Source organism: Ekhidna sp. (assembly GCF_965221965.1).
Taxonomy (GTDB): Bacteria; Bacteroidota; Bacteroidia; order Cytophagales; family Cyclobacteriaceae; genus Ekhidna.
This window is the reverse complement of the sequence record NZ_OZ244926.1, coordinates 2768077-2815000: the sequence shown is the minus strand read 5'-3', so window position 1 is coordinate 2815000 and position 46924 is coordinate 2768077. Positions and strand designations below refer to the sequence as shown.

Annotated in this window: 47 protein-coding genes and 2 rRNA genes (1 of these 49 cut by a window edge); 30 read left to right on the top strand and 19 right to left on the bottom strand. The window is 40.6% G+C overall.

Translation table 11 applies throughout. The features are described 5' to 3' along the window. The 9 genes from ACOQON_RS13290 to ACOQON_RS13250 form a co-directional block, all read left to right on the top strand. Nucleotides 1-1769: ribosomal RNA gene (locus tag ACOQON_RS13290) — 23S ribosomal RNA — on the top strand; it begins 1099 nt to the left of the window's first position. A gap of 89 nt (nucleotides 1770-1858) precedes the next feature. Beyond that, nucleotides 1859-1970, top strand: a 5S ribosomal RNA gene (gene rrf, locus ACOQON_RS13285). Between the two features lie 96 nt (nucleotides 1971-2066). Then, nucleotides 2067-3926, top strand: a complete 1860-nt coding sequence (locus tag ACOQON_RS13280) for a BatA domain-containing protein (protein WP_420575906.1) — start codon at nucleotides 2067-2069, stop codon at nucleotides 3924-3926. 5 nt (nucleotides 3927-3931) lie between these two features. Next, a complete protein-coding gene (locus ACOQON_RS13275; protein ID WP_420575905.1) occupies nucleotides 3932-5170 on the top strand; it encodes a dihydroorotase in 1239 nt (412 codons plus the stop codon). A 4-nt stretch (nucleotides 5171-5174) separates the two neighbouring features. Further along, the gene (locus ACOQON_RS13270) at nucleotides 5175-5684 is read left to right on the top strand and encodes a DUF4199 domain-containing protein (RefSeq protein WP_420575904.1); all 510 of its coding nucleotides are present in this window, start codon (nucleotides 5175-5177) and stop codon (nucleotides 5682-5684) included. Between the two features lie 3 nt (nucleotides 5685-5687). Continuing rightward, a complete protein-coding gene (locus ACOQON_RS13265) occupies nucleotides 5688-6212 on the top strand; it encodes a DUF4199 domain-containing protein (protein WP_420575903.1) in 525 nt (174 codons plus the stop codon). Further along, nucleotides 6202-7164 carry a glycosyltransferase family 2 protein gene (locus tag ACOQON_RS13260; protein WP_420575902.1) on the top strand — a complete coding sequence of 321 codons (963 nt, stop codon included), beginning with the start codon at nucleotides 6202-6204 and terminating at the stop codon, nucleotides 7162-7164. The genes ACOQON_RS13265 and ACOQON_RS13260 overlap by 11 nt, the downstream gene beginning before the upstream one ends. Further along, on the top strand, nucleotides 7164-8129 hold the full coding sequence (locus tag ACOQON_RS13255) for a glycosyltransferase (RefSeq protein ID WP_420575901.1): 966 nt from the start codon (nucleotides 7164-7166) through the stop codon (nucleotides 8127-8129). The genes ACOQON_RS13260 and ACOQON_RS13255 overlap by 1 nt, the downstream gene beginning before the upstream one ends. Before the next feature lie 14 nt (nucleotides 8130-8143). Continuing rightward, entirely contained in the window at nucleotides 8144-8551 is a 408-nt protein-coding gene (locus ACOQON_RS13250) for a DUF2721 domain-containing protein (protein WP_420575900.1), read from the top strand. Between the two features lie 90 nt (nucleotides 8552-8641). Here the strand turns inward: ACOQON_RS13250 and ACOQON_RS13245 are convergent, their stop codons facing one another. The 4 genes from ACOQON_RS13245 to ACOQON_RS13230 all read right to left on the bottom strand — a co-directional run bounded on the left by ACOQON_RS13245 (nucleotide 8642) and on the right by ACOQON_RS13230 (nucleotide 12801). Beyond that, nucleotides 8642-9907: a cation:proton antiporter gene (locus tag ACOQON_RS13245; protein WP_420575899.1), complete on the bottom strand. Its 1266-nt coding sequence runs from the start codon at nucleotides 9905-9907 to the stop codon at nucleotides 8642-8644. A 120-nt stretch (nucleotides 9908-10027) separates the two neighbouring features. Beyond that, nucleotides 10028-10657 carry a response regulator gene (locus ACOQON_RS13240; RefSeq protein ID WP_420575898.1) on the bottom strand — a complete coding sequence of 210 codons (630 nt, stop codon included), beginning with the start codon at nucleotides 10655-10657 and terminating at the stop codon, nucleotides 10028-10030. Beyond that, nucleotides 10654-12336 carry an ATP-binding protein gene (locus tag ACOQON_RS13235; protein WP_420575897.1) on the bottom strand — a complete coding sequence of 561 codons (1683 nt, stop codon included), beginning with the start codon at nucleotides 12334-12336 and terminating at the stop codon, nucleotides 10654-10656. Before ACOQON_RS13235 ends, ACOQON_RS13240 begins: the two co-directional genes overlap by 4 nt. A 132-nt stretch (nucleotides 12337-12468) precedes the next feature. Then, the gene (locus tag ACOQON_RS13230; RefSeq protein WP_420575896.1) at nucleotides 12469-12801 is read right to left on the bottom strand and encodes a MotA/TolQ/ExbB proton channel family protein; all 333 of its coding nucleotides are present in this window, start codon (nucleotides 12799-12801) and stop codon (nucleotides 12469-12471) included. 111 nt (nucleotides 12802-12912) lie between these two features. On the opposite strand from ACOQON_RS13230, the gene ACOQON_RS13225 reads away from it, so the two are divergent. After that, on the top strand, nucleotides 12913-13698 hold the full coding sequence (locus ACOQON_RS13225; RefSeq protein ID WP_420575895.1) for a LytR/AlgR family response regulator transcription factor: 786 nt from the start codon (nucleotides 12913-12915) through the stop codon (nucleotides 13696-13698). Here the strand turns inward: ACOQON_RS13225 and ACOQON_RS13220 are convergent. Continuing rightward, nucleotides 13688-14548 carry a hypothetical protein gene (locus ACOQON_RS13220; RefSeq protein WP_420575894.1) on the bottom strand — a complete coding sequence of 287 codons (861 nt, stop codon included), beginning with the start codon at nucleotides 14546-14548 and terminating at the stop codon, nucleotides 13688-13690. The two genes, ACOQON_RS13225 and ACOQON_RS13220, sit on opposite strands and share 11 nt — an antisense overlap. Nucleotides 14549-14647: 99 nt before the next feature. Between ACOQON_RS13220 and ACOQON_RS13215 the strand changes: the two genes are divergently transcribed. From ACOQON_RS13215 to ACOQON_RS13205, 3 genes are read left to right on the top strand one after another with little or no spacing between them, the layout of a single operon-like run. Further along, complete coding sequence (locus ACOQON_RS13215) at nucleotides 14648-15670, top strand: sensor histidine kinase (protein ID WP_420575893.1); 1023 nt, start codon at nucleotides 14648-14650, stop codon at nucleotides 15668-15670. Beyond that, a complete protein-coding gene (locus tag ACOQON_RS13210) occupies nucleotides 15671-16024 on the top strand; it encodes a response regulator (RefSeq protein WP_420575892.1) in 354 nt (117 codons plus the stop codon). 11 nt (nucleotides 16025-16035) lie between these two features. Then, complete coding sequence (locus tag ACOQON_RS13205) at nucleotides 16036-16638, top strand: hypothetical protein (RefSeq protein ID WP_420575891.1); 603 nt, start codon at nucleotides 16036-16038, stop codon at nucleotides 16636-16638. On the opposite strand, the gene ACOQON_RS13200 is transcribed toward ACOQON_RS13205, so the two are convergent. The 3 genes from ACOQON_RS13200 to ACOQON_RS13190 form a co-directional block, all read right to left on the bottom strand. Then, nucleotides 16635-17039 carry an OsmC family protein gene (locus ACOQON_RS13200; protein ID WP_420575890.1) on the bottom strand — a complete coding sequence of 135 codons (405 nt, stop codon included), beginning with the start codon at nucleotides 17037-17039 and terminating at the stop codon, nucleotides 16635-16637. The genes ACOQON_RS13205 and ACOQON_RS13200 overlap by 4 nt on opposite strands. A gap of 66 nt (nucleotides 17040-17105) precedes the next feature. Further along, a complete protein-coding gene (locus ACOQON_RS13195) occupies nucleotides 17106-17825 on the bottom strand; it encodes a hypothetical protein (protein ID WP_420575889.1) in 720 nt (239 codons plus the stop codon). A 20-nt stretch (nucleotides 17826-17845) separates the two neighbouring features. Next, a complete protein-coding gene (locus ACOQON_RS13190) occupies nucleotides 17846-18364 on the bottom strand; it encodes a YdeI/OmpD-associated family protein (RefSeq protein ID WP_420575888.1) in 519 nt (172 codons plus the stop codon). Between the two features lie 85 nt (nucleotides 18365-18449). Between ACOQON_RS13190 and ACOQON_RS13185 the strand changes: the two genes are divergently transcribed. Together ACOQON_RS13185 and ACOQON_RS13180 are read left to right on the top strand one after the other, a co-directional pair. After that, nucleotides 18450-18803, top strand: coding sequence for a BlaI/MecI/CopY family transcriptional regulator (locus ACOQON_RS13185; protein ID WP_420575887.1), 354 nt, complete (start codon nucleotides 18450-18452; stop codon nucleotides 18801-18803). Beyond that, a complete protein-coding gene (locus ACOQON_RS13180; protein ID WP_420575886.1) occupies nucleotides 18800-20593 on the top strand; it encodes a M56 family metallopeptidase in 1794 nt (597 codons plus the stop codon). Before ACOQON_RS13185 ends, ACOQON_RS13180 begins: the two co-directional genes overlap by 4 nt. A gap of 1 nt (nucleotide 20594) precedes the next feature. Here the strand turns inward: ACOQON_RS13180 and ACOQON_RS13175 are convergent, their stop codons facing one another. Both ACOQON_RS13175 and trhA read right to left on the bottom strand, forming a co-directional pair. Further along, the gene (locus ACOQON_RS13175) at nucleotides 20595-23756 is read right to left on the bottom strand and encodes a two-component regulator propeller domain-containing protein (protein ID WP_420575885.1); all 3162 of its coding nucleotides are present in this window, start codon (nucleotides 23754-23756) and stop codon (nucleotides 20595-20597) included. Nucleotides 23757-23835: 79 nt separating this feature from the next. Then, on the bottom strand, nucleotides 23836-24462 hold the full coding sequence (gene trhA, locus ACOQON_RS13170; protein WP_420575884.1) for a PAQR family membrane homeostasis protein TrhA: 627 nt from the start codon (nucleotides 24460-24462) through the stop codon (nucleotides 23836-23838). A 149-nt stretch (nucleotides 24463-24611) separates the two neighbouring features. Here trhA and ACOQON_RS13165 point away from each other — a divergent pair, with 149 nt between their 5' ends. After that, nucleotides 24612-25175, top strand: a complete 564-nt coding sequence (locus ACOQON_RS13165) for a type 1 glutamine amidotransferase domain-containing protein (RefSeq protein ID WP_420575883.1) — start codon at nucleotides 24612-24614, stop codon at nucleotides 25173-25175. 124 nt (nucleotides 25176-25299) lie between these two features. Next, on the top strand, nucleotides 25300-26079 hold the full coding sequence (locus ACOQON_RS13160) for a M23 family metallopeptidase (RefSeq protein WP_420575882.1): 780 nt from the start codon (nucleotides 25300-25302) through the stop codon (nucleotides 26077-26079). On the opposite strand, the gene ACOQON_RS13155 is transcribed toward ACOQON_RS13160, so the two are convergent. Beyond that, nucleotides 26080-26721, bottom strand: a complete 642-nt coding sequence (locus ACOQON_RS13155; RefSeq protein WP_420575881.1) for an SDR family oxidoreductase — start codon at nucleotides 26719-26721, stop codon at nucleotides 26080-26082. A 544-nt stretch (nucleotides 26722-27265) separates the two neighbouring features. On the opposite strand from ACOQON_RS13155, the gene ACOQON_RS13150 reads away from it, so the two are divergent. Next, nucleotides 27266-27712 (top strand): DoxX family protein, encoded by a 447-nt coding sequence (locus tag ACOQON_RS13150; RefSeq protein ID WP_420575880.1) that lies wholly within the window; start codon nucleotides 27266-27268, stop codon nucleotides 27710-27712. On the opposite strand, the gene ACOQON_RS13145 is transcribed toward ACOQON_RS13150, so the two are convergent. Then, nucleotides 27702-28862 carry an S-adenosylmethionine:tRNA ribosyltransferase-isomerase gene (locus ACOQON_RS13145; protein ID WP_420575879.1) on the bottom strand — a complete coding sequence of 387 codons (1161 nt, stop codon included), beginning with the start codon at nucleotides 28860-28862 and terminating at the stop codon, nucleotides 27702-27704. The two genes, ACOQON_RS13150 and ACOQON_RS13145, sit on opposite strands and share 11 nt — an antisense overlap. A 5-nt stretch (nucleotides 28863-28867) precedes the next feature. Here ACOQON_RS13145 and menC point away from each other — a divergent pair, with 5 nt between their 5' ends. Beyond that, the gene (gene menC, locus ACOQON_RS13140; protein WP_420575878.1) at nucleotides 28868-29929 is read left to right on the top strand and encodes an o-succinylbenzoate synthase; all 1062 of its coding nucleotides are present in this window, start codon (nucleotides 28868-28870) and stop codon (nucleotides 29927-29929) included. Between the two features lie 82 nt (nucleotides 29930-30011). On the opposite strand, the gene ACOQON_RS13135 is transcribed toward menC, so the two are convergent. Both ACOQON_RS13135 and ACOQON_RS13130 read right to left on the bottom strand, forming a co-directional pair. Next, complete coding sequence (locus ACOQON_RS13135; RefSeq protein ID WP_420575877.1) at nucleotides 30012-30476, bottom strand: nuclear transport factor 2 family protein; 465 nt, start codon at nucleotides 30474-30476, stop codon at nucleotides 30012-30014. 57 nt (nucleotides 30477-30533) lie between these two features. Beyond that, nucleotides 30534-30836: a hypothetical protein gene (locus ACOQON_RS13130; protein ID WP_420575876.1), complete on the bottom strand. Its 303-nt coding sequence runs from the start codon at nucleotides 30834-30836 to the stop codon at nucleotides 30534-30536. Nucleotides 30837-30891: 55 nt separating this feature from the next. Here ACOQON_RS13130 and ACOQON_RS13125 point away from each other — a divergent pair, with 55 nt between their 5' ends. Together ACOQON_RS13125 and ACOQON_RS13120 are read left to right on the top strand one after the other, a co-directional pair. Beyond that, the gene (locus ACOQON_RS13125; protein WP_420575875.1) at nucleotides 30892-32376 is read left to right on the top strand and encodes a 7TM diverse intracellular signaling domain-containing protein; all 1485 of its coding nucleotides are present in this window, start codon (nucleotides 30892-30894) and stop codon (nucleotides 32374-32376) included. Nucleotides 32377-32569: 193 nt separating this feature from the next. Further along, nucleotides 32570-33043 carry a response regulator gene (locus tag ACOQON_RS13120; RefSeq protein ID WP_420575874.1) on the top strand — a complete coding sequence of 158 codons (474 nt, stop codon included), beginning with the start codon at nucleotides 32570-32572 and terminating at the stop codon, nucleotides 33041-33043. Nucleotides 33044-33045: 2 nt separating this feature from the next. Here the strand turns inward: ACOQON_RS13120 and ACOQON_RS13115 are convergent, their stop codons facing one another. Together ACOQON_RS13115 and ACOQON_RS13110 are read right to left on the bottom strand one after the other, a co-directional pair. Continuing rightward, complete coding sequence (locus ACOQON_RS13115) at nucleotides 33046-34194, bottom strand: histidine kinase dimerization/phosphoacceptor domain -containing protein (protein ID WP_420575873.1); 1149 nt, start codon at nucleotides 34192-34194, stop codon at nucleotides 33046-33048. After that, on the bottom strand, nucleotides 34191-35351 hold the full coding sequence (locus ACOQON_RS13110; RefSeq protein WP_420575872.1) for a hypothetical protein: 1161 nt from the start codon (nucleotides 35349-35351) through the stop codon (nucleotides 34191-34193). The genes ACOQON_RS13115 and ACOQON_RS13110 overlap by 4 nt, the downstream gene beginning before the upstream one ends. Before the next feature lie 130 nt (nucleotides 35352-35481). On the opposite strand from ACOQON_RS13110, the gene ACOQON_RS13105 reads away from it, so the two are divergent. Both ACOQON_RS13105 and ACOQON_RS13100 read left to right on the top strand, forming a co-directional pair. Continuing rightward, nucleotides 35482-37950: a PIG-L family deacetylase gene (locus ACOQON_RS13105; RefSeq protein ID WP_420575871.1), complete on the top strand. Its 2469-nt coding sequence runs from the start codon at nucleotides 35482-35484 to the stop codon at nucleotides 37948-37950. A 130-nt stretch (nucleotides 37951-38080) separates the two neighbouring features. Next, nucleotides 38081-39790, top strand: coding sequence for a sodium:solute symporter (locus ACOQON_RS13100; protein ID WP_420575870.1), 1710 nt, complete (start codon nucleotides 38081-38083; stop codon nucleotides 39788-39790). Between the two features lie 99 nt (nucleotides 39791-39889). Here the strand turns inward: ACOQON_RS13100 and ACOQON_RS13095 are convergent, their stop codons facing one another. After that, nucleotides 39890-40753, bottom strand: a complete 864-nt coding sequence (locus ACOQON_RS13095) for a DUF2911 domain-containing protein (protein WP_420575869.1) — start codon at nucleotides 40751-40753, stop codon at nucleotides 39890-39892. Nucleotides 40754-40775: 22 nt separating this feature from the next. On the opposite strand from ACOQON_RS13095, the gene ACOQON_RS13090 reads away from it, so the two are divergent. Together ACOQON_RS13090 and ACOQON_RS13085 are read left to right on the top strand one after the other, a co-directional pair. Beyond that, nucleotides 40776-41426, top strand: a complete 651-nt coding sequence (locus tag ACOQON_RS13090; RefSeq protein WP_420575868.1) for a DNA-3-methyladenine glycosylase — start codon at nucleotides 40776-40778, stop codon at nucleotides 41424-41426. A gap of 117 nt (nucleotides 41427-41543) precedes the next feature. Next, complete coding sequence (locus ACOQON_RS13085; protein WP_420575867.1) at nucleotides 41544-43037, top strand: OmpA family protein; 1494 nt, start codon at nucleotides 41544-41546, stop codon at nucleotides 43035-43037. Here ACOQON_RS13085 and ACOQON_RS13080 read toward each other — a convergent pair. Then, nucleotides 43034-43486, bottom strand: coding sequence for a GNAT family N-acetyltransferase (locus ACOQON_RS13080; RefSeq protein WP_420575866.1), 453 nt, complete (start codon nucleotides 43484-43486; stop codon nucleotides 43034-43036). The genes ACOQON_RS13085 and ACOQON_RS13080 overlap by 4 nt on opposite strands. Further along, a complete protein-coding gene (locus tag ACOQON_RS13075) occupies nucleotides 43483-44412 on the bottom strand; it encodes a succinylglutamate desuccinylase/aspartoacylase family protein (protein WP_420575865.1) in 930 nt (309 codons plus the stop codon). The genes ACOQON_RS13080 and ACOQON_RS13075 overlap by 4 nt, the downstream gene beginning before the upstream one ends. Nucleotides 44413-44483: 71 nt before the next feature. On the opposite strand from ACOQON_RS13075, the gene ACOQON_RS13070 reads away from it, so the two are divergent. The 5 genes from ACOQON_RS13070 to ACOQON_RS13050 all read left to right on the top strand — a co-directional run bounded on the left by ACOQON_RS13070 (nucleotide 44484) and on the right by ACOQON_RS13050 (nucleotide 46913). After that, nucleotides 44484-45779 carry an MFS transporter gene (locus ACOQON_RS13070; RefSeq protein ID WP_420575864.1) on the top strand — a complete coding sequence of 432 codons (1296 nt, stop codon included), beginning with the start codon at nucleotides 44484-44486 and terminating at the stop codon, nucleotides 45777-45779. Beyond that, nucleotides 45757-46185, top strand: coding sequence for a type I restriction enzyme HsdR N-terminal domain-containing protein (locus ACOQON_RS13065; RefSeq protein WP_420575863.1), 429 nt, complete (start codon nucleotides 45757-45759; stop codon nucleotides 46183-46185). Before ACOQON_RS13070 ends, ACOQON_RS13065 begins: the two co-directional genes overlap by 23 nt. Nucleotides 46186-46205: 20 nt before the next feature. Then, the gene (locus tag ACOQON_RS13060) at nucleotides 46206-46409 is read left to right on the top strand and encodes a hypothetical protein (RefSeq protein WP_420575862.1); all 204 of its coding nucleotides are present in this window, start codon (nucleotides 46206-46208) and stop codon (nucleotides 46407-46409) included. Continuing rightward, the gene (locus ACOQON_RS13055) at nucleotides 46410-46655 is read left to right on the top strand and encodes a hypothetical protein (protein WP_420575861.1); all 246 of its coding nucleotides are present in this window, start codon (nucleotides 46410-46412) and stop codon (nucleotides 46653-46655) included. It abuts the gene before it with no gap. Nucleotides 46656-46718: 63 nt separating this feature from the next. Then, nucleotides 46719-46913 (top strand): hypothetical protein, encoded by a 195-nt coding sequence (locus tag ACOQON_RS13050; RefSeq protein WP_420575860.1) that lies wholly within the window; start codon nucleotides 46719-46721, stop codon nucleotides 46911-46913. The last annotated feature ends 11 nt before the right edge of the window (nucleotides 46914-46924 follow it).

Genomic DNA, 46924 nt, shown 5'->3' with positions numbered 1-46924 from the left:
CCATTCATTTAAAGAGTGCGTAACAGCTCACTGGTCGAGCGGCAGAGCATCGATAATAATCGGGCATCAAGTACAATACCGAAGCTTAGGATCATTTATGATGGTAGGGGAGCATTCTCTAATCGACGAAGGTGGAACGTGAGTTCTGCTGGAGAATAGAGAAGAGCAAATGTAGGCATAAGTAACGATAAGGCAGGCGAGAAACCTGCCCACCGATAGACTAAGGATTCCCCGGCAATGCTAATCAGCCGGGGGTTAGTCGGGACCTAAGGCGAACCCGAAAGGGATAGTCGATGGATAACTGGTTAATATTCCAGTACCACCTTTATTTTCGATGGGGTGACGGAGTAGTGAAAGTACCGCGTACTGACGGAATAGTACGTTAAAGGGTGTAGGTATAGGGACTGTAGGAAAATCCGCAGACTCTGCTGAACCTGATAGTACCACAAATCTTCGGATGCGTGGATAGTGTACCTAAACAGACTTCCAAGAAAAACCTCTAAGGTTAGAATAAAGGTGCCCGTACCGTAAACCGACACAGGTAGTCAAGGAGAGAATCCTGAGGTGCTCGAGTGATTCATGGTTAAGGAACTAGGCAAAATCGCCCTGTAACTTCGGGAGAAGGGGCGCCCCCAGCAATGGGGGCCGCAGTGAAAAGACCCAGGCGACTGTTTATCAAAAACACATGGCTTTGCGAACTTGAAAGAGGATGTATAAGGCCTGACACCTGCCCGGTGCTGGAAGGTTAAGGGGGGGAGTTATCTTCGGAGAAGCTCTGAACTGAAGCCCCAGTAAACGGCGGCCGTAACTATAACGGTCCTAAGGTAGCGAAATTCCTTGTCGGGTAAGTTCCGACCTGCACGAATGGTGCAACGATCTGGGTACTGTCTCAACCATGAGCTCGGTGAAATTGTAGTTCCGGTGAAGATGCCGGATACCCGCAACGGGACGGAAAGACCCCGTGAACCTTTACTATAGCTTCACATTGGTATTGGGTAAATGATGTGTAGGATAGCTGGGAGACTCTGAAGCTGTGTCGTCAGGCATGGTGGAGTCGTTGGTGAAATACCAGCCTTTATTTATCTGATGCCTAACCCCGAAAGGGAGACAGTGTGTGGTGGGTAGTTTGACTGGGGTGGTCGCCTCCAAAAGAGTAACGGAGGCTTTCAAAGGTACCCTCAGCACGCTTGGTAACCGTGCGCAGAGTGCAATAGCATAAGGGTGCTTGACTGTGAGGCCTACAAGCCGAGCAGGTAGGAAACTAGGATATAGTGATCCGGCGGTTCTGTATGGAAGGGCCGTCGCTCAAAGGATAAAAGGTACTCCGGGGATAACAGGCTGATCTCCCCCAAGAGCTCATATCGACGGGGAGGTTTGGCACCTCGATGTCGGCTCGTCACATCCTGGGGCTGGAGAAGGTCCCAAGGGTTGGGCTGTTCGCCCATTAAAGTGGCACGCGAGCTGGGTTCAGAACGTCGTGAGACAGTTCGGTCCCTATCTGTTGTGGGCGTAAGAAATTTGAGTAGATCTGACTTTAGTACGAGAGGACCGAGTTGGACAAACCGCTGGTGTACCAGTTGTTCCGCCAGGAGCACTGCTGGGTAGCTACGTTTGGAAGGGATAAGCACTGAAAGCATCTAAGTGCGAAACCCACTACAAGATGAGATTTCTTTTAAGGGATGTTCTAGATTAGGACGTAGATAGGCTGCAGGTGTAAAGGCAGTAATGTCAAAGCTGAGCAGTACTAATTACCCATAAGCTTTTTTGAAGCGTTTCGATAAACTCGCAATTTTTCATGTGAATCTTTCTTTTATATGTCAAGACATTAAGTCCTGTCCTTAGGGATATAGGCAAATTTTATGGTGATTATAGCGACGGGGTCCACCTCTTCCCATTCCGAACAGAGAAGTTAAGCCCGTCAGCGCTGATGGTACTGCCGTAACAGGTGGGAGAGTAGGTCGTTGCCAGTTTATTAACAAAGCCTTCTTAGAAATAAGAGGGCTTTTTTGTTTTATATAACTTACAAAGCAATAAGTCGTTAAACTCCCTTTAAAATTTAGCATATTGTGATTTGGTGGGTATTTGCTCTTTTCTTATTTGTTCCACTACTTGTTCATTTGTTCGATTTTCGAAAAGCTAAAAGAATATACTTTTCTACAATAAAGTATATTTCAAACCTATCTTCCAAAACAAAATCTACTTCAAGACTTAAATACTTAGCAGTATTAGGAAATCGACTTCTCATTTTCGGTTGTATTTTAATTTCAATATGGCATTTAGTGTCTGACAAAGAGGTGAAAAGAACCGGGCCAGTTTCTCTATACTTTGATAATTCTGTAAGCTCAACAATAAATGATGGAGCAGCTATTCTTTACGATTTGGTCCAAGACTTAACGAACCAGAATCAAAAACCTATTCATCTTATAAGCAATATTGACAATCAAAGTATTGCATCAGTCTCTGATTTTGGATTATCATCTAGCTATAGCTCCAAATCACTTAATAGTGTTGTTGAATATGATATGGCTGAATATGCTAGCAATAACAATATTTTGCTGTCTGACTTTCAAAGAGTCAATACACAAGATTTAAAAAGTATTCTGATAGATTCGACAAAGCAGTATCGAATAATTCTTTTGAATAAGCTGAGTGAGCATCGAAATCTAGCTGTAGATAGTCTATGGTTGCAGACAAATCCAAATGATTTATCTGAACTGACTGTTTATGTTGATTTCGTCAAGTACAATATGGCTAGTGGTAGTGTTGTTGTTAAGTTGATGCAAGGGTCAAGGCAACTGAGTTCAATTGTTAAGGAGATAGGGGAGTTAGATGTTCTCGAGTTTGATATTCCAATGGATGCCTATGGTCAGTATTCCTTGCAAATTGACGGTGATGAAGTAACATATGATAATCAGTTCTTTTTTGTAAGGGAGGTAAAGAATAAGCCAGTCATATCTGTTTTAAATAATGAAGGAGGAAGAGCAATTGAAGAAGTATTCAATAATTCATCTCTTTTTGATACTAAGATTCTAAACACCCAAAATCTGGACTATGAGCGATTGGAAGGGTCTGATCTAATTGTGTTTAATAATTTCTTCGAGTTACCCATTAACCTAATTGAGCAGTTTGATAGTAAGTATTTGTTAATTTTTCCACCCGATTCAATTGATGGTTTGTCTTACAGCGGTTTAGATGGAATGTCTTTTTCTCAAAATTCTAGTGATCCATTGGAAATTGATATTATCCCTGGGAATGACTTGATGAGAGGTGTTTTTGATGAAAATACCCAGCCTGGCACAATGCCGAAATTGAGTCCGGCTTTTCATGTTAAGGGCTCCTTTGAGCCCATTATAAACTTTAGAGATGGAAGTCCATTTCTTTTTTCAACTCAAAAGAATTACATCTTTAATACTTCACTTAATAATAGTCAAGGTTTTGAGTCTAATGCTTTGTTTTTGCCGGTTTTATATCAAATAGCATTTACATCAGCAGGGGGTATAGAGGCACCATATGTTTATCCGGGAAACAGTATCAAGTTGGACGTTCCGGTGACAGATATTCCAATTAAATTAGTTGGGGAGGGTTTTGAGGTAATCCCTGACTTCAGCTCAATTGAGTCTAAAACAACTTTAAGTATTCCAAATGATGTAAAACCGGGAATTTACCATCTAATTCGGGAAGAAGATACTTTGCAACATCTAGCTATTAATATTCCAGAGAATGAATCTGTTATGATTGCTCCGAGTTTGGAAGATCTAGAGCGAGCTTTTGAGCAATATGATAATGTGACGGTATCCCAGGTTTATGAAGGGGCTGAAAATACGGTGTTTGCATCTTCAGAATCTGTAGGCTTATGGAAATATGCATTAATTTTGGCGCTAATATTGATTCTTACTGAAACAATGCTGCACCGATTTCTCAAATGAGCTTATTGCTGAAGAATGTACATGTCTTAGACCTCAACTCACCAGCTCACACCAAGCAAGTAAACATACTTATTGAAAAAGGGAAGATTACTTCTCTCAAAGGGAAGTCTGCTAAACGGGAGGTTGATTTAAAGGGAAAAATGATTAGTTGTGGGTGGGTGGATCTTAATGCACAGTTTTTTGATCCTGGTAATGAGCATAGAGAAGATATTACGAGCGGGTCAGAAACCGCGAGAGCCGGAGGATTTACTGATGTGTGCTTGATTCCTGAGACTTTCCCTCCAATTACTTCTAAGAGTGACGTTAATTATTTAATTAAGAAGTCACCTGACTATTTGGATATTTATCCAATAGCTGCTGTAAGCGAGGCTCTTAAGGGTGAAAATCTAACTGAGATGCTGGATTTACATGAAGCTGGAGCGGTGGCTTTTTCGGAAGGAGATAGGCCTATCTGGAATGCAGAGCTTCTTTTAAAGGCACTTCAGTATACGAATGACATCAATGTACCGGTAATTCAAAATCCGCGCGATTTAAATATTGCACAAAACACTCATATGCATGAGGGGAAGGTGAGCACACTGTTAGGCTTAAGAGGTGAGCCTTCATTGTCAGAGGAGGTCATGATTCAGCGGGACATAGAAATTTTGAAATATAGTGGTGGAAACATTCACTTTAGCAGATTAACAACTGAAGGGGGTGTGGAATTTGTACGAAAAGCTAAAAAGAAAGGGCTGGCTGTGACATGTGATGTGGCCATCCATCATTTACTGTTTACAGAGGATAATGTTGGAGATTTTGATACTAACCTTAAGAGCATTCCACCTTATCGAACCGAGCGGGACAGAAAGGCTTTGATTAAAGGTGTGAAAGACGGGACCATTGATGCTATTTGCTCTAATCACAGGCCTTTGGATCAGGAGTGCAAACAGCTGGAGTTTGATTTAGCTGATCCCGGGAGCACCTCGCTTCAGACTTTTTATTCGTCTCTGTTACAAATCTCTTCTGATATTCCGATGGATATACTGATAGAGAGAGTGACTAGTGGTCCAAGGAGAATAATGAAAAAGAAGCAGGTTAAGATAGATGAAGGAGAAGTAGCCAAGCTTACGATTTTTGATCCCGAAGACATCTGGACCTTGAATGATGAAACGAATAAGTCGAAATCCCGAAATTCTCCATTTTGGAATACCAAGCTGAAAGGTAAAGTTTTAGGAACGATTAACGGAACCAGTATAACACTCTAGCTCAGTGATAAAATCTACTCTCAAATATTCCATTTTATGTGGAATATTCCTTATTGGATTATTCTTCATATCAATCAATTTTGGTAGTAATCCACTATTGGACATGCGTCATTTCATCTTTGATCTGGGAGTATTTTTCCTTTTTATCTATTTCAGCGGAAAAGAGTTCAAGGATTACCGCAATGGGGGTTTCTTTCATTTCTGGCAAGGAATAAGTATAGGTTTCATTGTTATAATTCCTGCTGTCTTGATCTTCTCCATTGTTTTTTATGCTGTTTTTCAAGCTAACCCAGAGCTGATTGAGGCTTATAAGGATGGAGCCAGGGCAATGCTGGTTGATAAGAAAGATTTGTATTTGGAGCGTTTTACTGAAGATCAGTACCAACAACAACTTGCCGCTGTGGATGATGAGACAACAGCTCGGCTATTGTTTAGCACCTTTTGGAAGAAAATCATTGCTGGATTTCTTATTACACCTGTAGTTGCCATAATTTTAAGAAAAAAACCTAAATAACTTATGAATAATCACGCAATCAAATCCGGTCTAATTGTAGGAGTTATAGGCATTGTACTAACACTTCTAATCTATATTGTAAATGCTGCATTACTTGTTTCAATGTGGATGCTTGTATTTTTTATAATCTTTATTGGTTTGGTGTGTTACTTTGGAATCCAGCACAGAAATGAAATTGGAGGTTATATGTCTTTTGGTAAAGCATGGGTATATTCTATGCAAGTACTAATAGCAGCGGGGATACTATCCACTATTTTTAACCTTCTTCTTTATAATGTAATTGATCCGGAGTTACCCTCAATGCTGGCAGATCAATCTGTAGAAAATGCTGAATCTATGATGCGAAAATTTGGTATGCCTGAAGATCAGATGGATGAGGCTTTGGAAAAAACCAGAACTGACACACTAGATCGCTTTACTGTGTCTGGATCTCTTATGGGTTTTTTATGGGGATTAATTGTTTATGCAATACTTTCGCTAATAACTGGCGCAATAATCAAAAAGAAAGAACCTGAACTTGAAGGATAAAGATTTATCGATAGTTATACCTGTTTATAATGAGGAAGAATCCATTCCAGAGCTTTTGGAGTGGATTTTTCGCGTTGTAGATGAAAGTAAAATTGAAACTGAAATTTTCTTGATTGATGATGGGAGCACAGATCGCTCATGGTCAATTATTCAACAGTATGCTAAGGATGATCAACGTGTGATCGGCCTCAGGTTTAATAGAAACTACGGGAAATCAGCTGCACTACAAACTGGCTTTGATGAAGCGAAAGGCAGAGTAGTTATGACCATGGATGCAGATATGCAGGATAGTCCGGATGAGATCCCTGAGTTGATGAGGATGGTGAAGGATCTGAATCTTCATATTGTTTCCGGGTGGAAAAAGAAGCGTCATGATCCAATCAGCAAAACCATTCCTTCTAAATTGTTTAATTGGGTCACACGAAAAGTATCAGGAATCGAACTTCATGATTTCAACTGTGGGCTAAAAGCCTACAAAAACGATGTGGTGAAGAACATTCATGTATATGGTGAGATGCACCGATATATTCCTTTGATAGCTAAATGGAATGGATATAATAGGATCGGCGAGAAGGTAGTGGAACACAGGGCTCGTAAATATGGAACGACCAAATACGGAATGAAACGCTTTGTTACTGGCTTCCTTGACCTGCTGTCGGTGACATTCGTATCCCGATTTAAGAAGAATCCGATGCACTTTTTCGGGGTTTTTGGAAGTCTCTCTTTCATAGGAGGGTTTTTTATTACCATTTGGATTATTGGTGAGAAACTCTATCGTCAATATCATCATATGGCCAGAAGAGATGTGGTTGATCAACCGCTATTCTTTCTTGCTCTGGTTGCACTAATTGTTGGTATGCAATTGTTTTTGGCTGGCTTTATTGCGGAAATGATGATACAGGTCAGTCAGCGAAAAAGTGATTACCTAGTCTCAGAGAGAACCAAGGATTGATGCCAAAGTACTCGATCATTATTCCCGTATTCAATCGTCCTGATGAAATAGACGAATTGCTGGAAAGCCTGGTGGATCAAACGTGCAAGGATTTTGAGGTATTGGTTATTGAAGATGGATCTACTCGAAAGTGCGATGATGTCATTTCTAAATACACTGAATCATTAGATATATCCTATTTCTACAAGGAAAATTCAGGTCAGGGTTTTAGTCGTAATTATGGTTTTGAGAGGGCAAAGGGAGAGTGGTTGATTGTTTTTGACTCTGATTGTATCATACCCACGAATTACCTCGAAGAGGTAGAGAAATTCCTCAAGATAAATAAAATTGATGCCTTTGGAGGTCCTGACAGGGCTCATAAGGACTTTACCAAAATTCAAAAGGCAATATCATACTCGATGACCTCTTTATTTACTACAGGTGGTATTCGGGGTGGTAAGAAGCATATAGGGATCTTTCACCCCAGGAGCTTTAATATGGGGATTCATCGAAGGGTTTATGAGAAAACTGGGGGTTATATTTTACCGAAAAAAGGGGAGGATATTGAATTCAGTATTCGAATAATTAGAAATGGATTTAAAACGGCCCTTATAGATAAGGCGTTTGTCTATCATAAGCGCAGGACGAATTTTCGACAATTTTATAAGCAGCTTCACTTTTTTGGAACTGCAAGAATCAATGTTTTTCGGTTTTTCAAAAGTGAATTAAAACTTATCCACTTTTTTCCAGCTGCATTCACTCTTGGGATAATTATAGGGTTGTTTCTAATGGTACTTTTTCCCTTACCAGGAAAAGTGTTGATGCTCTTATACGGTGTGTATTTTCTTGCCATTTTATTTGATGCAACCATTAAAACGAAAAGCTTGCAAGTGGGTATGTTATCCGTTTGCGCTGCTTTTATTCAGTTAACTGCTTACGGCCTGGGCTTTATGAAGGAAGGCATCATTTACCTAAGAAAAGGTTAGCACTATCTTTGGGTATGCAAATTACCCTGACAACACCCGCACTTTTATTTCCTGCGATTTCCTTGTTGCTTTTGGCTTACACGAACAGATTTCTTGCTATCGCTACGCTCATTCGACAGCTACATAGAAGTTACCTCGAGAACCCCAAAAGTGTGGTAGAGGGGCAGTTGAAAAACCTTAGAAAGCGTTTATTTCTTATACGTGCGATGCAGTTGTTTGGTGTAATGAGTTTGCTGCTGTGTGTGCTCGCCATGTTCTTTATTTACCTTGAGGTAGGGGAATGGGGAAGCGGGATATTTGGAATATCCCTTGTTCTTCTTTTGCTTTCTTTAATAATTTCTGTTCGTGAAATTCAGCTTTCTACAAAAGCGTTGGATCTTGAGTTGAGTGATATGGAGCTGGGAAGTAAGCTAAAGTTCTGAAATCACAAAAGCGCTCCCGCAAGGTATGCGAGAGGCTTCTGTATATCCACCAAAAAAGAACTCAACTATGATAACACTACTTATGAAGTCTTAGTCCATCCACTTCATGGGATGCTTATCGTTATAATATTTCATCACTTTGGTGAGGGTAAAGCCTTGATAAAGCACGGAGCAAACTACCACCACGTAAGTCATTATTACTATGATTTCCTGACCTGGAAAATTGGTGAGAGAGAGTGAAACGGCTACTGGCAATCCTCCTCTAAGTGCTCCCCATGATAGCACCGGTATGGTGCCATCATCAAAGGAGCGACTCATCGACATCAACCTGATGGGTATGAATACACTTACCCACCGAGCGAATAACGCAAAATTGACTGCAAAAAAACCTAATGCGAAGTAGTCAAGTCGAAGAGGGATAACCAACATTTCAAAACCTATTAGCACAAAAAGCATTGCAGCCAGAGTCTCTTCTAAAAGTTGCCAAAATCTATATACATAACCGCCCACAGCACTTTCGCCTTTCTCATTTCGGCCAAAGTTGCCCAGGATTAGTCCAGTTGTTACTGCTACCATCATTGAAGATACAGATATAAGGTCTGCGGCATAGGACCCTCCCATCACCAATGCGAGTGTAACCAACACCTCTACTTCCACTGCATCATTGTCTATATATTTTAGGACGGAATAACCCATCCAACCAAAGAAAAGGCCGGCGATAAGTCCACCTCCCAGGTCCCTAATCAAGACCCAAGCTGCGCCTGTAAAATTTAGTGAACCCATGGCGGCCTCTTCTTTGTAAATATTTACTAGTACGAGCGCCAGAACAATAGCAATACCTCCGTTCAAAAGCGCCTCGCCTGATATTTTAGTTTCCAGCTCATTGGACATCCTGAATCGCTGGATGGTTTTGGTTATAGCTACCGGATCAGTGGAAGAGATAAGTGCACCAAATACAAGAGATGCGATGTAGCTAAGTTCTATTCCAAGTAACCCTGATGTATAGTAAATCAGTGTGGCTATTACAAAAGTGGAAATAAGTACTCCAAAAAATGAAAGAACAAGTACCGGAATGAGCTGATTGCCGAGTTTCTTGAAGTCTACATTTAATGCTCCGGCAAAGAGCATGACACTAAGTACGAAACGATAGAGTACTTCAGCGAAATCATATTTTTTCACATGTTCTGCCAGATGAAAGTCCGGGAATAACAGACCGAAGATGAAAACTAAAACCGATAGAGCCAGCGCAAGAATGGTGAGACCTATGGATGATGGTAGTTTTAAATAGAACGTGTTGACGAAAATGAATACGCCTGAAAAAAAAATGAGTACAGCTATGATGTCGAAGATGCTCATGACTATCTTGTTTTAGAATGTCAAATTTAGGGCGTAGGTAAATTGCCTGACCTCTGAAAATTATTGTATAATCTTTTCAGAATATATCAGGAAGCGCCAGTCCGTATTTTTACTGATGGGTTAAATCAACTTCAAATGAGCAGCCTTTTTTATGAGCTCCGCAGTATTCTGCACTTTCAGCTTTTTCATCATGTTTACCCGGTGAGTTTCCACTGTTCGCGCACTTACAAATAGTTGATCTGCGATTTCCTTGGTTGTCTGTCCTTCTGAGACTAATGTCAGAACCTCCATTTCACGATCAGATAGTTTTTTATGTGACTCACCTTCAATGGCCATGTTGCCAATCATAAGCTGGGATATCTCATCATTGAAGTGTTTTTTTCCATCCGCAACATTCTTAATGGCCTGAATCAATTCGTTTTCATCGGCGTTTTTGATGAGGTAACCGAAGGCGCCATTTCTTACTGCTTTTACCACATACTGCCCCTCGGCATGCATGGTAAGCACAATGAATCGCACGTTCGGATACTTTTCGCGGGCATCCTCTATCGCTTCCAGTCCATTCATTCCAGGCATGGTAATATCAATCAGGACGATGTGGGGATCGGTACTGGCCAGCAAGCCAAATAGGTTTTCCGCGGATGAGGCCTCACCCACAACCTCCAGATCCTCATTTTTGTCAAGGAGAGATATAATCCCTTCTCTGAATAACTGGTGGTCATCTACTACTATAACTCTAATCTTACTCATTGCAGTGGTATTTCTACTTCTATGGTTGTTCCTGTTTTAGCTGTTCGAATAGCTATTGTCCCATTGGTCAATTTTACTCGTTCTCTCATGTTTCGGATGCCGTTACCATGAGCAGGCTGTTCGGGATCAAATCCAATGCCATTATCGGCGATGAAAAATCCCACATGATCATCAAACTCACTCATGGATACCTTTAGCTCAGTAGCCTTTGAATGCTTGATTGCATTGTTTATTGATTCCTGAGCTATCCGATATAAAGTAATATGAATATCATCGTCAATATCAGATTCTGCAGGCATATCATTCTTGTAAAGAACCTGAATGGAAAAATTATCTTCTATTTGCTTCAATAAGTTACCAATTGCTTCACCAGCACCAAAATCCACTAGCACATTTGGCATTAGGTTATTACTCATTCGTCTTACCTCGCCGATCGTCTCATCCAGTCTCTGAAGGAGCTGTTTTTTGGTAGGTTCATCCAGGTCGGCAGCCTGAAGGTTCATCCGAAGGGTTGTCAAAAGGGGGCCAAGTCCATCATGCATTTCTTTGGAGAGTCGGGAGCGCTCTTTCTCTTCACCATTGAGTATGGATCGTTGGTTTTCCTTAAGCAAGCGATCTTCATTTTCTTTGAATGTTCGCAGCTTTTCTTTCATCTGTATCAGCGCTGCTCCCATTTTGTCTTTTTCGCTTAGAGGTTTGTAGTCGGCATCAAAATTTCCTGATCCAATTTCATTGGCAAATACCACCGTTTCCTGTAGGGCGCTTACTAGCTTATCCAATGCCATAAACATCCTTCCGATTTCGTCCTCCCGGTCTTTATCATAAGGAACTACACTGAGCATACCTTTTGACATGTCTTTCAGGTGTTTTTCCATGGTTAGCACAGGGCTCACAAGCATCCTTGAGAGAAAATATGATACCACTAGAACAAAAATCAAGATGATGATCAGAATGTAGATAAGATTGCTGCGAAGCTGATTTAAAGGGAAAAGCGCTTCCTGATGGTTGATTTCGCTGAGAATTACCCATTTTATATCACTCACTTCGATTTTTTCATATGAGCTAAACACCTCGGTTCCTCTGTAGTCGAGTATAATATCTTCTCCGGGCTGATCCTCAAGCGCCCGCATTACCCCTTTTGTCTTGACTTCAACCTCCCTGGGGTTTTGCGTGAAAAATCTTGACTTGGTTTTTAGTTTATAGTCGCTACCGACAATGTATGATTCACCTGTTTGTCCCAGGCCTGTTCTTTCCAGGAGTATATCCTGAACTTCAGGAACCTCAGCGATACCGATCAGAAATTTAGTTCCAGTTTTCCCGAAAAGACTAATGGTGATTTCATGACTAATATCTATCGGGGTAATATCCTTCATGATTACATTCTTCCCTATGTTTTCTGGTGAAACATTCAGGTCTAACCCCATTATGGTAGAAGGGATAGAGTCGTAGAATTGTAAATGGCTAAAAACTTCACTATGCTCTTCAAGAGCTTCTTCGGGATTAGCCAGAGCATCACGAAAAACATTCATTCGATCCGTTAGCTCATTCTTTATTTTAACGATCTTCAGCTGCTTTACAGAAGATAATTGAAGCATCACACGCTCTTGAAGGGCTGTGTCAAACTGTACATAAAAAAGTGAGGAAAGCAAGGCAATCACCACCAGTGAAAGCGCAATCATGATTAGCGCTAGTTTATTCCCGATATTGACCCGCTTTAGCATTCTGTAAAATTATCGGGATATTTTTTTTAGCCTAATCAGGAAAAATACGGATGAAGAAAATGGTAAAAGCCAGAAGTCCGGCTCTTACGATTAGTGTTTCGCTTTAAGAATTAGACTCAGTATTATAGCTATCACGTAAATAATAATTCCATACATAGTCGTAATCATAGACACTTTTAGGCCTCCAGCGAGCATTGCAGGAGAAACGAATCCTATTTCCTGTATTGCTTCGAATGCTGAAAAGAGTCCAATAAGTTGTCCTAGAATTCCGGTAATGGCAGCCAATAACCCCGCACTCTTGATTTGACTGACCGAATGCTCCTTATTAATAAAACATTTTGCCGCAAAAAAGATCACTGCTGCCAACTCGATCGTGAGTATGCTCATAAAAAGGGGACCTCCCATTTGAAATAATTCAATCATAGTTTTTTCATTTAGTTAAACATGGCAACAAAGCAAGTTTTACTGCTGCTGGAATGAAAGGTAGTATCCATAGGTAAATGTGTCGTTCATCTATTTTTCTTACTTTTTCCATTGAAAAAGTACATCTTCGGGTCCATGTTAGCTAAAAAGCAGTTGATTTTCTGGTTTGGGGTTTGGTTGTTTCTAATCCTATTATTGAGCACATCCTTGAGTGGCTTTGTTGTATCAATCTATTTTGTAACTATACTGATGCCTGTGGTGCTCGCTACTTCTATTTTCTTTAATCGTTTTCTGGTTCCTAAGTACTTACTAAAGAATAGAATGAGCAGGTTCTTTTTGTATCTGCTTTATATGCTGGTTGTCTCTATTTACTTTGAGCTTCTTGTAATGGTGCTTGCCTTTGTAGTGCTTGCAGACTACCAAATAGATAACCTCGGTAAAATAGCCAGTGACATTTACCTATTGACACTCATTCTTTATTTGGTGGTTTTTGCAGAAGGGCTTGTTCTGTCAATTCAAAAACTAAGAGAAAAAACTCAAAGGCTGGCTGAGGTAGAGGAGAGGTTAGCAAACGAGAAACAAGAAGAAATCGTTATCCGATCCAATCGAAAGAATATAAACCTAAGGCTGATTGATATTACTTATATAGAGAGTTTTGGGGATTATGTCAAAGTGCATCTTGATAAAGAAATGTATACAACTAAAGAGAAAATCAGCAGTTTTGAAAAACGGCTACCCAACTCGTTTATTCGAATTCATCGTTCGTTTTTGGTAAATAAAGCTCATGTAGATTCTTACAATAAGGAAGAAGTTAGATTAGGAGAAAAAGAGCTCTCAATCGGCAGGAAGTATAAAAAAATAGCTGAACAAGCTCTTCAAGCTAATCTCACCGCCTGAAAAACTGAATACCTTCATAACTAAAAGAATGGAGCGTATGAAATTTGAATATGTTTTCTTCATTTTCTTTAAGAGTTAAATCATTGGTATTGTCCAGTTGAAAAGACTTTTTGTGTATGCCCCTTGAAGAAATATCCAATAGATAGAATTCCTTGTTTTCTTCATCAAACCCAAAGTATTCAATAGCATCAATGCCCCTGTCAATTTTGAGGACATTTGATTTTACTTCTTCTGCATCCCATTTTTTTCCATCATCTGTTTCAAATGATCCGGATAGAGCTTTGAAAACTGTTTCAATATCATGCTCATTTCCTTTCGGGTATAGTTGAGTGCTGGCAAGAATAGCTTGCTCAAATTTCTGCTTTGCAATTTCTGCGTAATCTGAAATACTATCAGTCAGTGCTGAGGGAAAGGAAAGGAATAAAAAGGATGTACTAGTTGCGGGCCTGTTATTTATGGTCTTGTGAATCAAATCCTGAAAGCCATAGGTTCTGAGTTCCAGCATTTTCCCTTTTACTATTCGCCCTTTCGTTTCTTTTACCTCCTTGATTTTTAAGCTTTTTGGATTAATATCCTGAATCTTAAAAGTGCGGATCGTATAGGTCTTGCTTCTAATATTTGCAGTGTTGGGCTTGCTTGAGGAAATATGTTTAATCGTTATCTCCTTCTTATCATTTACATAAAATGTATTGTTCCACCATTTTTCACCTACTTCATCATAATAGAGGTAGCTGAGTTTACTATCTAACCAATCCACTGCAGATTGGAACTTCACCTCATCTTCCTCCGGTGTTTGTCCTAGTGAATCCAATGAGAATAAGCATGCAAAAAGGATTAAAATCACTCGCATATTTTAGCTGGTTTGCGGGTTGGTTTTTTCGATATACTTCGGTTTTTAAACCGTGGCACTAAAGTAATTGGAATTATCTTGCATTTGTAACCACTGCCAATGAGTATTTTGAATGACGAGGATTTACTTGTTAGGCTCAGCTTATTTGAGTCAGCTGCATCTCATGCATGGGTAAGTTGGAATGAAGCCAATGCCATTCATGTAGAGAAAAGCACTTGCCCGGAGATGCTTCCTGAGGGTATTTATGCTTTAGAAAACCTCGTACCGAAAGGACTGTTAGACAATCTCGTAACTTACCATAAAAGTATTTCTGGTTCTGTGTCCGAGTCTCAGTTTACCATCAAAAACAATGGCTTATCAGCGGATATTAAATGTGCATCGATAAAAAAATCATCACAAATCGAAAGTCTATGGTTTGTTATCCCTGAGAAGGATAACTCCATATTTTATTTACAAAATGCTGCTCATGACTTTCGTTCTCCTCTGGGGTCAATTCTGGGAGTTGTAAACCTGATGTATCATACCATCCAGACGGAAGAACATTTAGATAAGGAGGAGGTCACCACATATCTGGATATGATTAAGGTGAATACTGATAAAACGCTACGGCTGGCTGATGAAATAATGGAGCTTGCTGAGATTGAATCAGAAAGATATGAACTAAAGATGGTACCTGTGGTGATGAAAGAATTTGTTCAGAATTATCTAGCGACTCACCGGCTACTGACCCTTAAGAAGAAAATAAAGGTTCATTTTGAATCCGATAATGATGCAAAGGCGATGGTGAGTGAATCTAAACTCACTCGTGCATTGGATAACATTATGAGTAATGCAGTTAAGTTTAGCAAGTCCGAATCCAATATAACTGTTGGTGTAGAAGAGCAAGGTGGAATGCTCAGATTAACAATTACTGATGAGGGGATAGGGATGAGTAAAGACATTTTGAAAGACGTTTTTGTGAAATTCGGTGGATCAAAAAGAGCTGGATTAGATGGTGAGCCCAGCCATGGATTAGGAATGTCTATTGTACAACAAATTATGAAACTGCATGGTGGTTATGTTGAAATATCCAGTGAGGAAGGCAAGGGGACTACCGTGAGTTTGATTTTAAAAAAGGAATAAATGAAAAAGATCATAATTGCAGATGACTCATTTTTTCAGCGCAAGACGCTTCAGGACATACTCAAAGATTTGGGGTATGAATCAGAAGCAGTGGCTTCAGGTGAGGACCTTTTGGAGAACTTGAATGATTCTCATGACTGTATTTTCCTTGACTTGCTAATGGGAGGGATGTCAGGTATAGATGTACTGAGGGAGTTGCAAAATAGAGGTAATGAAACTCCTGTAGTTGTTATCACTGCGGATATTCAGAAAGCTCGTAGGGAGGAATCGATGAGTTTGGGAGCTACTGCATTTATGAACAAGGTTGTCAGTAAAGATGAACTAGTTTCAATATTGAATAACATTTTTAATTAAGCGATACAGATATGCTCAGTTCAAAACAAATAGATACCATAACAGAAATCATCAACATTGGTGTTGGTAAGGGTTCTGCATCGCTTAGTCAGATGATCGATGGAGAGATCATATTAAATGTGCCTTATGTGAATGTGATCACATTCGATGATGTTCTTTCTGAGATTAAAAAACTCGGAGGTGGAGATCAGGTGCATTCGGTAGAAATGAGGTTCTCAGGTGAGTATGAGGGAAGTGCGAATGTGATTTTGCCAGGGGAGAGCTCCAGACAGCTTGCTTCTTTATTAATCCATGAAGATCCTGATTCTGCAACCATCGATGAAATGAAAGATGGTCTCATGATTGAGGTTGGCAACATCATACTCAATGCCATTATGGGTTCTTTTGGTAATATTCTGGATGCGCCACTGGATTATCACATGCCGAGGAGTTATCAAGGAGATGTGGAAGGAATCTATGGCCAATTGGATAAGCAACGATATAATCAGGTGCTTGTATGCCACACCAATTTTTCCATTCGGGGGAAGAATATTAGCGGAGACATACTAATCATGTATGAGATGAGTTCCTTTGATAAACTATCTGATATGCTGAATAAGATGATAGAGGGTTAATCCCGGACAATTTCAAATGAATGCGTTTGCTCCGCGCTAAGGGATCCTGCTACTGAGCAGTATTTTGTTGTTGCCAGGTCTACTATCCGCTCGGCTTCCTCTTCTGTCAAATCCGGAGAATTAATAAAGTATTTTAAGTGGATTTTGGTGAAGCCCCGAGGGTGTTCATCTCTTCGTTCCCCACTGATTTCCGCTTTCAGGTCTACGAATGTTTTACGACGTTTTTTCACCATTGAAACAATCTCAACTGCCGCACACGCACCTACCGCAGACAATAACATTTCTGTGGGTGATTGATGCTGCTTTTGTTCAGCAGGTCGCATGTCTACCTCAATTTTATTTCCGTTTTGGTTAGTGGAGGTGAATTCCTCATCGCCTTTGTATTTTAAGTCTATTTTCATCGATTTTTAGTTTTCTGCGAAGGTATAATTAAAAGCTTGTTGCATCTCTTTCACATATATTTAGCCTCATTCTACTTTCCATGCTAAAGTATCGTGATGCTCAGCTATTAGCGAACGCAGGTAGCTGCCTATGTAGTTCACTCCCTCAAAGCCGGCTTCTTTGGCGGCTTGATTTTCCTTTTCAAATGGCACATCAGGTCCGGCAAAATCATGCATATCTTCATAAAAACCGATGGTAAAGTTATCCCAGCTTGGTCCGAATACGCGTGTGAAAATAAAATTGGGCCGGTGTTCTATACCGGCATAAAACTGATTCTCTGCCAATCGCTGCTCCAGTAGTTCGTTTTGCTTACCAGCCAGAGAAGTAAAAATCTCAATGTGGAAAAGACGATACTTTTCAAGTGCTGAGATAAAAACATTGACAGGAGGCCCTTTCACTATGGCCTCTTCCTGAAAGGAAACAAGATTGAAAAAATCGTCACCATAAGGCTTTTCTATTGTTTCGGACTCCATTCTTTCATCCGTCTGAAGTGAGGAGAAATAGCTTGCCAGATCATCAATTGGATAAATTAACATTAGGTCCCAGTGGTCTCCCTGGCTGTGGCGAAGCAGGTATGGTTTGTTTTCCAGGTAGGTTTCGAAATTGGAAATATCCTGATCGATTAACTCGATCAGATTTAACAGATCTCCGGGGTTTGCTCGCAATAATGTGACTTTATAGTGTTGATCCTGCGCAGAAAGTTGAAATGAGAGAATGAGTGAAATGGTAGCTAAAAAGTGTTTCATAATACCAAGCTACAAAACTTTCATTTTCGATTGTTGTATTCTTTAATCAAAACGTTGAGTCGCTTAAAATCTAACTCACCTTTGGCTTCTTTCAGGTGATGCATGATAGCCAATCCTTTAGCTAGCTGACTATCTACATTTTTCACTTTCCCTACAATATGGATCAGGGTTCTTTGTTTGCCCTTAGTGAGTTCGTGGAAATACATGCTTCCCTCAGTATCCTGATCCAACAGAACCTGAAACGATTCGGGAACAGGCATGCCATACTCCGATTTATCTTTCTTCAGTTGTATGTCCACCTCATCCCCCTCTTCAAGTCCGTTTTTTCTCATGAATTCCTTTTTCACATAGATACTGTAGACTTCTCCCTTTGGCATTAAGGCACTATGGATTGGGGTTCCGTTATTGATCTTACAAATGACACGTCTGTCCTCACCTTCAATAAATTGATTTCCAACTTTCTTTGGAATAGCTACATAATAACTCCATAGGTCTGATTCGAATTTGAGGATAGGAGCTTTCAGCGTCATTTTTTTCATGAGGCAAGATTAGATTAACTGATATTTTAGTTATAAAACTGAAAAATAAGTTATAAAACGGATTTTTTAGTTTATATTTCCAATCATGGAACGACTTACAAAGGCTGAAGAGCCTATTATGAAGATTATTTGGAAGAAGAATGAAGTCTTTGTGAAAGATATCATTGAAGAGTTAGAGGAAAAGAGTCCTTACAATACGGTGAGTTCTATAGTCAGAATTTTGGAATCAAAAGGGATGGTCAGCCACAAAGCTTACGGTAGGATTCATCAATATTTCCCAGTGGTATCTAAAAACGAATATAGACGCAATATGCTCAAGAATATTATTGTCGAATATTTTGACGGTTCCTACAAGGGACTTTTATCCCAGGTTTTAGCAGATGAGGATGTATCGGATGAGGAGATTGAGGAATTGAAGGATCTAATTAAAAAATCATGAATTTCATTTTTACCTACTTACTCGAAGTAATTTTCATTTCCGGTATCTTTTGGTTGGGATTTCTTCTTATTAGAAAACATACAACCCCCTCTTTCAGGCGACTTTATTTACTCGGATGGATGATTTTTTCATCTTTATTTCCCGTAATTTCTGTATCCACTCCACAGTCTCCAAATATTAAGGTTAAGGAAATTACGGCAGAGATGATAGATCCTTCATGGAGTCAGGATGGTGATGAGATTAATAAACCTCAAGACCTATTGGATAGCAAAGTGTCAATAGAATCTGATATTAAGTCTGAATCTGAATTCAATAATTCGAATTGGAAGTTAATAGTGGGAATCATATACCTTGGGATCACTTTGTTTTTTTTGGGGCGTCTCTCTTTGGGAATATTTCAGGTTTTTAAATTGAAGAGAGGATCAGATACTCAAGTGGGTGACGGTCAAGTGTGTTTTATTGTAAAAGAAGCCGAGTTAAAAGGAGCGTCATTTTTTAACTGGATATTTGTTGGTAAGGACGTTGATGATTTTGATATGATCCTCAATCATGAGCTGACACATGTTCGGCTTTTTCATAGTCTGGATATTTTACTAAGTCACATTTATTGCTGTTTGTTTTGGATTAACCCTTTTGCCTGGCCTTTAAAAAGGATCATTTCATTGAATACAGAGCTCGAAACCGACTACTTTATCACCAGGCAGGAAAGTTATTCTGGTTATGCGAATGCTCTTTTAGGTTTAAGTGTGCCGGAGCGAGACGTCTCGATTATGAATCACTTTAGTGCACGTCATTTAAAGGCAAGAATTATTGCAATGAAAAGTATTCCCGTGCACCGTCGATGGGTATCTGTTTTTACTACATTAACGATACTGCTAGCTTTCTGGCTGGTGAGTTGTGATATTGAGCAGCCATCCGATGTGATCATGGCGGAGAGGCTACAGAATGTTAAGACAATAACCACGCGATTTACAAGTCATCAGGACGACACCCAACAGAAAACGGGTAAGATTGTAGCCATTACAAGTTTTTTACCCGATGGTACCTTAGATGAGTTTGTTGAGCAGACCACTTACCCATATGACCGGGAGTTTGAAACCAAGAAATATTTTTGGGACGCTCCTGATAAATCCGGATTACCATATATCATGGATGGACTTACTACAGGTACTGCTGAAAAGACCTTTTTATACGGGAATGATTGGCCGATCGCTTACGCTAAATTTTTAAAAGAGAGAAGTATAAAGGAAGAGGGTGATTTCCCATGGCGAGAAATTGTGAGTGTGGATGATGAGACGTTACCTACAGAAATAGAGCGGAAACAAGAAAAAAAGGATGAAAGCTCTTTTATTGAAATGATGATGCCGGATGTGACTGAGTATTTTGAGTATGAAAACGGAAAGGTCATTAATGTAATGCAAGCCAACTTTTACAGGAATATTGATGATGCTGATGAAGCACAAAAAAAATTAAGGGCGCTAGTTGAAAAAGATATGTCAGAGGAGGAGAAGGAAATACGTGAGCAGACCAGGAAGCAATCTGGAGAAAAGTTTTTGACAACTGAATACTCTTACGAAGGGGACAATATGACTAGTGTGAAAAATGGGGATTACGAACGAAGATATTTCTATGAAAACAACCTTCTGGTTAGATCAGAATACTATAAATCCGGGACTTTGCTAAACTCCAGAGTTCACTATTATGAAGATGGCCTAAAAGATAGAACTGAGATATTCAATCGCTATAATGAAGCTGAATATACGATAACCTACGAATACGAATTTTGGTAAGCTATTTCTTCATCAATGGCAGCACAACCGTAGCTTTTGTTCCTTTTCCCCATTCTGATTCGTAGTAGAGTGAGCCATTATGCTCATTTATAATGGAGTACGTAATGGATAGGCCTAGCCCGGTTCCTTTTCCCGGTTCCTTTGTGCTAAAAAATGGCTCTGTGATTTTCTTTAGATGCTCGGGCTTTATGCCTTGACCGGAATCGATGAATTCGATTGTCACCTTTCCATTTTCTAATGAAGTCTTGATTTCAATCGTTCCGGCATCCTCAATGGCCTGGATTGAATTGGTAATAATGTTGAGGAAAGCCTGGTGGAGTTTTCCGTTGTTCCCAAGAACTACAACATCTTCATCTGGAAATTCCTTGTTTAAGTCAATACCATGCTTGAGCCTGTACTGAATCATCGTAAGGCAATTTTCGATCAAGTGTTTTATATCACAGGGTTCTAGCTTTTCATCGGAAGCATGGCTGAACTCATTCAAGCTTGACACGATTGTTGAAGCTCTTGATATTCCTTCTTTTATTGCGCCGATGAGCATTCCATACTCATCCTTTTTGATTTTTTTACTCTTAATCAGCTTTTGTTCTAAGCCTTCTACACCCCCTTGAATAAAGTTTAGAGGGTTGTTTATTTCGTGCGCTACTCCGGCTGCAAGAATACCAAGGGAGGCCATTTTGTCCGATTGGATCATTTGCTCCTGCGCATTTTTCAGTTGGTCAATAGCCGACCTTAATTCCTGCTTTTGTTCTTCTATTTCTTTGGTGCGGACTTTTACGGTTTCCTCCAACTTGATATTACTTGACCTTAGTGACTTTAACCTGAGCCAGTATATCAGTAGTGCAACGCATATTGCAAATAAAATCATCAGCCCTTTTGCCCAGGCAGTCTGCCACCACGCCGCTGTTATAGTAATTGACTTAGAAAGATTTTTCTTAAAGTAGAAGTTGTCTACTCCAATTTGTAACTCAAAGCTATAGTTACCCGGGGGTAAATTGGTATAGGTAGCATTTCGCTCATCTGTTGCGGGTATCCAGTCATTATCAAAGGGAGTCAGCCGGTACTGAAATTGCAGGAGGTCAGTCTGTGAATAACTGATCCCTGTAAAATCAATCGACAACCTGTTTGTACGTGCCGGAATGACGATCGCTTTCCCTTCTTGTTGGGATATTAGTTGGTTATCCGCATATACATCCTCAATAAGCATTTTTGGACGAAAGGTTGGAGGTTTTATATCATTCGGATTTAATCTCACAACCCCACCGATCGTGGGGATCCAGAAGCTCCCGCCGGAATCTTCATAAGACAGCACAGCACCAAGGCAGTGACTGTTTTTCATTCCATAACTCTCATCGAATTGCTTGATTTTGATCCGTCGCTGAGGGTCATCAGCTGCAGCCTCCAATTCTTCTCTTTTTACACTCAGGATTGCATTTTCTGACGGCATCCATAAGTTACCTTCCTTGTCCTCCAAAACATCATAGATTATATTGGTAGGCATGCCATTTTCAGAAGAGAAGTTGACGATTTTGTCTTCACTATAACCAGTTAGACCATCATTGGAAGCAATCCAGATAAATCTGGAAGTAGAATGGGTGGCAAACATAAAATTGGAAGGAAGTCCATCTTCAACAGTTACTGCTTTAATTACTTTTCTGTTTTTGATGATATTTAGTCCGCTGATGGTACCCACGATGATTTCTCCGGAACTATTTTGTTCGATGGAAAGAATATAGTTTGAACTAAGTCCATCATCGATATTGAGTGTTTCCCAACTTTCCAGATTACCATTTTCAAACAAAAACAAGCCAGTGTTTTTTGTCCCAACCCAGATGGTACCCTCGTTATCTTCGTATGCGAGACGTATGAAGTTGTCTGGGAATCCATCGGAAACGGTGTACCGTCTTCCTTCGTTACCATCTATGACAACCAACCCTCCATAGGTGCTCACCCAGATCCGACCTCTGCTGTCTGTAAAAAGGTTTTTTAGTCGTTCATTAGGAATCGGAACTGGAGGCGTATACTCTGAAACCTTTCCATCTTTGAGCAAATTAAGAGTGCCATTTTCATTGCCAAGCAAAAAAGTACTTTTCTCAATTTCAGTTACACTACTAATTATGTTGGTGGCCAGGCCATCATTTTTAGTAAAACTGGTAATGGAGCCATCCCCCAGAAAGAAAATACCGCTGCGATAGGTACCAACCCATAAGTTTCCTTCGGAATCGAAAATAATATCTTCAACAATGTTATTTGGCATACCACTTTCTTCTGTTAAAGAATCAAGGTTGGAAGTTGCTTGGTTATATCTGAACAGCCCCTTCATAGTCCCAACCCAAAGCGCTCTGTTCTTGTCAAAAAGGAGCGTGTTGATTGTGGTATTTTTGAATATTGGACTTTTGATCAATTCAGTGCCATCCCAAAGAAATAGTCCACTTCCCGTTCCCATGTAGGTTAGGCCATTTGAATAAAGCAAAGTGTTGATTCCATTCACATCTTCATTTAACTGATGGTTTTGAATCTCTCCCTCAGGGGAATATCTAATTAGACGGGAGTCGTCAGTCCCGAAATAGACATACCCATTTCGGTCTTCTTCTATGCATAAAATGGTACTCGTTTCAACCTGAAACTCTTTCGTCAACTCCTCCAGGTTTCCATCTCGATATCGAAACAGGTTATTCGATTTTGAGCTAAACCATAAATCACCACCCTGTGTAAGGAGCATTTCCTCAATGCTCAAATGCTTAACAGCCTCTAAACCCAAAGGTACCTCAAAGGTGCCGTTATTGAATGTGGCTACCCCATGTAGGGTTCCTAACCAGAGTTCATTACCTCTTCCTTTTTCGATGCGAAGTACGTTCGATGAAGGAAGGTCGCTATTCTGGCTGGTAAATACGGTGAAATCTTTGCCATCAAATCGATGTAGCCCGGTGTAAGTGCCAATCCATAAATATCCATCTATTGTTTGTGCCATTTCACTAACTGATTCTGAAGTGAGTCCGTCATCGGTGTTCCACCCGCGCAGTACAAACTGGCTTAACCTTTTCTGATTTGTAAGTTGTTGTGCACAAGTATTATAAATAAGCCCCAGGCTTAGCAGAGCTAAGAGCAAGTTAGCTTTAAGCAGTATGCCGATTTCTTTGGAATTTCTAAGGCTCGTAATCATCAGGTGATGGTATAGCTACATTAATATAGGAAATCACACGATCATAACCTATTTCACTATAGCCTGTTTCGACGATTGATCACAAGACGTAGAGGTAAATCATAAGGTAGTGACATGTGCTTCCTCCCAATACGCAGATATGAAAGGTGGCATGGTTCATCGGCATGGAACGAATACTATAAAGTAGTGCACCCAAGGTATAAAAAACTCCTCCGGCCAATAACCAGAGCAATCCAGCAGTACTCATGCTTGCCAATAGAGGCTTGATGGCAAAGATGGCAATCCATCCCATAGCGATATACATAATGGTGGACAGTCTGTCAAATTTCCCCGTAAAGAAGAGTTTGAGGACCACACCGCTAATACCTACGCTCCATATTACCCAAAGCAAAGTAAGACCTGTATTTTCATAGAGTGTAATCAGGCAAATTGGTGTATACGTGCCTGCAATTAAAACATAGATGGCTGCATGATCGAAAATTCTTAACCTCGCCCTTATTTTCTGGTCTTTTGAAGCATGATACATTGTAGAGGCTGAATAAAGGATGATCAAACTCAAACCAAAGATCATAGAAGAAACCACCTCAATTGTCCCGGATGATTTGATGAGCAAGAAAATCAGTCCAATCAAACTAAGAATTACTCCTAATGCATGTGTAAGTACATTGAGTCTTTCTTCGGAGGCGGTGTAGTGTACTTCTGACATTTATGAAACAGCAGTTTTGGAGTATAATATTTTATGGTTAGCTACTTGGATAAAATCGAATTGTGATTTCAGATATAGTCAAACGATCATACGGAACATTTGTATTAATAGTAAATGAATGTTGAATTTAAAATAACAGAAAATAAGATATGAAACCACTTGAAGATGTTAATGTAGCAATATTATCCGAAGATGGATTTGAAGAATCAGAGTTGACCTCACCTAAGGAAATGTTGGAGACCAGTGGAGCCAATGTTACTATTGTTTCTCCCCGAAAGAACAAAATCAGAAGCTGGAAAGACGATAACTGGAATATGGAAATCTCAGTTGATAAGCAGGTACAACAAACCAGCGCGGATGATTATGATGCTCTTCTAATACCGGGTGGAGTTGCCAACCCCGACTTACTTCGAGTCAATGAAGACACAGTCGCATTTGTTAGCGATTTTTTTGAGGCTGGGAAGCCGATTGCATCAATATGCCACGGCCCACAAGTATTGATTGAAACCGGAGCGTTAAATGGTAGAATGATGACATCCTACCCAAGCATCAAAACCGACCTAAAAAACGCAGGAGCGCAATGGGTAGATAAAAGTGTGGTCGTGGATGCCGGATTAGTTACCAGTCGTTCACCTGAAGATTTAGAAGATTTCAATGCGAAAATGATTGAGGAGTTTGCAGAAGGTGTGCATGAAAATCAAAAAACAATCTAATACGGTAAAGCATTTCTAAAGCTGAAGCCTCGTATGCATATGTGTGCGGGGCTTTTTTTATTTGCAACCCGGCAAAACTTTTGCGCTCTTTGATGATATGAAATGTCTATTGCTTTTTATTACCATGGCTATCACCATTCCTTTGCTAGCCGTTCAAAGTAATCATGTAGAAAGGGATTTGAGTGTTAAGGTTGTGTCAAAGGAAGGAGAATTAAAGCTCATGGTGATGAATCACACGCTCGCGCCTTTGGATTTCTATGTGAAGGAATCTGAATCAAAGACAGTTGTTAAAGAATGTCTTGTGGCTCCCATGGATAGTCTTATATGTATGAATATTGAAGGAGAGGAAGATAGCGCAGCAGTAGAATCATTCAATGAGCAATTTGATTTGGGCTATTACCTGGGTGATCCTAAGGCAGTCCATGATAGTACTTATCTCTATCGATTTCCATTTAAGAAGGGAAAAAAGTATGAGGTAAGTCAGACTTTCAATGGAAAGTTTTCACATAATCACATCGCTTCTAAATATGCTATTGATTTTCAGTTGGAGGTTGGTGAACCAGTACATGCTGCCAGAGAGGGTGTGGTAATTAAAGTGGAAAAACATTTTAAGGATCATGGAGGTGAGGAGTATAAATACAAAGCGAATCGCATCATTCTTTTACACGAAGACGGCACAACCGCTTCTTATGTACACCTTGATTACAATGGGGTACTTGTGGAGGAAGGTGAATACGTAGAAAAGGGACAACACATTGGTTACTCCGGATTGACCGGATTCACACGAGGGCCACATCTTCACTTTGTCGTTCGTAGAGGGAAAGATATAGCAGTCCCGGTCTACTTTGAAGGATATGAAGGAAAGGTGCTGAAAAGAAGAAAAAGATATAAGCGCGTTCGATGATTACAATTGACCCAGTGCCTCATCAATCGGCATTTCCCCACTTAATAATTCCAGATTCTTGCCGAAAGTCTTTTCATGATCCAGAGACTTCCGGACTACAGTAGCTACATCTGTGCGGGTGATGCTGCCCCCTCGCTGACTGATCTTTTCACCAATCTCCACATTGTTGGTGCCGTTATCATCGGTGAGCCGACCGGGCATTAGGATGGTGTAGTTCAATCCACTTTGCATGAGGTGCTTATCTGCATCCGCTTTGGCTTCATAGTAATGTGCCATGCTTGCCGGCCACTGGTCAGGACTGGCATCCGCTCCAAAGACACTAACCATCACGAACCGATCCACTTTATGCTTCACTGCCAGGTCAATCGCTTTCTTAGCCCCTAAGCGGTCTACCAGATGGGTCTTGTCCTTCCCTGTATGTGCCCCACTGCCGGCTGTAAATACTACGGCATCTACACCATCAAATGCATGGTCAAAATCTTTCTCCAGGTCAGCGAGTACTGTATCAATGTCTTTGTCTTTAAAGGACTTTTGTTGTTCTTCTTTCCTCACCATTGCGATGGGTTGATGAGGAGTGTCTTTTAACTTTTTGGATAAGATTGTTCCAATTTTTCCGTTTGCGCCTATGATTAATACGTTCATTGTTTTCGTGTTAATGTCTATATAATCAATTCATCTCAGGATAAATCGTTCAGGAAAATGTGGATTTGTAGGAAGCACTTCGTTATAATGGTTGGCTCAAGTTTCGTCATAGATACTGAAACAAATTCAGCATGGCTCTTTTTGTGAGACAACTGCAAAAATCAAAATCTCTGTTTTTATTACTTCCCAATAAGCCATAAAAAAAAGCGCCAGGCGGGGCGCTTTAAATGTTTAACAGTAAGTGTTGCGGTGATCAGAGCGATCTCAACTTATTAACAGTGCAAGAATCAAAATCAATATGAAAAGCTTTCCAGCCATTTCAGCATAAATACGATTAACAGATAAACTTCTCAAAATTTGACTCATAGCAGTACTGGTGATTAGTTACAGGTACAAAGCAAGGGGGTTTTGCCACGGGAATCAATACCATAAATTGGGTATTTTTCTCTAATTCGATCAAACCAGACTGTGGCTCTACCAAAGTGGAGATATTGGATATCAGTGGCTTTTTCAGTAACTTATGCTAAACCAAACGCCAAAAATTATGGGTATCATTCAAAAAATCGAATCGATCAACCCGCCCATTTTGGTAGATTTTCTTCGCATCGCTCTGGGTGGGTTTATCACTTACAAGGGAATTGTTTTTGTGAGCAACTTTGACAGTTTCACAGCTAATATTCAGTCGGTAGGCTGGGTTTTCGTAGCGGCGCACCTGGCGCATGCTATTATTTTTATTCACATGGCAGGAGGAATTATCCTGATGACGGGGGCACTCACACGTTGGATGTGCTTGTTGAATATTCCAATATTAGCGGGTGCTGTGATTTTCAATTACAAACAGATGCTCACAGCCGATAACTATATGGAATTACCCATGGCAGCTATCACATTGGGCGCACTTATCCTGGTAGCGATTACCGGCAGTGGTAAGTTTTCACTGGATTACATACGAGAGCAGCGTATAAAAATGAAGTCGGCGACTAGCGGATAAGCAATGAGCTGTCTCCATAGCTGAGGAACCGATAATGGTTTTTTAGTGCGGACTGATAGACCTTTCTCCAATCATCTCCAATGAATGATGCTACTAATAGTATAAGCGTAGAGCCCGGAAGGTGATAGTTGGTGACTAATCCGTCGCAGATTTGAAATTTATAACCGGGGTAGATAAATATCTCAGTTTGCCCACCCAGTTTTTCTACTCCGGCTTTTTCCATTTGCTCCAACACGGCATTCAACGCTTGCTTGCGGTCTATTGCTTTTAATAAATAGGGGTCACTCTTTTTGACGAAAAAGTCATCCTCACCATTTAATAACTTTACTCCATACCAGTAGACACTTTCGAGTGTTCGCATGGAAGTGGTCCCTACCACAATCACTTTTTTAGCATCGAGCAGGTTCTTTATATTTTCTCTACTAATCCAAATTTGCTCATTGTGCATGGGGTGGTCACTGATCCTTTCACTTTTGATGGGCTGGAATGTGCCGGCCGATACGTGTAAGGTGAGATAATCGGCATTGATCCCTTTATTTTTCAATGAATTGATAATTTCATTAGTGAAATGCAAGCCGGCTGTTGGAGCAGCAACTGCACCTTTCATCTTAGAATACACCGTCTGGTATCGGTCCTCATCTTCCTGCTCCACCTCCCGATCGATGTAAGGCGGGAGTGGGATTTTACCTATTTCTGTGAGGAGGTCGGAAAAAGTAAGGCCACTCTCCCAGGAGAATTTAACCTCATCTTGCCCTACCCGTGTAGCAGTCATTGACAGCTTGTCAATTTTTAGTGATGTATCTGCTTTCCATTTCTTCGCATTGCCGATCATGCATTTCCATGTGCAGGTTTTATTGGCGTTCATTACTTCCTCATGAACTTTCGAAGGCTTTAGTGGTTCCAGTAAAAAGATTTCGATACGAGCGCCACTATCCTTGTGCATGATAATTCTGGCTGGAATAACTTTCGTGTCATTAAATACGAGGAGCGAATCATCAGGAATTAGGTCCTTGATCTGCTTAAATTCGTGGTGCGAAATATCACCTTTGTTGTAAAAGAGGAGCCTGGAACCAGCTCGTTCTTTTGGTGGATGTTTCGCAATCCTGTCTTCAGGCAGGTCGTAAATAAAGTCTTCTAATTTTAGATCCATAATGAATGAGGCTCGAAGTTAAACCGTACGTATTTGATTTTAAATTTTCTGCGCGGACGAGTAGAGGTGAGATGGCAGACCGTAAGGTTTGGTTTATCAAATTGACGGATGAGGAAGGCCGTCACGGGATTGGAGAGGTAGCACCTATTTCACGTTTAAGCCCGGAAGATATGGAGGATGTTCCAGATTTTCTGGAGAAGCTAAAAACTGAAGTCAGCAAAGTACAAATCCCTGCTACTGAACAGGAGGTCTTTGGCCTGGTAGATCAATTGATTCCTCAGACCATGCCAAGTATTCGATTTGGATTGGAAATGGCCCTGCTGGATTTGATCAATGAGGGACAGAAGCATATTTTTTCATCCGATCTACAGAATATTAAACTTCCAATAAATGGACTTGTCTGGATGGGGGATGAGGGTTTTATGCAAGATCAGATAAAGGAGAAGCTGGATGCAGGGTTTCGGTGTATAAAGCTGAAGGTTGGCGCATTGGATTTTGAAACGGAACTAAAAATCATCAAATCGCTGCGTCAAATTTCCGAGGATTTGATCATCAGGCTAGATGCAAACGGTGCATTTAAAACCGAGGAGGTACTATTCAAATTAAGAGATCTGAGCAAATTCAATATTCACAGCATTGAGCAACCCATTATGCCAATGCAGCCGGAGGCAATGGAACTGGTCTGCAATCGAAGTGAAATACCCATCGCATTGGATGAGGAACTGATCGGAATAAATGGTTCCCGGGATCGTGTGGATTTAATTCAGGAGCTAAAACCTCACTATCTGGTTTTGAAACCTACTTTACATGGTGGTTTTGCCTCGGTAAAGGAATGGATTGATTTGGCAGAAATGCATGGTGTAGAGTGGTGGGTTACCTCATACCTGGAATCCAATCTTGGACTGAATGCTATCGCCCAATTTGCCAGTCTGTACCCACAGAATGAAGAATTTCATGGGTTGGGTACTGGTAGCCTGTACCACAATAATATCGAGTCGCCGATCATCATTGATCGAGGCTATTTCACCTACGCTAAATCGAGTGTATGGGGAGAGGTTGGCTTTTAATTATTAAAGTGCATTTTCATTCCCTCATGAGTGGAATGATCCAAACAGAAAAATAAAGCCCCGAAATTCGAGGCTATGACAATTAATGTTTGTGATAGACTTTTGCGACTATTTTCCAGCCACTGTCAAATTTCAGTAAGCTCAAATAATCGGTGTAAACCAGTTTACCCTGATTTCTTAACTCCACTTTGACCTGTGCAGCTCCACCTGTTACATCAATGTTGGCAAATGTGTGTTTCCATACATTTTTTTCATCTTCAGGGTTATAATCGCCTGCTTTTCGTTTCTTCACACCAGCCACCCAATCTCCAATGGGGTACTTGCTGATTTCTTCCCCATTAGCTGAGTAGATCGCAAAGTCTTTATGAAAACCATTTGCCATGGATTCGGCATCCAGTTCATTAAACGCTCCATTTATGTAGGATTCCAGTACGACTTTTTTTACAGCTTCTTCATTTTCTGAAGTGGATTCTGAAATGGGCATGAATGCAAATAGGCATGTAGCCACTAGTCCAATGATTGCAAGAAATTTGAATGTAGATTGCATGTTTGAGTTGGTTTGATTTCTAGCTCAAACGTGTTTACCAAAAGGTAGGTTTAAGAATTACTGCAATAGATCAAATTCGCCCATTTCCTCCTCTGAATCATAAAGGTCTTTGTTTTTCTCATTGAGCTGATCATACTCCGCTTTGTTTTCGTCGAGAAAATCCTGGTAGTCAGCTTTAGACATCCACTTGTCAACAAGGATGTAAGTTTTGCCATCTCCACTTTTCATAAGATCATGCCCCAGGTAATCTTCACAGGATTCAAAAAATTTGAACCAACTACCATTTCGACCATATTCTTCTTCAAACTTGGATTGGTTAGATGACACTTGATACTTCCAAACGAGACAGTACATTGACATAGTTTCTTGGTTTGAGGTTAGCTAAAGATATAGAAATATGTAGATATGAAAGTGAATGGTCGAAAAATTACTATGGCCTCTTGACTATTATCGACTGGATTCCTTACTTACCAATCGCAACGTGCTTGAAAGACATATGCAGCAGATTATCGAATTGATGGAGATTGGGGCTATTGGCATCTTTGCCGCCTACACACTGGTTCTTTACAATCAGGTGCGGAGGCGCTACTATCTCTACCTGGGACTGATGTCTTTTTTCATTTTTCTAAGGGCAACTTTGGTGGACGATGGGTCCATGATTTTCTTCACATTCTTTCCGGATGTCCCTCTGGAAATGGGTAGGAAAATCGAATACTTCAGTAGCTACTCCGGTGCGCCGCTATCCGTGCTATTTTGCTACAGTTTGTACCCCTTTCCTGCCATCAGGCGATTTGTGAATATTTTTCTTATTGTGTGTGGCCTGTTAATGCTTTTCGTACTTGCTACTCCTTACAGCATTTTTTATCACACATTAGGTATCAACACAATACTTATACTTTTTTCATATGTGCTTATGTATTCTGTGTTGATTAGGGCGGTAAAACAACGTAAAGTAGGCTCAATATACGTCCTTACAGGTACGGTTTTATGCTTCCTGTTTGTTATTGCAGAGCTATTGAAAATAGGCGGGGTTATTTCAGTCGATGCTGGTCCCAATCTGGTGAATTCGGGATTTATCATTTTTATCTTTTTTCAGTCCATCGCCCTTTCAGAAATTTTCGGTCATTCCTTCCGGGAAAATCAAGAGCTAAATAAAAACCTGGAAAAGAGAGTGGAAGAAAAGACGGCTGAACTTTCACGTGCAAGTCTGCTTCGAGATACCTTGATTCGAATTGTGAGTCATGATATCAGAGGTCCAATGAGCAACCTCAAAAGTGTAATCTCACTTGTACGAGAAGATCAAATTGATGTAGATCAGGCCAAAGAGTTTATGGGTAATATTGATAAAGGTGTGGATCATACCATTCAAATGCTGGATGAACTAATGGAGTGGGGACATGCTGCATCTGAAAATAAACGAATCGACCAGGAGGAGTTGACTATTAGGGAGATCATTGAGTCAATCGCCGAAAGCCAAAGACCCAACATCGAAAGCAAAAGCCTTGATTTTACATTGACAGGTGATATGGAAGCTAGATGCCTGTTTGATCGAAATGCCTTCAAGGTGGTGATGAGAAATTTGATATCCAATGCCATAAAGTTTACTGAAAAGGGGGGACAGGTGGGTGTGGATGTGAGGAATAGAACTGACGATGTTTTAATTGAGGTCAGGGATAGTGGTATCGGCATCCCTGATAAGATGAAGGCGAACCTGTTTGAAATGCAAAAAGACAATAAACGGGTAGGCACGGCAAATGAAAAAAGCAGTGGGGTTGGGCTGTTTATCTGTAAAGATTTGGTAACACAAAATGGAGGAAGCCTTGAAGTAATAGATAATCCGAATGGTAAAGGAACCGTTTTTAGGTTTACTTTGAAATCGACTCACTTAGCAAGTGCATAGAAAGGATTCTATAAATCCTTATCATTTTTTTGAAATTTGTTGGATTCGTTTTTTGATCAAAGAAAATTTTAATTACCATTATATTTCAAGAATGTTATTGCCGGCTTAATTGATTTTTAAGCATTATGCTTAATTAAAAATAGATATTTGATCCTCGGTATTTCTTGTATTTTTGTAGAGAATAATTTTGCCAATGGAAACACTCACAGCAGAAGAAAGAGCAGAGCGAAGAGCCGCCAGAAGAGCTGCCAGAAAAGCAGCGAAAACTGACAAGGAGTATACCATACTTTATGTAGATGATGAAATGCCAAACTTGAGAGGCTTTAAATCTACCTTCAGAAGGCTTTACAATGTTCATACTGCTTTAGGCCCACAGGAGGCGCTTGAGGTTGTCAAAAAGGAGAAAATAGATCTGATCGTAACAGATCACCGAATGCCTCACATGTCAGGGGTTGAGCTACTGAAAGATGTCTTTGCGTCTCATCCTCACATCAAACGAATGATTTTGAGTGGTTTTATCAAAAAGGCAGACCTTTACGAAACAATTGGTGATTTTGGCATTCATGATTTTGTTACCAAACCATGGGATTTCGAAGACCTGAATGGCATTTTTCAGCGAATCCTCACCACAGATGCCGATGTGAAGGACTTCAGTAAGCTCGGATAAGGCTAGGCTTCTACTTGGATAGAAGCTTCATTTGGCGAAACCTGAAATTCTCCCCCCATTTCTTTTACCAGTGCGTGGATTATTCCCTTTTGAGAATCTCCAATGCGATTACCGTTGGTAAGCATCACCCTAAGGATGATATTTTTCTTAATTGATTGAAGGCTTATTTGAAGTTTTTCTAAATCCTCCTGCTCAATGTCAGTTATTATCTTTTGCAAAATAATCCCCAATAGGATAGCCTTCTCGTGGAATATCAGTTTGTCTTCAAGATTTACTTCCAGGTCTTTTATCCCCATTGACTGAACAAATGAGGATATAAGTTTTTCGAGGTATGGTTTGATGGCCACTTGCTTGTAGTCCTCTGTATGATACAATGGGTCATGGGCACGCGCTATGGTATGAATGCTTTTCGTTACTTCTGTAAGTTCCTCCTTGATTTTTGGTTTACCGTAAGTCTCCAGTTCTATTAGACTATTAATGAGCAAGAGGTTATTTTTTACACGGTGGTGGACCAAACGAAGTAGTTCTGATTTTTCCTTTAGGTTGGTGCTTATTTCCTCTTTGTACTTCTTTTGATTACTTAGTTCAGTTTTGGCTCTGTTGAGGTTTCTCCTTGTGATGCTGGAAAAGCTGTGAGTGACAAAAATGTGGATGATGGTTACAGTCAAAACAACAACCAAATCCAGCCAGCGCGCAGAAGGTACTTTTCTGGAGGGGTAAAGGCCATACTGTTCGCCAAAGACAATGTAGGCAAGGCAAAGGATCACGATGATAGTGGTGATAAGAACTCCTCTTACATTCATTATTAGACTTGAGAATAACACGATCACCGGCAACACAATTATCCCCGTTTCATGAACGCCGTTACCCAGCGTACAGCTAAGCGTTGTGGCAGCAATCAGAATTGCAATAAGCGTGATAACGGAAATATTAATCAACCCCTTGTTGAGTGCCGCTAGAGAGATCAGACAAAAAATTGGAACAGTCAGAATAATCAATGCAATCCGAGGCAGCCCAAGTGAGAAATTCACGATAGCCAAAATCACAGCAACCAATGGTATAATGAACAGAAATGTCTTCAGCAAAAAACCAATCTCTTGTTTAGAGTGATCGTCTAATGTTTGGTCATATGGTAGCCACTTAGAGTTCATTTTTTCATACTTGGCTGGAACGTAAAGACTATCTCATTCGGTGACCTACTTAAGGATCCTTTTAATTGTTTTGTCAATAACTCCATTACCACTCCCAGCTCATCCCGATCGCCGTTTTCGAATCCACTTAGTTTCAATTCAATATTTCCCATTTTAATTGAGAGTCTAATGGCCAAAGAATTGGAAGCATTTTGGTCTACTTTATGTATTAACTCGATAAGAAAAATTCCAAAATGAATGGCCTGATCCAGACTTATGATACAAGAGGTAGTGTCAATATCTATGTGCAGAATTGGCGTAGTTAGTTTCTTCTCATATCGAGCTAAAACCTCACGGGTTAGCTCTGTAACATCCAGAAGAATAGGGGCTTTATCTTCTAATAAAATGCCATGAGCGGCTTCAATCACAATGATTTTTCTTTTGAGGCTGTCATGAACAGCGATGAGTTCATCATTATCGTTGGGGTTATGCTCAATCAGCTGCCTTATATGACCCAGGCTATTGATTACCGCATTATGGATTTCCTCTATTATTTCCTCTTTCTGTTCAATTTGTTGGGCCAGATGATCAGCTTCATTTTTACTTACTTCGATTTCTCTTTGTGCTTTTTTTAAAGAAGCCTTCATATTTCTGGTCAGACTAAATGCGACAAATCCACCAATGCAAATGAGTAGCCCGGAAACAAGAAAATCCCCACTTGCATCCATGGTAACAGGGTGAGGAGTATACCAATTAAACTGTTCACCAACAACTAACCATGAAAGGCCTAAAATGCTAAGGATGGATGCAATTATCAGTTGCTTTTGATCCAGAATGATACTGGAAAATCCAATAATGATTGGAAATCCGATTAACCCAATATCATGAATGCCGTTCCCCAGTGAGCAAACAGCTGTCAGTAATATGTTAAAAAAAACAGCAACTGTCATCATGGATCTCTGCAATTCTCCATGAAGGAATAATTGGCGGATGCCGAATGTGGCAAGAATAGCAATACCCAGGATTGTAGCCATATCCCAATCAGACTGGAGTATTTGTCTGACGAACACGATAAAGAAGAATGCCGGAAAAATGATGAATGCGATATTCAAAGCTCTGGCGATGCTTTCTAACTCGCTCCCGGCATATCTTTCAGGCGTGTGTATTAAGATTCTCAAACTGCGGTTAGTTGGTTAACTTAAAACTAAGGGAAAATTTTGAGCATGATAGTTCTCATTTTCTGCCACTCATACAATTCTCATAACTTTCCGCCCTTTTACTCGTAACTAACCCGAACCAAAACCCATTATGAAAACCCGTACCTTGATTAGCTATGTCCTTATAGCTGTTTTTTTTCATTGTAGTGCTCAGCAGTCCCGCATGTATCGGCCAGGCGAAATACGCCAGAAGTTGGAAAAGCTTAATGTTTTAGGGTCTGTCTTGTATGTGGCCGCTCATCCGGATGATGAAAACACACGATTAATCGCATATTATGCTAATGAAGAACTTATGCGCACGGCTTATTTGTCTGCCACGCGAGGCGATGGCGGTCAAAATCTGATTGGTCCTCAGATTCGTGAAGAACTTGGTTTGATCCGTACTCAGGAGTTATTGGCTGCCAGACGAGTAGATGGAGGTCAGCAATTTTTCTCACGAGCAAATGATTTTGGTTATTCCAAAAACCCGGATGAAACGTTTAATATTTGGGATCGGGAAAAAGTCCTGAGGGATTTTGTTTGGGCATTCCGTAAGTTTCGCCCTGATATAATCATCACACGTTTTAGCGATACTGGCACTTCTCACGGACATCATACTGCTAGTGCCATTTTGGCGAGGGAAGCTTTTAAGCTAAGTGGAGATAAAAATGCATATCCTGAACAATTGGATTACGTAGAGCCCTGGCAACCAAAGAAGATCTTTTGGAATACCGGCTGGTGGTGGTTTAGAAACGGAGAAATGGACACCACCAAGTTGGTCACTCTTGATGTAGGTGGATACAATGCGTTATTAGGAGAGTCGTACACGGAAATAGCAGCCAGAAGTCGTAGCATGCACAAAAGCCAGGGTTTTGGGTCCTCGGGCTCCCGAGGAGAGCAAATGGAATATCTGGAACAATGGGAGGGAGAAAAAGGTAAGTCACCTTTTGATGGAATAGATACCTCGTGGGATCGGGTCAAAGGGTCGAAGGAAGTTGCTTTTTTCATCAACAAGGCGATTGATCAGTATGATGAAGCCAATCCATCTTCAATTGTAGACCCACTTCTGGGAGCCAGAAAAGCACTTGAGAAGATTGATAGTGAGTTTTGGAGAAAAGTCAAGCAAAAAGAAATTGATGAACTAATCCAGGCAGCAACAGGTCTTTATCTGTCACTTAGTTCATCAGCTTCCAACTATGCCGTTGGAGATTCCATCACAATTTCATTGGAAGCGGCGAATAGAAGTGATGTTAAAATGGAAGTAGAGCAACTGAAGTTTGAGGAGTGGGTGAACCCAATATCCCTCAAAGCTCCGATTTTGAATAACAAACCGCTTACCACTGAAATGAACTTCCAGCTTCCATCAGGATTAAAATACTCTCATCCCTATTGGCTGAGAGAGCCGGGTGAATTAGGCATGTATTCGGTCAATGATCAGGAACTAATTGGAAAACCGGAAAATGATCCGCCTCTTATAGGTCAGGTCACGATCAATTTTAGTGGAGAGAAGATCAAGTACCCTGTTCCTGTCCGTTTCCGAAGAACTGATCCTGTAGAGGGAGAGGTGGTTGAGCCCATTACTATTGGGCCACCTGTAATGGTAAATATCTCAGGAGGGGTTTTAGTTTTTGGAAGCGACTCACCAAAATCAGTAGATGTTAGAGTAATCGCAGGTAAAAAACAAACTGAGGGGCGCGTAGCACTTCAGACTCCTGAGGGCTGGCGTATTTCTCCTGAATTTTATGATTTCAATTTATCGCTTAAAGGAGAGGAGCAGGTTTACACTTTTGAGATTAACCCGCCATCCGGTGCGTCTGAGGGCTTTGTTAGTGCTCAAGCCAGTGTGAACGGAAAGACTTATTCGAAGGGACTGTCAGTGATTGATTACGATCACATTCCTAAACAGACCTTGTATCCTGAATCTCAAGTCAAGGTGGTGCGTCTCGATTTAAAAATGGAAGGCAATCGGATAGGGTATATTGATGGTGCAGGTGATGCTATTCCGGATAATCTGGAACAGATTGGCTATGAGGTCACTACGCTGGAAAAGGACGATGTTTCAGTGGAAAACCTTATGCAATATGATGCGGTAATACTGGGCATTAGAGCCTTTAATACTGTTGAATGGCTTTCCTTCAAAAACAAAGAGCTTTTTGAGTATGTCAAACAAGGTGGAAACCTCATCATTCAGTACAATACCAGTCACCGACTCGTGACCCAGGAAATTGCCCCATTCAATTTGAAGCTTTCCAGGGATCGTGTAGCTGTTGAGCAAGCACCTGTTGAAATCATTGCATTTGATCATCCTGTCATGAATGCTCCTAATCGCATTACTGATAAAGATTTTGAAAACTGGGTTCAGGAGAGAGGCCTGTACTTTCCGGATGAGTGGGCTGATGCGTTCACACCAATTCTTAAAAGCAATGATCCGGGTGAAAGCCCCAAAACCGGGGGACTGCTCGTGGCAAAATATGGAGAGGGATATTATGTCTATTCGGGTTATAGTTGGTTTAGAGAATTACCAGCTGGAGTGCCCGGAGCTTATAGAATTTTTGTAAACTTGATATCGCTAGGTAAATGACAGAATTGATCTCTGAAAGAAACATAGACAAGCCACCTCTTTTCAAAAAGTGGAGATACCTCTACCTCTTCGTAGCAGGATGGCTTGCCGTACTTATCTTATTATTTTATCTATTTAGCACTTCTTATTGATGAACAATCTCGACCTGATTGTGCTGTTCGGCACGCTACTTTTTATTGTAGCATATGGAGTTTATAAAACAAGGGGACAAAAGGATATCGAGGGGTACCTCTTAGGCGGACACTCGATGAAGTGGGGCACCATAGGGCTTTCCGTGATGGCTACTCAGGCGAGTGCGATTACGTTCATCTCCACTCCGGGGCAGGCTTATGACAGTGGAATGGGATTCGTCCAAAATTATTTTGGACTACCAATAGCTCTGATAGTAGTATCCGCAGTATTTATTCCCATTTTTTACCGTCTGAAAGTTTACACAGCATATGAATTTTTGGAGAAACGATTTGACCTGAAAACACGGTATTTGGGAGCAGCACTCTTCCTCATACAGCGTGGGCTGGCCGCTGGTATCACGATCTATGCCCCTGCAATTATTATTTCATCTATTCTTCAATGGAATCTAACAGCCACCATATTAGGCACAGGTATACTCGTGATTATTTATACCGTATCCGGAGGAACCAAGGCTGTATCAATCACTCAAAAGCAGCAGATGTTTGTCATCATGGCCGGAATGTTTGCAGCCTTTTTTGTCATCATTGGATACCTTAATAATTTCACTACGTTTAGTGGTTCTCTGGAGATCGCCGGTAGTCTGGGAAAGCTTGAAGCGGTCAATTTGAGCTCAGATGCAGGTGAGCGCTATACCTTATGGTCTGGCTTAACAGGTGGCTTTTTCCTGGCTTTGTCCTACTTCGGAACAGATCAGTCCCAGGTACAGCGGTATCTTGGTGGAACCAGTGCTGCAGAAAGCCGCATGGGGTTGATGTTCAATGCCATCCTGAAAATTCCGATGCAGTTTTTCATCCTATTTGTAGGGGTGATGGTTTATGTCTTTTTCATTTTTTATAATCCACCATTACACTTCAAAGAAGCTTCGGTTGATATTGTTGAAAACTCAGCATACGCTGAGGAATTTGAATTGCTTAATCATGAGTACGCCCATGCCCTGGATGAAAGAAGGTCAGCAGCTGAAAAGCTTGCGAATGAGTCACTGATTGGTGAAGAGCGAGAACGAGTTGTTGGTCAGTTAAAAGAAGCAGATGCACGATCTGTTCGAATCCGTGAGCAGGCTAAAGAAGTCATTTTAAAAGCTGATGACACACTAGAGACAAAGGATTCGGATTACGTATTTCTAACATTTATTATCACTTATTTACCTCACGGACTCATAGGTCTGTTGATTGCTGTTATTTTTTCAGCAGCTATGTCTTCCACCTCATCAGAGCTTAATGCATTAGCATCTACGACCTCTGTTGATTTTTATAAGAGAGCTATTAAGAAAGACGGGTCAGATCATCATTACCTGAATACATCCAAGTTAATGACGCTTGGCTGGGGAGTGCTTGCTATTCTTTTTGCCATTCTTGCAAAGAACTCCGAGAATCTGATTGAAGCCGTAAATATTATCGGATCAATCTTTTACGGTACTGTATTGGGAATATTCCTTGTTGCTTTTTTCTTAAAGTATGTGAGGGGAAATGCCGTATTCATTGCAGCCCTTATTGCACAGACAGGAGTAATTATTATTCACTTTATGACGGAGGCAGATTTTTTTGCACTGAGCTACTTGTGGTACAATGTAATCGGATGCATTGGAACAATCGTACTCGGTATAATCCTGCAACCCATTTTGCCAAGTAAGCCAAGACCTAATTATTGATCAAAATAATTGATTCTGATAGTTGTTTGAACTCACTTTCAAAGCATAAAAAAAGCGTGAGCTAAGCCCACGCTTTTTGATATAATTTAAAGGTTCTGATTATTTAAGCGAGGCAATCAAATCTTCATTTCTTTTGATGTAGCCGAAATCACCTTGCTCGAATGCCTTCGCTTTGGCCATTGAATCCTGAGCAGCAGCAATTGCTTCTTTTTTCTTACCCATCTTTGCTAAGATCTGTGCTTTAGTATGTACATGCCAAAACTGATTAGCATTCTCGCCAATGGAAAGGTACATGTTCATCCACTTCAATGCTTGCTCCAGATTCTCACCAGAACTAAAATAGTAATTAGCAGCCGCTACATAATTCTGAGGGTTTACCTGTGTTTTTGCTGAGATATCCTTCATTACAGCTTCGTGGAAGTTTACTTCAATTGGAAGGTTCCACATTACATTTTCCCAAGCAAATTGGATGTTAGCAGAGGTGTTATCCTCACTGATGTCAGCAATTTGGAATGTCATTCGTTCAACTGTGTTTTTAGGAGCTGAAGGTTTAACGGTTGTTTTAACTACTGCTTTGCTCTCATCGTATGCTCCTTCGTTACCACCAATGGGTTCTGAGATTAACATTACTTGCCACTCTGATTCACCAGGGATACTTACCATTTGGTATTCTCCAGCCTTTACGTCCTGACCGGCAACTTTTACATCTGTGCTGAAGCTTACCATGGTTCCTGCATTTGCACCTGTTCTCCATACTTCTCCATATTGCTCCAGGTATTGATCTCCACTTCCAAAGATTTTTCTTCCCTTTACACCTGGTCGGAAATAATCAATACTTACTTCAGTTAGACCTACTGTAGAGCTTACCGATCCTGCTGGGCTTGGCTGAGGTGTTGCAATTTGGGCTGTAGCACCAAACGCCACTAGCAACGATAGTGCGATTAGATTTGTAATTCTTTTCATGTTCATGAGTTAAAAGGTTTTTATGGTTTTCGAAATTAATACATCCGTTTACGAAAAACTCCCAAGATCGTTTTACTTGAGAGAAGATGTCGTGGAAGTGGCAAAAGATCTTTTGGGTAAGGTACTGATTACAAACGTGAGTGGTATTATTACTGCTGGAAAAATAGTAGAAACTGAAGCATATTGTGGAAGAGGAGATAAAGCTTGTCATGCGAATGGTAAAAGGACGCCCAGAACGGAAGTGATGTACGGTCAGGGAGGGCATGCGTATGTTTATCTGTGTTATGGTATCCATCATCTCGTGAATGTAGTGACCAATAAGGAAGGGCGGGCAGATGCTGTACTCATTCGTGCTTTGGAGCCCGTTTACGGTATAGATGCAATGAAAGAGCGAAGAAAGCACACGAAGGCAAAGCTGGCTTTCGGTCCGGGGACACTCTCTCAAGCAATGGGTATTAATGTGAAGATGACAGGTACTGATCTTTTATCTGACCAAATCTGGATCGGATCGGATGATAAGGAAGAAAATTTTGAAATTTTAGCCGGAACAAGAATAGGAGTAGAATATGCAGATGAAGATGCGTTAAAGCCCTGGAGGTTTGTGATTGCTGGCAATAAGTTTGTAAGTAAAGACATAAAAAAAGCCCGGCTAACCACACCGGACTTCAAATAATTCACTAGCTGTTTAGCTTTGTCACCAACTAACCAATAGAGAAACTTTACAAGTACAATTATATATTAGTATAATTATATAATCAAATATTTTTCACAAAAAAATTAAATTATTTAGTTGAAAAGTTCAATAATCATCTTTTTCGTCCTTTTAAGCCAGTTTACTCATGCCCAGATAGCCTTTGAGGAGGCGGGAATAACGGTCGACAGCCTAAACACACCTAATGGTCAGAACTATCTGGTTATCAATCCATATCAACCAGGAATGGCATTTACCGAAGAGCGTGGAGGAATGCCTCAAACAGGTGAGGCTTATCGTTCCGAAAAGATTGCAATTGATAATCAACAATGGGAAGTTTTAGTTTTTTCTGATTGGCTCAGCGAGAAGGGAATGGTCAGTCCGATAGGTTTTACCCCGTTCGGTATTTTTTACAGTCAGGTATCTTTTGATAAAGGCTTGTATTCCGGTAAAGTACTATTTTCATCCAGTGGTAAAGCAGAAGTGGTGGATATTCCTTATTTCCGAAATAAAGCACCTATTCAAAGTGGGTGTCTTTCGAAGGATGGTAAATACATGATCTTAAGCATTGAATCTAACCACAGCTATGGAGTGGAGGATTTGTATGTGGTGGAGCGCGAAACTGACGGTTCCTGGGGCAAAGTCAAAAATTTGGGTCATCAATTGAATACGGTGTTTCAGGAAGTAACACCTTTTCTGGCCGAGGATAATCGCACGTTGTTTTTTGCTACAAATGGTAGAGGTGGAGAAGGCAGTTTTGACCTTTTTTATACGGTACGCCAGGATGAATCATGGAGGAACTGGAGCAAGCCCGTCAATCTGGGACCAAAAGTCAACACTTCCGGTGCAGAGACCTCATTCGGTTACCAAGATGGATCTAAGTGGGCTTATTATGTCAGCTCCCAGGATAGCGATGGCTATGGAGATATCATGAAAGTAAAGTTCAGAGAGGATATCGAAGAGGACACCACCACAATCGTTGCACCTGAACCGGTGGTGATAGAGCCAATAGAAGAAAACCAACGGATACTTCTCAAAGTAGTGGATGCGAAAACCGATGAGGTTCTACCTGCTGAGCTGCTCACTGAGAGTGGAAAACGGATTGGAGCAAATGGTTTATTTGAGATAGACTCATTAACGGGTGAGGAGGTAGAAGTTAAGTCTCAGGGGTATCTTCCTAAGATGATTATGTTAGACGAGCAACTAAAAACCGGGGAGAATGTAATCTCACTTTCTTCTATAGCAAAAGGTAATGTGATCACATTAGATCATGTTCTTTTTCATCGGGGTACTGCCAACATGGTGGAAGGCTCAGAAAAGGAATTAAATCTGGTGGTTGAGGTAATGAATGACAATCCTGATATCAAGATTTTACTCAAAGGTCACACAGACAACACAGGCGACCCGGTGAAAAACGTGCAGCTTTCTGAGGAGCGCGTAAAGACAGTGAAGGAGTATATCATTCTTCAGGGAATAAGTCCATATAGGGTTAGCGGAAGAGGCTATGGTGGCAATCAGCCACTCTATAGTAATGAAACTGAAGAAACAAGAAAGCTCAATAGAAGAGTGGAGTTTGAAGTGGTGGAGGATTAAATGATTTTTTCAAAAGCTACTTTTTCAATTCCTACTTTAGTCATCCATTGTTTAACTTTTCTAAAGCCAAAGCCTTCATAAAGCGCAATTGCAGGTGCATTTGCTGCCCCGGTTTCAACGGTGAAAGTTGGATTATTATAGCTGTTTAAAACAAACTCGATTAGCTGGCTGGCAATTCCTCGCCTGAAAAAGTCAGGATGTACTACCAGACTCTGAATATGGGTTATATTGTCATTATTGCTGACCTCAATAATGGCGGCCAGCTGTGAGCTTTCATAATAGCCATAGAAACTTGAATCAGCTTCTACATAGGAAGTGAGTGGTCTCTTGAGTGGAGGAAAGTTGTTTTCAGCGTTTAGGAGCTTTGCTTCTATTGCGTAGGACAACTGGAAGACATATCGAATTTGCGTCGCAATGTCCTCATCTGTATTATTTAATCTTTCAATCATTTCTCAGTTACTCCAGTATGAAATAATGCATCTCCACGATTCACTACTGGATTGTTGTTTACACTTAGGATATAGCAGTCTTGAGTGGCTTTTATTTTCTTTTCGTATTCACCATAAGGATCGGATATTACACCTTTTACTTCGCCTTTTTGCACTAAAGATCCATTACGAGCCTGCGCATAATGAAGCCCGGCTCGGCTGGCACGTGTCCAGGTGGATTTTTGAATGATCACAGGCTCTTTTTTTGGTGCAGGGGCTTCATCTGACATTTCTAAAAATTTCATTACTCGCTTCATCCCGGCCAGCCCCTCATCAATAGCTGGTTTTCTCAATTTTAAGGATTCTCCTGCCTCATACACTAAGATGCTTTTACCCAGCTTGCCGGCCTCCTTGCGCAAAGATTTATCCCTAAAAGGGGAATTAATTATGAAAGGTGCAGCAAAAGCCTGTGCCAGTTCATTATTCTTTGGGTCGTCTAACATGGCTCTTACCTGGGGATAATTATTGATTTGTTTTCCACCGGTGTGAAAATCAATTCCATAATCGATATGGGGGATGACTTCATCCATCATAAAATAGGCAAACTGGCTTGCAAGTGAGCCATTCTTATTTCCGGGAAAAGACCGATTTACATCTTTGCCATCTGGCACTTCCCGGCTAAAGTTGATGAAGCCAAATACATTAAATACCGGAACGAGAATTATTCGCCCTGCTATCACTTCATAGAGTTTTTTGGTAATGATCCGTCGCATGATTTCTACGCCATTGATTTCATCTCCGTGCATTCCTGCCATCAGGAGCAGCGTTGGACCATCTTTTTTGGCTTCATAGGAAAAAATTGGGATTTCTATCACGGTACCTGAGGGAAGGCGCGCGGTTGGGATATTCTGCCTGTGCAGCTTTTCCTTTTTTAAGTCAAAGTCCATGTTGTATTATAGGTTATCCTAAAAGTAGTGAAAGATGCATTCATTATATTGCCGGATCAATATAATTCGCAATGCTGAACGATAAGAAAACCATCCATGCCTGGTGTCTCTACGATTGGGCAAACTCGGTATATTCCTTAACGATAACCTCTGCTATTTTTCCGATCTATTATCAAAAGGTGGCAGTAAATGCCAGCGGAGGTGATCGCATTGACTTCTTCGGGATGGAGATCGTAAATTCAGTCCTCTACTCGTATGCCCTGTCAGCAAGTTTTTTGATGGTGGCATTGGTATTACCTATACTTTCGGGTATTGCAGACTATGCTGGTAAAAAGAAGTTCTTCTTAAGACTTTTCATGTTTATCGGCTCCTTTTCATGTATTGGACTCTTTTTCTTTACGGGAGAAAATGTTGAGTGGGGGATTCTATGTTCAGTGATGGCTAGTGTTGGGTATTCAGGAAGCTTGGTTTTTTATGATGCTTTCCTAAATGAAATTGTAACTGAAGATAAGCGTGATATTGTTAGTGCAAGAGGCTATTCCTACGGGTACTTAGGAGGGGTAGTCCTACTTGTTATCAATCTGGTTACCATCGAAATGCCTGACACATTTGGGCTGGCTGATGCAGGAATTGCATCGCGGGTAGCCTTTTTGACAGTGGGAGTATGGTGGATAGGCTTTTCGCTATATGCTATATCAAAGTTGCCGGAAAATCCGCATGGTCGAAAACCCGAAGGACACTATCTGACCAATGGTTATAAGGAACTCAGGTCAGTATGGAGGCAGCTAAAAGAAATGGAGGGAATGCGTAAATTTCTTTTTGCCTTCTTTTTTTACAACATGGGCGTGCAGACGGTCATGTACCTTGCTGCAACCTTCGGTTCCAAGGAGCTGAAAATGGAGGCTAGTAAGCTTATTATGACGGTTCTCATCATTCAATTTGTTGCCATTGTTGGAGCACTTTTTTTTGCTTATGTTTCCAAAAAGCAAGGAAATATTCGCGCATTGGCCATCCAGATCGTGATCTGGATAGGCTGTTGCCTGGGGGCCTATTTTGTAGATGCAGAAATTGAGTTTTTTGCTCTTGCGGCAATTGTGGGCTTAGTAATGGGAGGAATTCAGTCACTTTCCAGAGCGACTTATTCGAAGATTATGCCGAAGGATACCGTAGATACTGCCTCTTTCTTTAGCTTTTATGATGTGACTTACAATGTGTCGATTGTGATTGGAACATTTGTTTACGGATATATTGAGCAAGTAACGGGCAGTATGCGGAACAGCACACTGGCCCTCGCCTCATTCTTTATTCTTGGTATTATATTCCTTTCTCAAGTGAAATTAAAAAATGCAGCCACTCAAGCTTCCTGAGTTTGATTATCAGACCGAAGGGAACAAGATATTTTGCCTGATCAGGAAAAAATGGGTAGTAATAACACCGGAAGAATGGGTCAGGCAGCATTTCATCAATTTGCTAGTTGCTCATCTCGGTTATCCGAAAGGGCTCTTCAAACTAGAACAAACCATGGCCTACTTCAAAAATCAAAAGCGATCTGATATTTTGGTACTTGATAGGGAAGGACAGGTGTTTTTATTGGTGGAATGCAAAGCTCCATCTGTAAAGTTGGATCAGAAAGTGATGGGGCAGCTTGCAACTTATAATAAGGTGCTGGATGCGAAGTACCTGGCGATCACAAACGGCATGACTCATTTTATTTGGCAAAAGGAGGAGGCTGGTTTCCAGCAGATTAGGGATTTTCCTTTTTATGAATCTTGACAGATACCTATATTAGCAGTATGGAAACGACCAAAAGAGAATCGAGATTCGCTGCTAATTTCCCTTATTTGATATGGACTCTGATACCCGTTCCTTTACTATTCTTCTGGTTTCAGAGTCGAACCATTGATTTTGATTCGCTTGCAATTGGATTTGACGTAGTAGTTGTATGGGCCAGCGTAAGTATTTCGTGGAAGTCAATCAAAAACTATTTCACTAAATAGATGAAGGTTTCAGCTAAAGAGTACCGGGATAAGCAGAACCAGGCGACAGGATTAATTTTTCAGGCCATACTAGGTTCTGTAATCATCGGCCTTCAGGTGGCAGATATCGTAAGTGATTATCCAGACTCAATTGATTACCTCGATGTTTCAATAGTGACTATTTGGCCGATTATTGTTGTTTACGCTTTATTAAGATGGAGGAAGCTAGAACGTATGATTAAGACAATGAGAGTAAGCGATAATTGAGAGTTGATTTTTTGAATTATTTACAGTTAAGAGTAAATTTAATTTACACCTACTTACTTAATCATGCATACCACCACCAAATCACAAAAGGTAAGGCTGATCATTGCTGTTGTTCTGGCCTTTACTGGGATTATTAATATTTACCGAATCTTTAGCATCAGTGATGATGTAATCAAATTTGTGATAGGAGTTACGTTTATAGTTAGTGCGGGAATATTTATTTGGGTCGGAATAGATATGATGAAATCTAAATCTTAGTATTTCTCGTT

What these genes read in the sequence shown, in the direction of transcription:
- ACOQON_RS13265 (WP_420575903.1), top strand. Translation starts at nt 5,688, where the DNA reads ATGAATAATCACGCAATCAAATCCGGTCTAATTGTAGGAGTTATAGGC.
- ACOQON_RS13255 (WP_420575901.1), top strand. Translation starts at nt 7,164, where the DNA reads ATGCCAAAGTACTCGATCATTATTCCCGTATTCAATCGTCCTGATGAA.
- ACOQON_RS13250 (WP_420575900.1), top strand. Translation starts at nt 8,144, where the DNA reads ATGCAAATTACCCTGACAACACCCGCACTTTTATTTCCTGCGATTTCC.
- ACOQON_RS13245 (WP_420575899.1), bottom strand. Translation starts at nt 9,907, where the DNA reads ATGAGCATCTTCGACATCATAGCTGTACTCATTTTTTTTTCAGGCGTA.
- ACOQON_RS13240 (WP_420575898.1), bottom strand. Translation starts at nt 10,657, where the DNA reads ATGAGTAAGATTAGAGTTATAGTAGTAGATGACCACCAGTTATTCAGA.
- ACOQON_RS13235 (WP_420575897.1), bottom strand. Translation starts at nt 12,336, where the DNA reads ATGATTGCGCTTTCACTGGTGGTGATTGCCTTGCTTTCCTCACTTTTT.
- ACOQON_RS13230 (WP_420575896.1), bottom strand. Translation starts at nt 12,801, where the DNA reads ATGATTGAATTATTTCAAATGGGAGGTCCCCTTTTTATGAGCATACTC.
- ACOQON_RS13220 (WP_420575894.1), bottom strand. Translation starts at nt 14,548, where the DNA reads ATGCGAGTGATTTTAATCCTTTTTGCATGCTTATTCTCATTGGATTCA.
- ACOQON_RS13215 (WP_420575893.1), top strand. Translation starts at nt 14,648, where the DNA reads ATGAGTATTTTGAATGACGAGGATTTACTTGTTAGGCTCAGCTTATTT.
- ACOQON_RS13210 (WP_420575892.1), top strand. Translation starts at nt 15,671, where the DNA reads ATGAAAAAGATCATAATTGCAGATGACTCATTTTTTCAGCGCAAGACG.
- ACOQON_RS13205 (WP_420575891.1), top strand. Translation starts at nt 16,036, where the DNA reads ATGCTCAGTTCAAAACAAATAGATACCATAACAGAAATCATCAACATT.
- ACOQON_RS13200 (WP_420575890.1), bottom strand. Translation starts at nt 17,039, where the DNA reads ATGAAAATAGACTTAAAATACAAAGGCGATGAGGAATTCACCTCCACT.
- ACOQON_RS13195 (WP_420575889.1), bottom strand. Translation starts at nt 17,825, where the DNA reads ATGAAACACTTTTTAGCTACCATTTCACTCATTCTCTCATTTCAACTT.
- ACOQON_RS13190 (WP_420575888.1), bottom strand. Translation starts at nt 18,364, where the DNA reads ATGAAAAAAATGACGCTGAAAGCTCCTATCCTCAAATTCGAATCAGAC.
- ACOQON_RS13185 (WP_420575887.1), top strand. Translation starts at nt 18,450, where the DNA reads ATGGAACGACTTACAAAGGCTGAAGAGCCTATTATGAAGATTATTTGG.
- ACOQON_RS13180 (WP_420575886.1), top strand. Translation starts at nt 18,800, where the DNA reads ATGAATTTCATTTTTACCTACTTACTCGAAGTAATTTTCATTTCCGGT.
- ACOQON_RS13175 (WP_420575885.1), bottom strand. Translation starts at nt 23,756, where the DNA reads ATGATTACGAGCCTTAGAAATTCCAAAGAAATCGGCATACTGCTTAAA.
- trhA (WP_420575884.1), bottom strand. Translation starts at nt 24,462, where the DNA reads ATGTCAGAAGTACACTACACCGCCTCCGAAGAAAGACTCAATGTACTT.
- ACOQON_RS13165 (WP_420575883.1), top strand. Translation starts at nt 24,612, where the DNA reads ATGAAACCACTTGAAGATGTTAATGTAGCAATATTATCCGAAGATGGA.
- ACOQON_RS13160 (WP_420575882.1), top strand. Translation starts at nt 25,300, where the DNA reads ATGGCTATCACCATTCCTTTGCTAGCCGTTCAAAGTAATCATGTAGAA.
- ACOQON_RS13155 (WP_420575881.1), bottom strand. Translation starts at nt 26,721, where the DNA reads ATGAACGTATTAATCATAGGCGCAAACGGAAAAATTGGAACAATCTTA.
- ACOQON_RS13150 (WP_420575880.1), top strand. Translation starts at nt 27,266, where the DNA reads ATGGGTATCATTCAAAAAATCGAATCGATCAACCCGCCCATTTTGGTA.
- ACOQON_RS13145 (WP_420575879.1), bottom strand. Translation starts at nt 28,862, where the DNA reads ATGGATCTAAAATTAGAAGACTTTATTTACGACCTGCCTGAAGACAGG.
- menC (WP_420575878.1), top strand. Translation starts at nt 28,868, where the DNA reads ATGAGGCTCGAAGTTAAACCGTACGTATTTGATTTTAAATTTTCTGCG.
- ACOQON_RS13135 (WP_420575877.1), bottom strand. Translation starts at nt 30,476, where the DNA reads ATGCAATCTACATTCAAATTTCTTGCAATCATTGGACTAGTGGCTACA.
- ACOQON_RS13130 (WP_420575876.1), bottom strand. Translation starts at nt 30,836, where the DNA reads ATGTCAATGTACTGTCTCGTTTGGAAGTATCAAGTGTCATCTAACCAA.
- ACOQON_RS13125 (WP_420575875.1), top strand. Translation starts at nt 30,892, where the DNA reads ATGGTCGAAAAATTACTATGGCCTCTTGACTATTATCGACTGGATTCC.
- ACOQON_RS13120 (WP_420575874.1), top strand. Translation starts at nt 32,570, where the DNA reads ATGGAAACACTCACAGCAGAAGAAAGAGCAGAGCGAAGAGCCGCCAGA.
- ACOQON_RS13115 (WP_420575873.1), bottom strand. Translation starts at nt 34,194, where the DNA reads ATGAACTCTAAGTGGCTACCATATGACCAAACATTAGACGATCACTCT.
- ACOQON_RS13105 (WP_420575871.1), top strand. Translation starts at nt 35,482, where the DNA reads ATGAAAACCCGTACCTTGATTAGCTATGTCCTTATAGCTGTTTTTTTT.
- ACOQON_RS13100 (WP_420575870.1), top strand. Translation starts at nt 38,081, where the DNA reads ATGAACAATCTCGACCTGATTGTGCTGTTCGGCACGCTACTTTTTATT.
- ACOQON_RS13095 (WP_420575869.1), bottom strand. Translation starts at nt 40,753, where the DNA reads ATGAAAAGAATTACAAATCTAATCGCACTATCGTTGCTAGTGGCGTTT.
- ACOQON_RS13090 (WP_420575868.1), top strand. Translation starts at nt 40,776, where the DNA reads ATGGTTTTCGAAATTAATACATCCGTTTACGAAAAACTCCCAAGATCG.
- ACOQON_RS13080 (WP_420575866.1), bottom strand. Translation starts at nt 43,486, where the DNA reads ATGATTGAAAGATTAAATAATACAGATGAGGACATTGCGACGCAAATT.
- ACOQON_RS13075 (WP_420575865.1), bottom strand. Translation starts at nt 44,412, where the DNA reads ATGGACTTTGACTTAAAAAAGGAAAAGCTGCACAGGCAGAATATCCCA.
- ACOQON_RS13070 (WP_420575864.1), top strand. Translation starts at nt 44,484, where the DNA reads ATGCTGAACGATAAGAAAACCATCCATGCCTGGTGTCTCTACGATTGG.
- ACOQON_RS13065 (WP_420575863.1), top strand. Translation starts at nt 45,757, where the DNA reads ATGCAGCCACTCAAGCTTCCTGAGTTTGATTATCAGACCGAAGGGAAC.
- ACOQON_RS13060 (WP_420575862.1), top strand. Translation starts at nt 46,206, where the DNA reads ATGGAAACGACCAAAAGAGAATCGAGATTCGCTGCTAATTTCCCTTAT.
- ACOQON_RS13055 (WP_420575861.1), top strand. Translation starts at nt 46,410, where the DNA reads ATGAAGGTTTCAGCTAAAGAGTACCGGGATAAGCAGAACCAGGCGACA.
- ACOQON_RS13050 (WP_420575860.1), top strand. Translation starts at nt 46,719, where the DNA reads ATGCATACCACCACCAAATCACAAAAGGTAAGGCTGATCATTGCTGTT.